Source organism: Paenibacillus sp. JT22N15, assembly GCF_059383755.1.
In genome coordinates, this window is record NZ_JBXENV010000006.1 from 230685 (window position 1) to 288355 (window position 57671).

47 protein-coding genes, 1 pseudogene and 1 CRISPR repeat array (1 of these 49 only partly in view) are annotated in these 57671 nt (G+C 50.8%); of the genes and pseudogenes, 34 read left to right on the top strand and 14 right to left on the bottom strand.

Annotated features, from left to right (window positions below; all coding sequences use genetic code 11):
• On the bottom strand, positions 1 to 1697 hold the 5' portion of the coding sequence (locus AC50X8_RS13830) for an ABC transporter ATP-binding protein (protein WP_494880112.1). 244 nt of this gene lie to the left of the window's left edge; only the first 1697 of its 1941 coding nucleotides appear in the window; the start codon lies at positions 1695 to 1697; its stop codon lies beyond the left edge, outside the window.
• Positions 1694 to 2575, bottom strand: a complete 882-nt coding sequence (locus tag AC50X8_RS13835; protein WP_494880113.1) for a DUF8171 family membrane protein — start codon at positions 2573 to 2575, stop codon at positions 1694 to 1696. The genes AC50X8_RS13830 and AC50X8_RS13835 overlap by 4 nt, the downstream gene beginning before the upstream one ends.
• A 265-nt stretch (positions 2576 to 2840) precedes the next feature.
• On the opposite strand from AC50X8_RS13835, the gene AC50X8_RS13840 reads away from it, so the two are divergent.
• A complete protein-coding gene (locus tag AC50X8_RS13840; protein ID WP_494880114.1) occupies positions 2841 to 3686 on the top strand; it encodes a MurR/RpiR family transcriptional regulator in 846 nt (281 codons plus the stop codon).
• Between the two features lie 53 nt (positions 3687 to 3739).
• Here AC50X8_RS13840 and AC50X8_RS13845 read toward each other — a convergent pair whose 3' ends face one another.
• On the bottom strand, positions 3740 to 3997 hold the full coding sequence (locus AC50X8_RS13845; RefSeq protein ID WP_494880115.1) for a hypothetical protein: 258 nt from the start codon (positions 3995 to 3997) through the stop codon (positions 3740 to 3742).
• 172 nt (positions 3998 to 4169) lie between these two features.
• Between AC50X8_RS13845 and AC50X8_RS13850 the strand changes: the two genes are divergently transcribed.
• From AC50X8_RS13850 to AC50X8_RS13865, 4 genes are all read left to right on the top strand, one after another.
• Positions 4170 to 4919, top strand: a complete 750-nt coding sequence (locus AC50X8_RS13850; RefSeq protein WP_494880116.1) for a class I SAM-dependent methyltransferase — start codon at positions 4170 to 4172, stop codon at positions 4917 to 4919.
• A gap of 17 nt (positions 4920 to 4936) precedes the next feature.
• Entirely contained in the window at positions 4937 to 5749 is an 813-nt protein-coding gene (locus tag AC50X8_RS13855) for an AAC(3) family N-acetyltransferase (protein ID WP_056035947.1), read from the top strand.
• 202 nt (positions 5750 to 5951) lie between these two features.
• Positions 5952 to 7091: a CRISPR direct-repeat array (repeat unit 33 nt; unit sequence GTCGCACTCCGTATGGAGTGCGTGGATTGAAAC).
• Positions 7092 to 7241: 150 nt separating this feature from the next.
• Positions 7242 to 7850: a DUF4085 family protein gene (locus AC50X8_RS13860; protein ID WP_494880117.1), complete on the top strand. Its 609-nt coding sequence runs from the start codon at positions 7242 to 7244 to the stop codon at positions 7848 to 7850.
• A gap of 43 nt (positions 7851 to 7893) precedes the next feature.
• The gene (locus AC50X8_RS13865) at positions 7894 to 8436 is read left to right on the top strand and encodes a histidine phosphatase family protein (protein ID WP_494880118.1); all 543 of its coding nucleotides are present in this window, start codon (positions 7894 to 7896) and stop codon (positions 8434 to 8436) included.
• A gap of 111 nt (positions 8437 to 8547) precedes the next feature.
• On the opposite strand, the gene AC50X8_RS13870 is transcribed toward AC50X8_RS13865, so the two are convergent.
• Entirely contained in the window at positions 8548 to 10128 is a 1581-nt protein-coding gene (locus tag AC50X8_RS13870; RefSeq protein WP_494880119.1) for a choice-of-anchor I domain-containing protein, read from the bottom strand.
• Between the two features lie 196 nt (positions 10129 to 10324).
• Here AC50X8_RS13870 and AC50X8_RS13875 point away from each other — a divergent pair, with 196 nt between their 5' ends.
• Positions 10325 to 11479 (top strand): HD domain-containing protein, encoded by a 1155-nt coding sequence (locus tag AC50X8_RS13875; protein WP_494880120.1) that lies wholly within the window; start codon positions 10325 to 10327, stop codon positions 11477 to 11479.
• A 130-nt stretch (positions 11480 to 11609) separates the two neighbouring features.
• Positions 11610 to 13490: a molecular chaperone HtpG gene (gene htpG / locus AC50X8_RS13880; protein WP_056035932.1), complete on the top strand. Its 1881-nt coding sequence runs from the start codon at positions 11610 to 11612 to the stop codon at positions 13488 to 13490.
• A gap of 51 nt (positions 13491 to 13541) precedes the next feature.
• On the opposite strand, the gene ant(6) is transcribed toward htpG, so the two are convergent.
• The gene (ant(6), locus tag AC50X8_RS13885; RefSeq protein ID WP_494880121.1) at positions 13542 to 14402 is read right to left on the bottom strand and encodes an aminoglycoside 6-adenylyltransferase; all 861 of its coding nucleotides are present in this window, start codon (positions 14400 to 14402) and stop codon (positions 13542 to 13544) included.
• Positions 14403 to 14812: 410 nt separating this feature from the next.
• Here ant(6) and AC50X8_RS13890 point away from each other — a divergent pair, with 410 nt between their 5' ends.
• From AC50X8_RS13890 to thiD, 11 genes are all read left to right on the top strand, one after another.
• Entirely contained in the window at positions 14813 to 16111 is a 1299-nt protein-coding gene (locus tag AC50X8_RS13890; RefSeq protein ID WP_494880122.1) for an acetylornithine deacetylase, read from the top strand.
• Positions 16112 to 16740: 629 nt separating this feature from the next.
• Positions 16741 to 17412 carry a thiaminase II gene (gene tenA, locus AC50X8_RS13895; RefSeq protein WP_056035925.1) on the top strand — a complete coding sequence of 224 codons (672 nt, stop codon included), beginning with the start codon at positions 16741 to 16743 and terminating at the stop codon, positions 17410 to 17412.
• Complete coding sequence (locus tag AC50X8_RS13900) at positions 17409 to 18404, top strand: ABC transporter ATP-binding protein (RefSeq protein WP_494880123.1); 996 nt, start codon at positions 17409 to 17411, stop codon at positions 18402 to 18404. Before tenA ends, AC50X8_RS13900 begins: the two co-directional genes overlap by 4 nt.
• A complete protein-coding gene (locus AC50X8_RS13905; RefSeq protein ID WP_494880124.1) occupies positions 18401 to 19168 on the top strand; it encodes an ABC transporter permease in 768 nt (255 codons plus the stop codon). The genes AC50X8_RS13900 and AC50X8_RS13905 overlap by 4 nt, the downstream gene beginning before the upstream one ends.
• Before the next feature lie 80 nt (positions 19169 to 19248).
• Complete coding sequence (locus AC50X8_RS13910; protein WP_494880125.1) at positions 19249 to 20301, top strand: ABC transporter substrate-binding protein; 1053 nt, start codon at positions 19249 to 19251, stop codon at positions 20299 to 20301.
• A gap of 20 nt (positions 20302 to 20321) precedes the next feature.
• On the top strand, positions 20322 to 21335 hold the full coding sequence (locus tag AC50X8_RS13915) for a ThiF family adenylyltransferase (protein ID WP_494880126.1): 1014 nt from the start codon (positions 20322 to 20324) through the stop codon (positions 21333 to 21335).
• 92 nt (positions 21336 to 21427) lie between these two features.
• Positions 21428 to 22057, top strand: a complete 630-nt coding sequence (thiE, locus tag AC50X8_RS13920; protein WP_494859172.1) for a thiamine phosphate synthase — start codon at positions 21428 to 21430, stop codon at positions 22055 to 22057.
• Entirely contained in the window at positions 22057 to 22254 is a 198-nt protein-coding gene (gene thiS, locus AC50X8_RS13925; RefSeq protein WP_494859173.1) for a sulfur carrier protein ThiS, read from the top strand. The genes thiE and thiS overlap by 1 nt, the downstream gene beginning before the upstream one ends.
• A 5-nt stretch (positions 22255 to 22259) precedes the next feature.
• Positions 22260 to 23039 carry a thiazole synthase gene (locus tag AC50X8_RS13930; RefSeq protein WP_056035911.1) on the top strand — a complete coding sequence of 260 codons (780 nt, stop codon included), beginning with the start codon at positions 22260 to 22262 and terminating at the stop codon, positions 23037 to 23039.
• A gap of 33 nt (positions 23040 to 23072) precedes the next feature.
• Positions 23073 to 24182, top strand: a complete 1110-nt coding sequence (gene thiO / locus AC50X8_RS13935) for a glycine oxidase ThiO (RefSeq protein WP_494859181.1) — start codon at positions 23073 to 23075, stop codon at positions 24180 to 24182.
• A gap of 216 nt (positions 24183 to 24398) precedes the next feature.
• Complete coding sequence (gene thiD, locus AC50X8_RS13940; RefSeq protein ID WP_494880127.1) at positions 24399 to 25247, top strand: bifunctional hydroxymethylpyrimidine kinase/phosphomethylpyrimidine kinase; 849 nt, start codon at positions 24399 to 24401, stop codon at positions 25245 to 25247.
• 93 nt (positions 25248 to 25340) lie between these two features.
• On the opposite strand, the gene AC50X8_RS13945 is transcribed toward thiD, so the two are convergent.
• The gene (locus tag AC50X8_RS13945) at positions 25341 to 25577 is read right to left on the bottom strand and encodes a DUF6953 family protein (protein WP_172455375.1); all 237 of its coding nucleotides are present in this window, start codon (positions 25575 to 25577) and stop codon (positions 25341 to 25343) included.
• Between the two features lie 69 nt (positions 25578 to 25646).
• Positions 25647 to 26543 carry a PhzF family phenazine biosynthesis protein gene (locus AC50X8_RS13950; RefSeq protein ID WP_056035902.1) on the bottom strand — a complete coding sequence of 299 codons (897 nt, stop codon included), beginning with the start codon at positions 26541 to 26543 and terminating at the stop codon, positions 25647 to 25649.
• 368 nt (positions 26544 to 26911) lie between these two features.
• Here AC50X8_RS13950 and AC50X8_RS13955 point away from each other — a divergent pair, with 368 nt between their 5' ends.
• The 9 genes and pseudogenes from AC50X8_RS13955 (at position 26912) to AC50X8_RS13995 (ending at position 35955) form a co-directional block, all read left to right on the top strand.
• Complete coding sequence (locus AC50X8_RS13955; RefSeq protein ID WP_494880128.1) at positions 26912 to 29017, top strand: methyl-accepting chemotaxis protein; 2106 nt, start codon at positions 26912 to 26914, stop codon at positions 29015 to 29017.
• Positions 29018 to 29141: 124 nt separating this feature from the next.
• Positions 29142 to 29795, top strand: coding sequence for a hypothetical protein (locus tag AC50X8_RS13960; protein WP_056035896.1), 654 nt, complete (start codon positions 29142 to 29144; stop codon positions 29793 to 29795).
• Positions 29796 to 30231: 436 nt separating this feature from the next.
• Entirely contained in the window at positions 30232 to 31335 is a 1104-nt protein-coding gene (locus tag AC50X8_RS13965; RefSeq protein WP_056035893.1) for an iron-containing alcohol dehydrogenase family protein, read from the top strand.
• A gap of 68 nt (positions 31336 to 31403) precedes the next feature.
• Positions 31404 to 32462 carry an ABC transporter substrate-binding protein gene (locus AC50X8_RS13970; RefSeq protein ID WP_235533165.1) on the top strand — a complete coding sequence of 353 codons (1059 nt, stop codon included), beginning with the start codon at positions 31404 to 31406 and terminating at the stop codon, positions 32460 to 32462.
• Between the two features lie 28 nt (positions 32463 to 32490).
• Entirely contained in the window at positions 32491 to 33279 is a 789-nt protein-coding gene (locus AC50X8_RS13975; protein WP_056035890.1) for an ABC transporter permease subunit, read from the top strand.
• 11 nt (positions 33280 to 33290) lie between these two features.
• Complete coding sequence (locus AC50X8_RS13980; protein WP_056035889.1) at positions 33291 to 34055, top strand: ATP-binding cassette domain-containing protein; 765 nt, start codon at positions 33291 to 33293, stop codon at positions 34053 to 34055.
• 309 nt (positions 34056 to 34364) lie between these two features.
• Positions 34365 to 34502: pseudogene (locus AC50X8_RS13985) on the top strand (YiaA/YiaB family inner membrane protein); the annotation flags it as partial.
• 84 nt (positions 34503 to 34586) lie between these two features.
• Positions 34587 to 34778, top strand: a complete 192-nt coding sequence (locus AC50X8_RS13990; RefSeq protein WP_430160532.1) for a YiaA/YiaB family inner membrane protein — start codon at positions 34587 to 34589, stop codon at positions 34776 to 34778.
• A 241-nt stretch (positions 34779 to 35019) separates the two neighbouring features.
• Complete coding sequence (locus AC50X8_RS13995) at positions 35020 to 35955, top strand: cation diffusion facilitator family transporter (protein ID WP_494880129.1); 936 nt, start codon at positions 35020 to 35022, stop codon at positions 35953 to 35955.
• A 963-nt stretch (positions 35956 to 36918) separates the two neighbouring features.
• Here AC50X8_RS13995 and AC50X8_RS14000 read toward each other — a convergent pair.
• The 3 genes from AC50X8_RS14000 to AC50X8_RS14010 form a co-directional block, all read right to left on the bottom strand.
• On the bottom strand, positions 36919 to 37794 hold the full coding sequence (locus AC50X8_RS14000) for an SDR family oxidoreductase (RefSeq protein ID WP_494880130.1): 876 nt from the start codon (positions 37792 to 37794) through the stop codon (positions 36919 to 36921).
• Positions 37795 to 37885: 91 nt separating this feature from the next.
• On the bottom strand, positions 37886 to 39514 hold the full coding sequence (locus AC50X8_RS14005; protein ID WP_494880131.1) for a type 2 periplasmic-binding domain-containing protein: 1629 nt from the start codon (positions 39512 to 39514) through the stop codon (positions 37886 to 37888).
• 62 nt (positions 39515 to 39576) lie between these two features.
• Positions 39577 to 41895, bottom strand: a complete 2319-nt coding sequence (locus AC50X8_RS14010; RefSeq protein ID WP_494880132.1) for a helix-turn-helix domain-containing protein — start codon at positions 41893 to 41895, stop codon at positions 39577 to 39579.
• Positions 41896 to 42188: 293 nt separating this feature from the next.
• On the opposite strand from AC50X8_RS14010, the gene AC50X8_RS14015 reads away from it, so the two are divergent.
• From AC50X8_RS14015 to AC50X8_RS14040, 6 genes are all read left to right on the top strand, one after another.
• Positions 42189 to 45257 (top strand): S-layer homology domain-containing protein, encoded by a 3069-nt coding sequence (locus AC50X8_RS14015; RefSeq protein ID WP_494880216.1) that lies wholly within the window; start codon positions 42189 to 42191, stop codon positions 45255 to 45257.
• A 318-nt stretch (positions 45258 to 45575) separates the two neighbouring features.
• Positions 45576 to 48299, top strand: coding sequence for a rhamnogalacturonan lyase family protein (locus tag AC50X8_RS14020; RefSeq protein WP_494880133.1), 2724 nt, complete (start codon positions 45576 to 45578; stop codon positions 48297 to 48299).
• A 208-nt stretch (positions 48300 to 48507) separates the two neighbouring features.
• Positions 48508 to 49113 carry a P-loop nucleotide/nucleoside kinase family protein gene (locus AC50X8_RS14025; RefSeq protein ID WP_494880134.1) on the top strand — a complete coding sequence of 202 codons (606 nt, stop codon included), beginning with the start codon at positions 48508 to 48510 and terminating at the stop codon, positions 49111 to 49113.
• A 6-nt stretch (positions 49114 to 49119) separates the two neighbouring features.
• On the top strand, positions 49120 to 49605 hold the full coding sequence (locus AC50X8_RS14030; RefSeq protein WP_056035871.1) for an LURP-one-related family protein: 486 nt from the start codon (positions 49120 to 49122) through the stop codon (positions 49603 to 49605).
• 213 nt (positions 49606 to 49818) lie between these two features.
• Positions 49819 to 51240, top strand: coding sequence for a 3' terminal RNA ribose 2'-O-methyltransferase Hen1 (locus AC50X8_RS14035; protein WP_056035868.1), 1422 nt, complete (start codon positions 49819 to 49821; stop codon positions 51238 to 51240).
• The gene (locus tag AC50X8_RS14040; RefSeq protein ID WP_056035867.1) at positions 51237 to 53852 is read left to right on the top strand and encodes a polynucleotide kinase-phosphatase; all 2616 of its coding nucleotides are present in this window, start codon (positions 51237 to 51239) and stop codon (positions 53850 to 53852) included. Before AC50X8_RS14035 ends, AC50X8_RS14040 begins: the two co-directional genes overlap by 4 nt.
• A gap of 79 nt (positions 53853 to 53931) precedes the next feature.
• Here the strand turns inward: AC50X8_RS14040 and AC50X8_RS14045 are convergent, their stop codons facing one another.
• The 4 genes from AC50X8_RS14045 to AC50X8_RS14060 all read right to left on the bottom strand — a co-directional run bounded on the left by AC50X8_RS14045 (position 53932) and on the right by AC50X8_RS14060 (position 56654).
• A complete protein-coding gene (locus tag AC50X8_RS14045; protein ID WP_494880135.1) occupies positions 53932 to 54828 on the bottom strand; it encodes an SDR family oxidoreductase in 897 nt (298 codons plus the stop codon).
• Positions 54829 to 54903: 75 nt separating this feature from the next.
• Complete coding sequence (locus tag AC50X8_RS14050; RefSeq protein ID WP_494880136.1) at positions 54904 to 55857, bottom strand: helix-turn-helix transcriptional regulator; 954 nt, start codon at positions 55855 to 55857, stop codon at positions 54904 to 54906.
• Between the two features lie 42 nt (positions 55858 to 55899).
• Positions 55900 to 56463, bottom strand: coding sequence for a DNA/RNA nuclease SfsA (locus tag AC50X8_RS14055; protein WP_494880137.1), 564 nt, complete (start codon positions 56461 to 56463; stop codon positions 55900 to 55902).
• Positions 56460 to 56654 carry a hypothetical protein gene (locus AC50X8_RS14060; protein ID WP_494880138.1) on the bottom strand — a complete coding sequence of 65 codons (195 nt, stop codon included), beginning with the start codon at positions 56652 to 56654 and terminating at the stop codon, positions 56460 to 56462. Before AC50X8_RS14060 ends, AC50X8_RS14055 begins: the two co-directional genes overlap by 4 nt.
• Before the next feature lie 200 nt (positions 56655 to 56854).
• Between AC50X8_RS14060 and AC50X8_RS14065 the strand changes: the two genes are divergently transcribed.
• The gene (locus AC50X8_RS14065; RefSeq protein WP_494880139.1) at positions 56855 to 57619 is read left to right on the top strand and encodes an NUDIX domain-containing protein; all 765 of its coding nucleotides are present in this window, start codon (positions 56855 to 56857) and stop codon (positions 57617 to 57619) included.
• Positions 57620 to 57671 lie beyond the last annotated feature (52 nt).

Sequence of the window (57671 nt, forward strand, 5' to 3'; positions counted from 1 at the left end):
ACGCGATTTGCCCATTCGGCAACAAGCTGCATATCATGGGTGGCGATCAGCGTCGCCTTGACCTGATCCTCCAGCTCGGCAAGCATGGCGGTCATTTCGCGCCGGCTTGAAGCATCGAGACTGGCCGTCGGCTCATCGAGCAGCATCACCGTAGGACGCATCGCGAGGCCAATCGCAAGGGTAGCTCGCCGCTGCTGCCCGCCGCTTAACAATCTGCCATCACGGTCCTGAAGCTCGGTGAGCCGCAGCCGCTCCAGCACTTCATCGGTAAAGGCTGAATATCCCGCTTTATTTCGGGCTTTCGGGAAAAACTCCACATCCTTGCGCACCGAATCCTCAATAAACATTTCCTCCGGATGCTGATAGATGAAGGAGACGAATTCAGACAGCTGCTCGGGCGAATGGCGCTTCGTTAAGCGGCCGCAAACGGTGAGCTCGCCCTTATTTGGACGGCGAATGCCGGAAATAAGCTTAAGCAGTGTCGATTTGCCCGCTCCATTGTTGCCGACGAGCGCAATTCGCTCGCCCTCGTAAATCGAGAGATTCAGATCGCGAATAACAGGATGCAGTGCTCGCGTTATCGTTTTGTAGCCGTAGGATACATGCTCGAAGCGAATCAACTCTTGCGGTGATGCCGCAGCCTTAGCCAGCACTGAGCTTGAATTGGCGGAATGGCTGAGCGCTTGCGAATCCTGCTTTTCTATAAACCCAGCCTGCTTAGTAGAATGATAAGCGGCTTGCAACTGATTAGCTTTTTTGGCACCAGCCACTGCTTCCGCATCATTCTGAAAATAAACCGCAGCCTCCGCCAGCGTAATCGGATATAGCGGAGCTGCTGCCGTTGCTGCCGCTGTTTGCCCGCGCCGGGCTTCCCAATTTCGCACCGCCAAGGTGACCTGCGGCGGCAAAATATTCAGCGCTGCCAATTCATCGACGCGGGACAGCGCCTCCTGTACAGGCTTGATCCAGCGGATGGTGCCGCTATCCATCAATACGACTTTATCGCAATAATCGGCAATAAATTCAGTATGATGCTCAATGACGATGATCGTTTTGCCGTATTGCTTGTTGAGCATGGCGAGCTTATCATAAATCAGCTTGGCATGATAAGGATCAAGCTGGGCGACGGGCTCGTCCACGATGATCACATCGGGATCAAGAGCGAGCGCTCCTGCCAGCGCAGTCATATGCTTCTGCCCGCCGCTAAGCTGCCAAATCCACTGGTCGCGCAAAGGCTCAAGACCAAGCATAGCGAGCGCCCTTTCGCCGCGCTGGCGATAGTCCGCATAGCCGTAATTAAGCGGTGCGAAGCAGGCTTCATCGTACACAGTCGGACGCACGAGCTGATTTTCAAAATCCTGAAAAACGTAAGTCACCTTCCGCGAAAGGGAGGACACCGTTTCGTTTGCGGCATCCATGCCAGCTACCCGAATCGAGCCGCTCAAATCGCCAACATAATAATTAGGGATAAGCCCGTTCAAGCATTTGCAGAGCGTCGATTTGCCGCTCCCATTCGTCCCGGCGATGGCGATAAATTCGCCAGGCTGAATCGTCAGCTTTATATCGTGCAAAGCCATCCCCTCAGCGCCTGGATATTGAAAGCAAACGTCGTTCATTTCAATAATAGGAGCTGTAGCCGCAGCGGCAGCAACTCGTGGGGTCATCGTTGCGGCGTTATGATGCTGTAGGTTGCTCAAAGCTTCATATCCCCCGGCTTCTGGACGGTTTTTGCTTTGGAACGCATCGCGAATGCAACGGTGACCAGCAGAACGAGCGCTGCGGCACCGATGCTCACCCACATATAGCCGCTGCCATATTGCTCAATAAATTCCGGCTCCCAGACGGCGAAGTTTATATCTGACTCGGCCAGAAATTCGGCGACGACCGCAAGGAAGAAAAAGCAAATGCCCGTAATGAGCAAGCGCGGCGTCATCAGCTGTCCAAGCGAGAGCGGAACCCGGCTGTCGCGCGGCTTCATGCCGAGCAGCGGCTCGATTTTTCCATAGAGTCTTGGTACGAGAAACAGCGTTGGCAGCAGGGAGAAGAAGATGCCGGTAATGACCATGGCGTTCAGGAAGCTAAGGCCTTCAATGAGCAAAATGCTTTCTGGCAGCCCCGGCACCGCTTCAAATTCCTCAATCCCAAACCAAACTTTGCCGACATCGACAATCGTGCCGAGCATTTGATCAATGCCTACTGCAACGAAGGAAGCTAAAGCAAGCTGCTTGCGGTTGCGGGGGTCGCTGACGAGCAGTCCGGCAACATACATGGCGAGGGAGAACTCAATGAATTTTTCCAGCTCCCCGAGTCCGCCGAATTGCCCGAGCAGCAGCTCTCCGAAAATAATCTCCCCGAAGGAAGCGCCAAGCGCGGCATACAGCGGGTTGAACAAAATACATAAAGTGAGCGGGATAAAGGCAAAATATTCGACCTTGATTTCAATCGGCCCAAGCTTGAGCTCGGGGATAAGCTCGGAGAACATATTGGAAATGCCGTAAAGCGACATAGCCAGTATGAACACCATAAGCTTCTGGGATTGCGTCAATTCGTAACGGCGTTTAAGCGCGGATGTCACGTTTAATTCCTCCTAAGCAAAATGGGATTGAGGCGAAATTCGCTTCGCCTGCCTCAGTGCAGCAGCGAACTCTTTTTCAATATATAGAGGAACTGTTAACGCATCATCAACGAATTATTTCGTTTGTGTAAAATAATTTTCATAAATTAATTTGTGATAAAAAACTTTCATAAAGCTGCAGCGAATGCTATACTGCTGATGAAAGCCTGCTTTTGAGGCACAGGCACAGGCACAGGATCAGGCACAGGCACAGGGAGGGCACATCATGGTACCGATTAATATCAAAATGGATTTGGACAAAATGTCAAAAAGCCAGCAGGCGATAGCCAATTATGTAGCGGGCGCGCTTGCGCAAATTCCCTATTGCACGGAGGAGGACATTGCGCAGGCGGTTGGGGTCAGTACGGCGACCGTTTCGCGTTTTTGGGCTACGATTGGTTTTGCCAATTTGAAGGCCTTCAAGAAGTATTTGCTGCAAAATGAACATGCTACCCCTGCTCATAAAATGAAGCAGATTTTAAATAAGGTCGATTCGGAAGCGGCCGATGTTGTGGGCGAAATATTAGACATAGCTGCAAATAATGTTGCGGTCACGAAGCAGCGGGTGGAGCGGGCAGCGTTTCATCAGACGGTGGAGGCCATTCATGCTGCGCGTAAAGTTTATATTTTTGGCTCGGGGGCGGCGGTCTGTCTCGTTGCGCTTCTGCAATTCCGCCTGAATCGGATCGGCGTGCAGGTGATGGCGATGGAGGCAAGCGGCAGCGAGCTGTTTGAAACGTTGTCTCACGCTGGGGAAGAGGATGTCGTGCTGATGTTTGGCTTTGTCAGGCGGTCGGCGGAGCTGACGGTTATTTTGGAGCAGGGCAAGGCGGCGGGTTATCGAACGGTGCTGGTCACGGATTTGCTCGTCTCGGATATGCTGGAGCAGAGTGATATTGTGCTGCAATTGGATCGAGGGGAGCTGGAGGGCTTTCATTCGATGACGGCTCCCGTTGCATTGGTGGATGCTTTGACGGTAGCTGTGACGAAGCGGCAAGGCCAGCACGCGCTTAATCAGCTGGATCGGCTCCATGCGCTGCGCAAGCGCTATGCTGCGCAGCTTCCGAAGTAGGAGACTACTAGCAAGCTTCGTGTTGGTATAGCTGCCTTTTTCTACGAGGGGTTTTATTCTTTATTCTCTTTATTGTCTTTGTTATTAAAATAGGCTTTCCTGCGGCGATAGACGATATGGGCTAGATTCAGAATACCCGTCACGATGGCTAGAATAGAGGGGAGTATTTGAAGGAAGGTCGGTAATGTGGCTCCGTTGCCAACGGGGCCTGTTTTCGGCTGCAAGGCTTCCCAATAGCCAAAAAGTATAGCGGTAAAACCGACAAAAATTAAAAATAGCGACAGCACAAGAACTAATTTTTCTTTTCTCATCGCAATTTCCCCCCGGGTACAAGGATCAGCCTGCAAAAGCGCGCAGCAGCCTTTTATATACTCCTTACTACGAAAACACACCCTAAAATGTTACAATTTACAAAGAAGCTGTCTTTTAGACACTTATGCACGCATGGGTAAATGTGGATTTTTAAGGAAAGGCTGAATCATAATGAATCAAATTGACTATGAGGCTTTTTATAATGAGGTTGGAGCGAGCAATGGCTGGGATTTCAGCAGGCTGAAGTGTATGTCGGAGGAAGCGAAGTGGGACTTGTATCAGGAGGTCGTCAAGCTTAGCCGAAAAACCGATCTTCTGCTCGATATTGGTACAGGCGGCGGGGAAGCTATTTTATCAATTGCGGACTGTGCCCTGCTGCTGGTGGGCATTGATTTATCTACAGGCATGGTCGACACCGCAATGAAAAATATTACGAAGTCCGGGCGCAGCAACGTTCGCGTCCTGCCAATGAATGCGGACAAGCTGGATTTTCCAGACCGCTTCTTTCAGATTGTTTCTTGCAGGCATTCCGCCTTTAATGCGCAGGAGGTAGCTCGTGTGCTGGAGAACGGCGGTACATTTCTGACGCAGCAAGTGAGCGAGAACGATAAGCTTAATCTCAAGCAGGCGTTTGGAAGAGGGCAAGCCTATGGGGAGATGCCAGGCTCGCTCAAGGAGCGGTATATATTGGAGCTGACGGAAGCTGGCTTTACGAAGATTGAGGTTATGGAGTGGAACGTCGCGGAGTTTTATGAGACGGCGGCGGATTTGATTTTTCTGCTTAAGCATACGCCGATTATTCCGAATTTTGGGCGGCAGCCGGAAGATTTTGAGCGATTAGAAGCGTTCATTAGGGACAATAAGTCGGAAAGAGGCATCAAGACGAACGCAGAGCGGTTTATGATTAAAGCACAAAGGTAGAAGCAGGGGGCACAAAGGTGAGAGAACAGCAGTTGATCAACAGTCAGAAAAGGCCAATTACGATAAACAACATCGTTCAGGATTTGCGAAGATTAGGCGTTCGAGAAGGCGATTCCGTGCTGGTGCACGCCTCCTTGTCGCGCTTGGGCTGGGTATGCGGCGGGCCGCAGGCTATGGTGCAGGCGCTTATGCAGGCGGTTGGGGATGAAGGCACGTTAATTATGCCTGCGCAAAGCGGAGATTGGAGCGATCCCGCCGAATGGGGCAATCCGCCGGTTCCAGAGGAGTGGTATGAGACGATTTATCGGGAGCTTCCGGCTTTCGATCCGGCTTTGTCGCCAACGCGGGGAATGGGGCGAATTGCCGAGCTGTTTCGCACGTTTCCGGCTACGGTGCGTTCAGCGCATCCGCAGGTTTCTTTTTGCGCCAATGGCAAGTATGCGGAGCTTATTACATCTGAGCATATGCTAAGTCCGCAATTTGGCATGGCGTCACCACTTGGGAAGCTGTACGGCTTGGGCGCCAAGGTGCTGATGCTGGGGACGGGGTATGAATCCTGCACAAGCTTTCATCTGGCTGAAGCGATGAGTGAGCGTCTTCCGACGAAACAGCTGGGAACCGCTATTTATGAAGGGGACGAGCGAGTATGGAAATGGTTTACGGATTTCGCCTATGACTCGGCAGATTTTGCACAGATTGGGCAGTGCTACGACTATGAAGGCTCCGTGCAAAAAGGCGCGGTAGGCAGCGCCGAGTGCCGGCTTTTTGATCTGAAAGAGGCAGTTGATTTTGCCAAGCAGTGGCTGATGATCCATCGTTCGATGGAGTGAAAAAAGGTTATGCCGATGCAGGTGCGAATCGGAAGCTCCCATAAAAACCCTAGGGGATTCGCACCTCAAAATTTGTCGATTCATGACGAAAAAGAAGGGCTACGGGAAAAGTCAATACTTTGTTTAGACTTTGTTCGTATGGATGATCTTGAAAATATATACAATTGATGCCATGATGGAATCAATTGTATGTATTTTCGCTGTCGCACTCCGTACGGAGTGCGTGGATTGAAACCCCCTTAAACTTATTGATAAAGTAAATTTGGCCGTCGCACTCCGTATGGAGTGCGTGGATTGAAACTAGGCAAGCCCGTTGATGCCGGCGAGCTGCGTGCCCGTCGCACTCCGTATGGAGTGCGTGGATTGAAACCTTCGTCATACGGGATACCCCCATCTTGGTCATAGTCGCACTCCGTATGGAGTGCGTGGATTGAAACAAGAGGCGGCAGCGCTGAGGGGGCGTATTGACGGTCGCACTCCGTATGGAGTGCGTGGATTGAAACTGCTGAAAGATCGGCATGTTGCAGGTTCCTACATCGTCGCACTCCGTATGGAGTGCGTGGATTGAAACTGGCAGGAAGTCAGGCAGGTGATAGGGTGTTTGAGTCGCACTCCGTATGGAGTGCGTGGATTGAAACATCGCCCGTGGTGGCCGCTGCTGTTTTTGCACAAGTCGCACTCCGTATGGAGTGCGTGGATTGAAACTTCGCGACGTCCAGTGCGGTTACTTTCGACATTTCGTCGCACTCCGTATGGAGTGCGTGGATTGAAACATCCAGCGCGTCATCTAACCGCCGATCCCAACGCCGTCGCACTCCGTATGGAGTGCGTGGATTGAAACAATCACATTGACATTGTCGGAAGCGTCCAAGTCAGTCGCACTCCGTACGGAGTGCGTGGATTGAAACGCCGCTAGCTTGAGGTGCTTTAACAAACAGAATAGTCGCACTCCGTACGGAGTGCGTGGATTGAAACGATAGCCCTTGCGTGATATCTCGAATATGCCGCGTCGCACTCCGTACGGAGTGCGTGGATTGAAACCCTGTTGGGGAAGCGTAGGGTACAAGCGTACCCGGTCGCACTCCGTATGGAGTGCGTGGATTGAAACGATATGCTGAAGTGGATGCCGTGGATTGAAACTCTATCGTAAACCAGGCGCAGTGTTGGTGTTTGAACGTCGCACTCCGTATGGAGTGCGTGGATTGAAACATTAATTGGAAGAACGGAAAAGGGATTATTAAGCGTCGCACTCCGTATGGAGTGCGTGGATTGAAACGTATGGGAAAGCATACCTGCGGCTTTTTTTATTGTCGCAATCCGTATGGAGTGCGTTGATTGAAACAAGTGTGAGGTTGCTGGCGCTGCCGTTAATTAAGTCGCACTCCTCACGGAATGCACAGATTAATTCACAAGTAGCCAAGGAGGACATCCATGAAATATTGCACAAAAGAATGGTATGAAGAAATGCAGATTGCCGGGATAATGTGCATATATGAGACAAGAAGAAGAATGGGAGGAGTACCTCGCCTATTTTCGCTCAGAAGGCATAGACTATTTACAATCACAGCGCGAATGGTTAGAAGAAAAGAAAGAACACCTGCTAAAATACCTCCCCGAAGCCTTCCATCCCTACATACACGACGGCACGTTGAACACGATTTACCCGCCTCCTGAATTGAAGGAAATGGCGAAGCAGTGGAAGCAAGACTATGATGATCGCATGCGAAAATTGGCTGAGACCTACAACAGCTATTATAAATCGATTAAAAATGAGCTTCCGCCCAATGCGGTCAAGCTATTCGAAAATACGCTTCACGATGCCAAAGTTATCTCTTACGATCGGCTCGATGAAGCAACGTTTATTCTATATTTAGACTGTCGCGGCTCTTATCATTATTTTACGGATATTAAAATCACGTTTTACGGAGTCAAGCATTTGGAGCTTCCGGATCTTCCTGAAAATATGTGGTGGCTGTACGATGAAATTTACACGATTGACGGTGGCTTTGAGCTCAGAGTGCTGCTGGATTCGCTAAAAGCGTTCATTATTTCCGATGTCGATGTAGAGATTGAAGTATTAGGCGAGCCGCAAAGCCGATAGCTAAAAGAGCCTATTTAATTTTCAAAAAAAGGATCGTGAGAGCATGAAAACGATATATCTAGTCCGTCATTGCCAAGCAGAAGGCCAAGAGCCTGACGCTCCATTAACAGCAGTTGGAATAGAGCAAGCGCAGCAATTGGCTGCTTTCTTAGCAAACAAGCAGATAGAAGGAATCATTTCGAGCCCTTTTGAGCGGGCTTACCGCACCATTTCTCCATTAGCTGATGCCGCTGCCCTGCCTATAAAGCTGGATGAGCGGTTAACCGAGCGAGTTTTATTAGGTCAAAATCATCCAGACTGGCGCGAAATGCTTCGTCAAACCTATGAGGACATGGATTTATGCTACGAGGGTGGGGAATCCAGCCGTACCGCTACAAATCGGGCCGTTCAAGTCGTTACCGAGGTGCTGAATAGCAGCTGGAAAAATACCGTAATCGTCTCACACGGCAACCTCATTTCGCTGCTGCTCAAGCATTTGGATCAGGCAGTCGGATTTGAGGAATGGGAAGCCTTATCCAATCCCGACGTGTACGAGCTTTCCTTCACCGATGCGGCTTCCAGCTTCAAGCGAATTTGGATGCCCTGACAACGCATAGCGTTAAAAGCCAAAAATCCCTTGAGCACATACAAGCGCTCAAGGGATTTTCTCGTTAAAGCGGGTGATAACAGCTTTGCTAAATGCAGCGTGCGGCCGCCCTTATTTTTTCGCGTAAAAGCTTACCGTTCCCGTGCTCTCATCCGCGCTGACAAACAAGCTGCGTCCTTGTACGCGGTGAATGCCTTCCGGCGATTCTCCGGCCGTTGGAATCAAGCCGAGGTAGACAGGGCTGGCAGCATTAGCGATATCGAAAAATAAAATTGCATCCGCGCGTTCCGACGCTACTGCGGCAAGGGCTGTTCCGTCGACTGTCGCGACGGTCAGATTTTCGACCTCGCTGCCTTTGTTCGGACTGCGGTCATCGGGATACAAGCCGACTTTAGCTGTCGCCTCGTCAATCAGGTTCGCGCTGTCGTATACCCGCTTGCCCTCCAAATCCCATACCGCGATGTTGCGGCCGCCGGCCTTCACGCCGTCTTTAAATTCATTTTTGCCCAAGTCGCCTTCATTGGCGGTCAGCACGTATTTGCCATCTGGCGAAAACGCAATGCCATCCGGCTCATAACGGGCGGTCAAATCCTGCGTAAACCGCACATTCCCATCGTCCTCTAAATCGGCTTTGTGCTGCGTCGTACCGAGCGAGAAAATCCGAAGGAGCTTTTTCGTTTTTAAATCGACAATCGCGATGGCGTTGTTTTCCTGCATCGTAACCGCTGCGGTTGCGCTATCCGAGCTGATTGCCACATATTCCGGCTGCGGATCATGCGGATAAATCGCTCCCTCTACATCGTCCAAAGGAGTAGCAATATCCACAACCTCGCCCTTCAGCGGGTCGCCGCCTGCAAAAGTAACAATCATTATGCTGCCAGGGCGCTTCGCATTTTTAAAATCGATTTCATCCGCAGCTTTATCAATCTCCTCATCCTCAATCGCGATCACGGCATTCAGCCCGTCCGGCGAAAGCGCGATGGAATCAGGGCCGATGCCAAGCTCATATGTTTTTACGGTTTTGTAGGTAGCCAAATCGACTACGGCAAGCAGCCCTTTGTTCGCTTTGTTCACATCATCGCCCGTGCGGATGACTGCCAGTCCATAGCTGCCGTCCTTGGATACGGTGACGCTGGTCACTTCCGCATCTGCGGAAAGGTCGTGGAAGCTGACGGTTTTCAGCACGCTCACTTTGTTAATGTCCGCGATGTCCAGCACAGAAATGCTGCCATTGTCCGCTTCAGTAACGAGCAGGCGCTTGCCGTCTGGCGTAGAAGCGGCGATTTCAGCTTTTTCGCTTGGCATTTGGAAGGAGGCGGCGAGCTCAAAGCCGGTTTTATTTTGCTGCTGAACGAGCTGCGCCTTCAGGCTGTCCAGCGCTTTTTTGGAAACATAGGTTGTGCTTTTCGTTAAAAGAGAAGGGCTTCCAATTTCAATTGCGGCACCGTTAATCGTAGCGGAAGAAGAGCCGATCGGGAACGAGGCTTTTAAACCGCTTACCGTAATTTCAGCGCTGCGGCTGGCGGCGTCCCATGTTACTTCGCCTTGCATATTTTCGATCGCTTGGCGCAGCTTCACATAATCGCCAGCGGGCGCATCAGCAGCGAGAGCGGCAGGGGCGAAAGCGCCCGTCCCGGCAGCGAGCATCGTCGCGACTGACATCATTTGAACAAGTTGCTTAACCGTTTTCATAAGCTTACAAATCCCCTTTATCCTTTTTTAAGATCGTATGTAGAATCGTTCTAAGTATATAAATAGATTGTTAAAGGCAGATCAAGGGACGGAGCTAGTTTTGTAAAAACAGCGAAAAAGCAGCTTCCAAATAAGGGAAGCAACGATATAATAGAATCCGCCTGTCTGGTTTTCGCGGCTGCTGCTGGCAGCGCTAATGGATATTTATGAAGCGTGGCATCAGCAATTAAAGCAGCGCAACGAACCCTTTTATTTAAAAATATGGCTGTATGATCCGGGTTTCATATCCTCGCAGGTGGTTGCGGCGAGTGGCGAGCAGCTGCATTATTATGATCACGCATTTGAGCAAAATACGATGATGCAGGCTAAAGCAGACGAACGTCTCGCTAAGCTTCCTGTGCTGCACAAAATCAAAGGCGTGGAGCGTTTTGCTTGGCAGCTCCATATAGATGCCGAGTTTCATTATGAGTCCGAGCTAGACGATGATCTGGCATCAGGATTTCGAACGGAGCGGGAAGTTAAACGTATTAAGAGCAGAGCTTATAATGTGGAGAAGCAGCAATGGGGTGGACAACCAGATACGTTATACAAGCTGCAAGCTGGTGATGTATGGGTAGGAGAAAGGCGGTATGGACAGGCGATGAATCCGAAGGATAATCAAGAGAAACATCAAGAAGACCAACTAGAAGACCATCAAGAGCAACAGGCGAACGAGGCAATTCTATTAGCTGCCGAGCAGTTCGTCAGGCAGACGCTGGAGCGAGAGTACACGGGACACGATTGGCAGCATATTCGCCGGGTTACACAGATGGCAAAGGCGATTGCCCGCGAGGAGCAGGCGGATTTGTTCCTGTGTGAGCTGGCGGCGCTGCTGCATGATATCGCGGATGTTAAGCTGAACACTAGCGAAGCCGCAGGCTTGCAGAAGGTGCGGAGCTGGCTGGAGCACAATAATGTCCATCCACAGGATGCCGCCCATGTAATGGAAATCATATCGACGATGTCCTTCAAGGGCGGCGGAGGCAAGGCGATGAGCACACTGGAGGGCGAGATTGTGCAGGATGCCGACCGGCTCGATGCGATTGGCGCCATTGGCATTGCGCGAACGTTTGCTTATGCGGGCGCGAAGAGCCATCTGCTGCATGATCCGAATGTGCGGCCCCGCACGGAAATGACGGAGGCGGAATACCGGTGCGGCGAAGCGACGGCGGTGCACCATTTTTACGAGAAATTGCTTAAGCTGAAGGATTTAATGAACACTTCCTATGGGAAAAAGCTTGCCGAAACGCGGCATCAGTTCATGCTAGCCTATTTGGAGCAGTTTTATGCCGAATGGGATAGCCAGTGCTAACCATAAGTTGACATTACAAATTCATATATGGTATATAAAAATTAGGATTAGCACTCAGGCGTGAAGAGTGCTAAACTAGACTTAGCCTTACGCAGCCTAATAATGATGATTATTGAAGGGAGATTTATTCGTGGCCAAGAAACAGTTTAAAGCGGAATCGAAGAGATTGCTGGAAATGATGATTAACTCCATCTATACGCAGAAGGAAATCTTTTTGCGCGAGCTGATCTCCAATGCTAGTGATGCAATTGATAAAATCTACTACAAAGCATTATCCGATGATCAATTGGTATTCAATCAGGCGGATTATTATATTAAAGTAACGGCGGATCAAGAGGCGCGCACGCTGACGATTGCCGATACAGGTATCGGAATGACCAAGGAGGACCTGGAGAACAATCTCGGCATTATTGCCAAGAGCGGCTCGCTGGCCTTCAAGAACGAAAATGAAGCAAAGGACGGCCATAACATTATCGGCCAGTTCGGCGTTGGTTTTTATGCGGCGTTTATGGTGGCGGACGTTGTAACGGTAACGAGCCGTGCCCTCGGCAGCGAGGAAGCGTTCAAATGGAAATCCGAAGGCGCAGACGGCTACACGATTGTGCCGGCTACGAAGGATACCGTCGGAACCGAAATCGTGCTGAAAATCAAAGACAATGCGGAAGAAGTCAGCTACGACGAGTTTTTGGAGCAATATCGCCTGCGTGCAATTATTAAGAAATATTCCGATTTCATTCGTTATCCGATCAAGATGGATGTTGTCGGACAACGTCCGAAGGAAGACAGCGAAGGCGAATTCGAAGAGTATTCCGAAGAGCAGACGATTAACAGCATGGTGCCGATCTGGCGCAAAAATAAAAACGAGTTGACGCAGGAAGACTACGACAACTTCTATATGGAGAAGCGTTATGGCTTCGACAAGCCGCTTAAGCATATCCACATCAGTGCAGACGGCGCGGTTGTATACAACGCGATTCTCTACATTCCAGAGCATACGCCGTTCGATTATTACACGAAGGAATTTGAGAAAGGCCTTGAGCTGTACTCCAATGGCGTACTCATTATGGACAAGTGCTCCGATCTGCTGCCGGATTATTTTGGCTTCGTGAAAGGGATGGTTGACTCGGAGGATTTGTCGCTGAACATTTCCCGCGAGCTGCTCCAGCATGACCGCCAGCTGAGCCTCATTGCCAAAAACATCAAAAACAAAATTAAAAGCCAGCTTGTGAGCCTGCTCAAAGACGAGCGCGACAGCTATGAGAAGTTCTACAAAGCTTTCGGCAGACAGCTGAAATTTGGCGTCTACAACGATTACGGCGCCAACAAGGATACGCTGCAGGACTTGCTGCTGTTCAGCTCCTCCAAGGAGAAAAAGCTCGTATCGCTCGATGAGTACGTAGAGCGCATGCCGGAAGATCAGAAGTACATTTATTATGCTTCGGGCGCATCCATTGATCGCATTGAGAAGCTGCCGCAAACGGAAATGGTATTGGACAAAGGGTACGAAATTTTGTACTTCACGGATGATATCGACGAATTTGCGATTAAAGTGATTTTGAAATACAAGGATAAAGAATTTAAATCCGTATCCAGCGGCGATCTTGGCATTGAAGCGGATCCGAGCGAGGAAACGACAGAGGCGGAAGCGACTGACAACAAGGATCTGTTTGAGAAAATGCAAACGATTCTCGAAGGCAAAGTATCCGGTGTTCGCGCTTCGAAGCGCTTGAAATCGCATCCGGTATGTTTGACCTCGGAGGGCGAAGTGTCCATTGAGATGGAGAAAATTCTTCAAGCGATGCCGGACAGCCAAAATGTGAAAGCGGACAAGGTGCTCGAAATCAACGTCAACCACGAGATTTTGCAGTCGCTCAAAACCGCTTTCGCCAGCGATGAAGAGAAGCTCGGCCTGTACACGAACCTGCTGTACAACCAAGCGCTGCTCATTGAAGGTTTGCCAATTCAAGACCCGGTTGAATTTACGAACGCAATGTGCAAAATCATGGTGTAACAGCCATAAGCATGCTTAAGAGGGCTTTCCCTAGAGCAGCGTTAAGCTGCTTTAGAGAAGGCCCTCTTTTTTATAGATGCGTTCTGTATATTTGGTGATGGCTTCATCGTAGTCGGGATATGCATACCCAAAGCTTGCTGCCACGGTTTTAGAGTATTTTCTAAACAGCTCATAGCAGGTGAATAGAGACTGCCACATGTTGGGGTAGCTATTTTCAGCATAAGTAGAAAGCAGCGCTTCCCAATCCTCTTCTGAAAGGTAACGGTTAATAAATTTAAAGTTTTTCCCGACGCTAAAGGAATAGCCTTGCTCTATGCCAATTTGCCAAGCCATCATTCGCAGTAAATTAGGACGGGCAATTTCGCTTAAATGATCAATCGCGAATAGAATTTCTTCCCTCGCCAGGCCTTTTACAACGTAAGTAGAAACCATCCAAAATTCATTGCAGCAATCGTCAAATTCTTTTGCGGTTGGCGGCTTCGTCCAATATTGACGGTCAGTTGGGAGCACTTCATTTTGCACAAGCGACTGTTTATCAAGCAGCACTTCAACTAAACCGTCGCTGTTCGTAAAATAATCTTCTATCTCGTCGATTGGAATTAGCGTCAGGTCGAGCTTATGCCCATCTTCAAAAATAATGAGATAGGAAAACCAATTGCCTAATTCGGGCGGGAATAGCTCCATATCCTCAGGCTTCTGCATCATAATCCGTTTTCCGAAGCTGTTCAGCCAATCCTCATTTTCCTTGAAAGCCTCCATATCGGTCACAAAATAGGAAACATCAAAATCCTGAAATAGATCAGGGACGATGTTTTTGTTGGTGCGTGAGCCTTCGAGCGTTGCAAGTACAATTCTCGAATCATTGGCAGCAAAATCGATAAGCAGCTTCATCATTTCCTGTTCGCTTCTCAATGGTAGAATACTCCCTTCTAAATTTGTCGTTCCATTTGTTATATAATTTTTATAAAGAAAATTCTATTTTCATTATAGCTTACAGCTGCTTAGGCTACAGCCTGCCAAAAAAGGAATCAGCTGCAATCACAATAGAACCGTTGCCTATTCTCAAGTATTCCGTTATAGTTAAACTAATTTCATACGAAATGCGGGTGCTGGATAAAGTCTGGCTGAGATAGGGAACTTGTTTTCCTGACCGTTAATCTGATCCAGGTAATGCTGGCGTAGAGAACATAACGAAACGTAGCCATTCGTGTATTCTCGAATGGTTTTTTTGTATTTCTCCGAAGAAAAACGCGGTTTTGTCTAGGGCGGTGTTTTGGACGAGCTGCGAGCATTGCTTTCCTTCAGGAAAGGGGAGAAAGTAGATGACAGAAGCGTGGATTGAAGCATTGCAGCAGCAGGTGGATGAGCGCCAGGATGAGCTGTTCGCACTGTTAGCCGAGCTGGTGGCGTATCCAACCGTCAGCCCTCCGGCACGCAATACGCTGGAAGCCCAGCAGTTTTTGGAGAAGCAGCTGCAAGCGAGCTGTTTTGCAACTGAGCTGTGGGAGGTTTACCCGGGCGATCCAAACGTGACAGCGGTAAAACGGGGCACCGATAGCAAGCGTTATCGCAGCCTGCTGCTCAATGGGCATATGGATGTTGCCGAGGTGGGCGACAGCGGCGGCTGGAAGCATGATCCGTTCAAGCTGTTGCTGGAGGATGGACGCGCCTATGGGCGTGGAACCGCCGATATGAAAGGCGGGCTTGCGGCATTGCTGTTTGCAAGCAAGCTGCTGACCGAAGCGGGTGTGGAGCTGAAGGGGGATTTGCTGTTCCAAGCCGTTATTGGCGAGGAAGCGGGTGAGGCAGGTACTCGCGCTTGTATGGAGCGCGGCTGCGAAGCGGATTTCGCCATCGTCGCCGATACGAGCGGGCTGGCGATTCAAGGACAGGGCGGCGTTATAACCGGCTGGGTTACCTTGCAAAGCCCGGAGACGTTCCATGATGGCATGCGTTCGCGCATGATCCATGCCGGAGGCGGCGTTCAAGGAGCCAGCACGATTGAGAAAATGGCAAAGCTGATTGCCGGGCTTCAAGATTTGGAGCGCCACTGGGCCGTGAGCAAATCTTATGAAGGTTTTCCTCCCGGCTCCAATACGATTAATCCTGCGGTCATTGAAGGCGGGCGCCATGCCGCTTTTATCGCGGACCGCTGTTCGCTTTGGATTACGGTTCATTTTTACCCGAATGAAGATTATGAAACGATAGCGTCCGAGATTGAAGAGCATTTGCTTGGCGTGGCGCAGGGCGATCCGTGGATGCGCCACAATCCGCCAACCTTCCGCTGGGGAGGGCGCTCGATGATAGAGGAGCGCGGCGAAATTTTCCCTTCGCAGGAGCTGAACCGGCAGTGGTCGGGGCTCAAGGTGCTGGAGCAAAGCCATCAGCAAGTGCTTGGCGTACTGCCTGCGGTTGGCATGAGTCCAAGCGTAACCGATGCGGGTTGGATCGGCAGGGAAGGCATCCCGACGGTCATTTATGGTCCAGGGCAGCTGGAGCATGCCCATGCGGTAGACGAGAGTATCGACATCAACGAGCTCATTTATTATACAAAAGTAATACTCGGCTTCATCGTCGACTGGTGCAACCGCCCGAAAGCGGAAGCGGAGAGCAGCGTGTAGTGAGTAGAGAGTAGTGAGTAATGAGTAGCGTGCAGTGAGTAGAGAGTAGTGAGTAGTGAGTAGTGAGTAGTGAGCAGCGAGTAGCGTGTAGTGAGTAGCGTGCAGTATGCAGCATTTAGTGTGTAGTGTTCATTATGTAGCTTGTAGTTGTCGAGCGGACAGAGAAGCCGTTAATTTGTGAAAATCAACGATTTTGCCTTGTTCGCGGACTCAGATGCAGTTATTGGCTGCAAAAATCCTATAAAGTCCCCGTTTTTCATGGAATAGCGGATTTCCTGTCCGCGAACAAGAATAAAGTGGCCAAATCGCTGAAATAGCGGATCTCCTGTCCGCGGAGACGTCAAAATCGGCTAAATCGACCAAATCGCGGATATAGCGGAACGTCAGTCCTCGAACATAAGTCGGATTAATGAGAGTAATGTTAAAGTAGCAGTTTTTATTGTAGTCAATGTATTTGAATAAACGAGATGAGCATATAAGAGAGAGCGAATCACTCTCTGTTAAATAAAAAGCCGGATGAAAAAGGACTTCGCTGCGTGAAAGGTTTGAGCTGGAGAAGCGCAGCGATCGAAAGCCAAACCTTTCACGCAGCGCAGCAGTCCTTTTTCATCAGGCGTCCGGAGGACATGATGAGCAAGTTTAGCGATAGATTATATCAGGCAAGCCGCGAAGTATGGCAGAAAAGCCACGAGCATCCGTTTCTCGTGGAAATGCGGGAAGGAACGCTGGATCCGCAGCGCTTCATCTATTATCTCAAGCAGGATTACGTCTATTTAATCGACTATGCAAAGCTGTTCGCCTACGGCAGTATAAAAGCTGGCGATATGGCAACAATGGTCAAATTCGCCGGGCTGTATCATTCCACGCTGCATGTGGAAATGGAGCTGCACCGCCAGTATGCCGACCGTTTTGGCGTGACGCGCGAGCAGCTTGAGGGCACGCAGCCTGCGCCTAGCAATATCGCGTATACGAAATATATGCTTGACGTGGCGGCGAATGGCTCGCTCGCAGAGGTTGTAGCGGCGCTGCTGCCGTGCATGTGGAGCTACCGCGAAATTGGCGTAACCTTCGCCGAATATCCGGGCGCATTGGAGCATCCGCTTTATAAGGAATGGATTCTCATGTACAGCTCGGAGGAGTTCGGAGAGCTGACGAACTGGTGCATTGGCCTAATGGACCAATTGGCAGCAGGGCTTCCAGAGCGGGAGCTTGCGAAGCTGGAGGAGCATTTTGTCATAACATCGAAGATGGAATATTTATTTTGGGATATGGCATATCGCGGGGAGGAGTGGCCAGTGTGAGCATATTGAAAGGTCAGCCGGGAGAGCAGGGGCTTAAAAAGGCGGCGGGGGCAAGCGAGACAGAAGCAGAAGCATTAGAAGCAGCAGTAGCAGACGCAGCAGAAGCAGCAGATGCAGAAGCAGCAACAGCAACAGCAACAGCAACAGCAACAGCAACAGCAACAGCAACAGCAGTGAGAACGACCGCTTCTGCACATAGCGAAAGCAACGAGCCAGCAGGCCTTAGCGTCAGCGGACTGACGTATGCTTTTCCCGGCGGGCCGCCGCTGATTGAAGGGCTTGACCTGCATATTAAGCAGGGCGAGTTCGTCAGCGTGCTTGCGGCGAGCGGCATGGGCAAGACGACGCTGTTCCGGCTGCTGGCCGGACTGCTGGAGCCGCAAGCCGGCACGATTACGATTGGCGGCTTGAATCGCCAGCAGCAGGCGGCAAAGATCGGCTATATGCCGCAGAAGGATTGCCTTATGCCGTGGCGGACGGTGCTGGATAATGCCGCGCTCGGCATGGAGCTGGCAGGAACGCCGAAGAAGGAAGCGCGCCAGCGGGTGCGGGAGCTGCTGCCGGATTTCGGCCTCGCCGGAACCGAGGCGAAGTATCCGCATGAGCTGTCGGGCGGCATGCGCCAGCGGGTATCGTTTCTTCGCTCGCTGCTGGGCGGCGGCGAGCTCTTTTTGCTCGATGAGCCGTTCAGCGCCCTTGATGCGATGACGAGAGTCAGCATGCAGGAATGGCTGCTGCAAATATGGGAGCAGCACCGCAAAACGATTGTTTTTATAACCCACGACATAGATGAAGCGCTGCTTCTGTCGGACCGGGTGCTGGTGGCGGCGAAGGCGCCGGTTGCCGAGCTGGTGGAATATCCGGTGGCACTGCCGCGTCCTCGCACCTACGAGACGATGCTGAGCGAGCCATTTGTGGCGTTAAAACGCAAGCTGCTTGGGCATTTCGGGCATGCGCACACAGCGGCCAGCTTAGAGGGGGGAAGCCGATGAAGCGCTTTTTCAAAAAGCATATGCCAGTTGTGCTGTTCATCCTCCTGCTTGCCGTTTTGTGGGAAGTCGGAACGCGAATATTCCAAATTCCCCATTATATTATCCCACGGCTGTCTGATGTGCTCGTCTCCATAACGGAGAACAGCGGGCTGCTGGCGCGGCATTTCGTCATCACGCTAGGCGAGGCGCTGCTTGGGCTGGCGATTTCAATCGTGCTGGGGACGTTGTCGGCGATCTGGATCGACAGCTCATCGCTGGCACGCAAAACGCTGTATCCGCTCGTTGTCGCCTCGCAGACGATTCCGATTATTGCGCTGTCGCCGATTATGGTCATGTGGTTTGGCTATGAAATCGGCAGCAAAATCGCCGTTGTCATGCTGTTCACCTTTTTCCCCATTGCGATGAATACGGCGGACGGCTTCCGCTCAGCGGACCCGGATATCGGGGAGCTGCTGCGGACGATGGGAGCAGGCAAGCGCGAGCTGTTTCTCAAGTGGAAAATCCCTTCGGCGCTGCCGGAGTTTTTCACGGGGTTGAAAATGGCAGCGGCGATTAGCGTCGGCGGCGCCACGCTTGGCGAATGGCTGGGCGGCGAAGCGGGGCTGGGCATGTACACGAAGCGGGCGGCGAATATGCTGCGCGGCGAAAGTGTTTTTTCCGGCGTGCTGCTGCTGTCAGCAATGGGCATTATGTTATTTTTAGCCGTATTGGCGCTTGAGCGAATCTGCCTATCCTATCGGAAAGAATCGAAGGTAGGCCGGTAAGGGGGCCCCAAGGCGGAGTGCCGCTCAAGCTTTATGGCCTTTTATATACTATAATAGAACAAGAAAGAGGTAAGTTGTCTATGCGCAAGGAGAATGAAGGAAATCGTATTTTTACGAAAAATAAAGCTTCCAAATGGAGACGCAGCTCATGGGTCGCAGCATGTTTGGCTTTGACGCTAGCCATTATGGCGGGCTGCTCCTCGGATAATAAAAACACGGCAAATAGCGCTGAAGGTACGCAGGAGCTGACGGTGCTGCTCGACTGGTATCCGAATGCGGTGCACACGTTCTTGTATGCGGCGGAGGAGCAAGGTTATTTCAAGGAAGCCGGCCTTAATGTGAAGCTCCAGGTGCCGGCCGATACGAATGATGCGCTTAAGCTGGTCGCAACAGGCAAGGCGGATCTGGCGATCAGCTATCAAATGCAGGTAGCCGTTGCCCGCGCAGAGGAAATTCCGATTGTATCGGTTGCCTCGCTTGTGCGCCACCCGCTGAACCAGCTGTTTGTGCTGGAATCGTCCGGCGTGAAGACGCCTAAGGATTTGGTTGGCAAAAAAATCGGCTACCCGTCGATTCCGCTGGATGAAGCGTACGTGAACACGATGGTGAAAACCGACGGCGGCGATCCGTCAGCACTGAACTATATCGATGTGGGCTGGGACCTGATTCCGGCCATGACGACGAAGAAGGTTGACGCCATTATCGGCGGTTATGTGAACCACGAGAAGCTGCTGCTGGAGAAGGAAGGCGAGAAGCTGATTGCGCTGAATCCTGCCGATTATGGCGTGCCGGACTATTACGAGCTTGTCATGACAGCGAGCGAGGATGGCGTTGCCAGCAAAAGCGAAGTGTTCAAGAAGTTTATCGACGCTGCGGCTAAAGGGCAGGAATATACGGCAAGCCATCCGGATGAGGCGCTTCAGGTGCTGCTCGACAAGCAAAGCGCGGATTACCCGCTCGATGCCGAGATTGAGAAGCAGAGCCTGCAGGTATTGCTGCCGCTCATGGACGCGGGCTCCGAAGCTTTCGGCAGCCAGACGGCGGAGTCGTGGAGCAATGTCATTTCATGGTTGCAGGAGCATGGCCAGCTTACGAAAGAGATCAAGGCGGAGGATGCATTCCGCAACCTATAATGGTGGAGGGAATACGGCGTATGGACGAACGCTATTCAAGACAGATGTTGTTTACGCCAATTGGTGAAGCAGGGCAGCGCAAGCTAAGCGAAAGCGCTGTGCTTATTATAGGAATGGGAGCGCTCGGCACCGTTCTGGCCAATCATATGGTCAGAGCGGGGGTCGGGCTCGTCCGTTTCGTTGATCGTGATTATGTGGAACGCAGCAATCTCCAGCGCCAAATGCTTTACGACGAAGAGGATGTCGAGCATGGCTATCCGAAGGCGGTTGCCGCCGAGAAGAAGCTGCGCAAAATCAATTCCGATGTCAAAATCGAAGCGATTGTTGCTGACGTCACCGTTCAAAATATCGACGCGCTGCTGATGGATATCGACCTTGTGCTTGATGGGACGGATAATTTTCAGACGCGTTTTCTGCTTAATGATGCTTGCTTCCGCAGCGGCATTCCGTTTACCTATGGCGGGGCGGTCAGCTCGCGGGGCATGAGCGCGATTCTCGTACCGGGCGCTACGCCGTGTCTGCGCTGCTTTATTCAATCGGCGGATGCGGGCGGACAAACCTGCGATATGATTGGCGTTATTTCGCCAGTAGTGGATATTGTCGCTTCCTACCAAGCGGTAGAGGCGCTTAAATATTTGGTCGGAGCCGTGGATAAAAGAAGAAACAGCCTAATGACCTTCGATTTATGGCAAAATCACGCATTCGAGATGAAGCTGGGCGAGCCTGCGAAGCAGTGCCCTTGCTGCCAGCTGAAGCAGTATCCAGCTTTGCAGGTGGCAGAGCAGGATGCGGCAGTCTCGCTATGTGGACGCAGCACCGTGCAAATTTCCGGCGGCGCCCCGCTTCATTTGGAGCAGTGGCGGCAAAGGCTGGAACCGATTGCTGTGGAGCTTACGCATAACGCTTATTTGCTGAAAGCCGAGCTGCCGGAAGGCGAGCGGCTCGTGCTGTTCCCCGATGGGCGTGTGCTTGTGCAGGGAACGGAAGATATGGTCCGTGCCAAAACCTTATATGCCCGTTATATCGGAAACTAAGGAGCTGCGAGGAAATTAGTACCCGCTTTTGTCAATAAATTAGCGGTACTTTATTTCGTCGCAGTCTCCAACAGCGAAGGGAATGTGTGAATATGAAGGATTTTCGTTTATATGCGATTACAGGCGAGGAATTTCATCCGGGCCGCGATTTAATTGAGGTAATGGAGGAAGCGATTTACGGCGGCGTTGATATTATTCAGCTGCGCGACAAGTCGGGCGACAAGCCGGCGATTTTGGAAAAAGCACGGGCGCTCCGCGAGCTGACCCGCAAGCATGGCGTAACCTTTATCGTCAATGACTACATTGATATTGCACTGGAAGTGGATGCGGACGGCATTCATTTGGGCCAGGGCGATGTGCCGCTCGTGGAAGCACGCAAGCTCGTGGGCGATAAAATCATCGGCATTTCGACGCATGCTATTGAAGAGGCGCTGCTTGCCGAGGAGCAAGGCGCCGATTACATCGGTGTGGGCCCTGTGTTTCCGACGAAGACAAAGGTTGACGTTGTAGATCCGGTAACGGTTGATTATGTGCGCGAGGTAGCGGATAAGGTAAAAATACCATTTGTCGCCATCGGCGGCATCAAGCTGCGCAATGTGGATGAGGTTATTGCAGCGGGAGCTACGCGCATTTGTGCGGTTAGCGAAATTGTTGGCAGCAGCGATATTTCCGGCACCTGCCGTTCTTTTCTGGACAAGCTGGATAAATGGGGAGAGTCGTAATGGAACTAGTCATTAACGGTGTGAAGCAGGAGCTGGCAGCGAAGACGATTGAAGAGGTCATTGCCCATTTTGAACTGACGGGCAAGCCGGTTGTCGTTGAAGCGGATGGAGCGGTGCTGACACAGGAGCAATGGGCAGCAACCGAAGTTCGCGAAGGCATGAAGATCGAGCTTGTACATTTTGTAGGAGGAGGCTGAAGCGAATGAAGCCGGATGTATGGCATATTGGCAACCGTGAACTAACGTCCCGATTTTTTATCGGCACCGGGCTTTTTCCAAGCCCTTATGTACAGAGGGAAGCGATTGAGGCATCAGGCGCCGAGGTGCTGACGTTCGCTATTCGCCGGATTAATTTGGAGGCGACCGAGGACGATTCGATTCTTCAGCATTTGCAAGGTCAATCGTATCAATATTTGCCGAATACTTCAGGAGCAAGCACGGCGGAGGAAGCGGTGCGGATCGCGCGTCTTGCACGGGCTTCGGGACTCAGCGACTGGATCAAGGTCGAGATTAGCGCCAATGAGCGCACGCTGCTGCCTGATCCGATTGAAACGCTGAAGGCGACGGAAATTCTCGTAAAAGAGGGCTTCACCGTCCTTCCGTATACATCGGATGACCCGGTCATTTGCAAGCGGCTGGAGGAAGCGGGCGCTGCGGCTGTTATGCCGGGAGCGGCTCCGATTGGGACGGGCCTTGGCATTTTGAACCCTTATAATTTGGGCCTTATTGTAGAGGAAGCGAAGGTTCCAATTATTGTCGATGCCGGGCTTGGCTCAGTCAGTGATGTGACCCAGGCGATGGAGCTTGGCGTGGCGGGCGTGCTGATGAATACACCGGTTGCGAAGGCAAAAGATCCAGCAGGCATGGCGCGGGCGATGAGGCTCGGCATCGAAGCTGGCCGTCTGGCTTATTTGTCAGGCCGCATTTCGAAGAAGCGTTACGCTTCGGCAAGCAGCGGTTATGAGGAGTTTAAGCTGAAATAACAGGATCATTCAACAAGGAAAGCTGGTTAGGACATGGGAGAACGGATTGTAATCATGGGCGGCGGCATTATTGGCTTATCCTGTGCGTTCGAGCTGCGAAGCCGCGGTCATCAGGTGACGGTGCTGGAAATTGGCAGCTGCGGGGGACAGGCGTCCGGAGCGGCTGCGGGGATGCTGGCTCCTTTTTCGGAAAATGTTGAGGGGCCGGATGACTTTTTTCGCTTATGCGCACAGAGCTTGCGGCTTTATCCTTCGTTTACAGATCGCGTGAAGCAGGTTTCCGACCTGCCTTTCGAATATACCGAATCCGGGAGCATGTATATTGCTTACCATGATGCAGATATTTTGGCGCTTGAAGGCAGGCTGCGCTGGCAGCGGGAGCATGGTTCGTCGGGTAGCCTGCTGGAAGGTGGCGACGTGTTTCGGTTGGAGCCGAAGCTGTCAGGCAAGGTGCGGGCGGCGCTGTATACGCCGGAGGAAAGCCATCTGTATGCGCCGCATTATGTCAAAGCACTGGAGCATGCCTGCCGCTTGATGGATGTTCACATTCATGAGCATTTGGAGCAGGTTGCGATCAAGGATTGGCAGAGCTCGGTCGTGCTGGAGGCAGCAGACGGACGTGTTTTTGAAGGGGATCGGCTCGTTGTATGCTCGGGAGCTTGGGCGCAGCAGCTGGAAGCAGCATTTGGCATTCGCATTCCAGTCTATCCGATTCGCGGGCAAATTTGCGCCTATGAGACAGTGGAAAAGCCCGTTCATCATATGGTATTTTGCAATCAGGGCTACCTCGTGGCGAAGGAAAATAATACGCTCGTATGCGGCGCCTCCGAGGATGTAGCCGGGTTCGAGACGAGCGTAACGGAGAAGGGCATTGAGCGCCTGCGAAAATGGAACAAGCAAGCTTTCCCGTTTCTCGAAACGTGGACGCCGTTCCACAAATGGGCGGGACTTCGCCCTTCCACACAGGATGGCTTCCCGCTGCTCGGCGCGCTGGCGCAATCTGGCCGCGTCGTGATGGCGGTAGGGCATTACCGCAATGGGATTTTGCTCAGCCCCGTTACAGCGCAGCTTGCGGCTGATAGCGTAGAAGGCAAGAAGATGCCGGACTTCATGCAGGCTTTTGCTCCTGAGCGGTTCAGCTAGGCAGAGCAAGGCACAGCGAACTGGGTATGGAAGTGGAACGCTGCGAAAATGAGAATCGATGGGCAAGCGTATGATCTAAAATATAAGCATTTATAAGTTTCATACTTATCATTAGGCTTATATTTCTCGGAGTGAAACGCGCCGCGCCGCCGAAGGGCGGCGTCAGCCGTTTCACCTTGGTTCGGCATTTGATGAAGAAAGGGGCAAAAGCACATCATGAGCGTACATGGGAATGGACAGGCGCCGCGCAGTGTCCCAACGGCATTGACGATAGCGGGCTCGGACAGCGGCGGCGGCGCAGGCATTCAAGCAGACCTGAAAACGTTTCAGGAGCTAGGCGTATTCGGCATGTCCGCGGTTACCGCGATTACGGCGCAAAATACGCTTGGCGTACAAGGCGTATTTCCGCTTAGCGTGGAGGCTGTCGTGCAGCAAATGCATTCGGTCGGCTCGGACATTGGCGTCGATGCGCTGAAGACGGGCATGCTGTTCAACAGTGAGATCATTACGGCTGTTGCGGCAACGATTGCCGAGCTTGGCTGGAAAAATGTCGTCGTAGACCCGGTCATGATCGCCAAAGGCGGAGCCTCGCTGCTGCAAGAGGAGGCCATCCGTGCGATGACGGACAAGCTGCTGCCCGTAACGACGGTCATTACGCCGAACATACCGGAGGCGGAGAAGCTGACGGGCATTGCCATCGTATCGGCGGCTGATAAGCAGGAAGCAGCGAGAAGGCTTGCTGGCTATGGAGCGGGCTACGTCATTATTAAGGGCGGTCACGATACGGGCGAGGAAGCGATCGATCTGCTGTATGACGGCAGCGGCTTTACCGAGCTGGCAGGCAGACGAGTGGCGACGGCCCGAACGCATGGCACAGGCTGTACCTTTTCGGCGGCACTTGCGGCAGGGCTTGCAGAGGGGCTTGATATGGAAGCCGCAATGCGCCAAGCGAAAGCGTTTATTCAAGCGGCCATCGAGGACGGCATACAAATTGGCGGCGGGCATGGTCCGACCAACCACTGGGCGTACCAGCGCAGCAAGCGAGCATTGCAAGCTCCACTATAGTAGAAAAAGCTATGCGGCTTCCGGTTATGTTCTAACCGAAGGTTGCATAGCTTTTTTTGAAATATTAGATTTCATAAGTTTCACACTTATGGGCTAAGTCCAGCCCCAGAAAAAACCTTCACGGTCCCAGGCTGCTTTGCCGCCATGGCCTTTTTTAAATGCTTTTTTAACTTCCTTGTCGATCGACGTATTTCCCTGCTCGTTCACATAAATGAACTGCTCTCCAAAATGGGCTGTAATATGGGCAACGGCCTTCTCCTGATGAAGAATGCCAGCAAACTTCAGCTCTCCAAGCATCCAATCGGCTACATCCTGTGCGGTATGACTCAACGTATCTCTTCCTCTCTCATTCGCAGCTCTCGCCCACTATTATAATCAACCGCCGCGCATATGCCAAATTTACAGCAGGCTTACTCCAAAAGCGTCCACATAAACGGCAGTGCCCGTCACTTCGATGAGTGGTTCATCCTGCTGTTTAGTGACTGTTACCAGGACACGTCCATCCCGGCCTATTTCATGGCCTTGTTCAATGCATAGCTCAAGCGATTGTAGCGGTTTCTCAGCCAAATGCGCTGCATAATAAGCTCCCATTACGCCAGATGCTGTACCTGTAACGGGATCTTCAATCGTGCCGGAATACGGCGATGAAAAATGACGGGCGTGCATATGAGCGTGTGGATCATAGGTTTCCAGGCAAAAAGGGTGCAGAGAAGCACGCGGCATCTCCTGCAAAATTTCGGGGAACCGCTTATTATTTGGCTTCATACGGCGGAATGCTTCGAGACTTTTGATAGGAATTAACAGTGTCCATGTCCCCGTGCTTCCGTAAACAGTGGGAAGCTCTATCTCAATGTCGGCTTCCTCAATGCCCAAGGCATATGCCAATTGTGCATAGGAACCGTTAAAAGCCCGGAACTGCGGAGCCGCCTGCGTCATTGTGATTTGAAGCTGCCCCTGCTCATTCGTATGCAGCCGAACAGGGAGCACGCCTGCTTTTGTCTCAATCAGAAGCTCCGTTTTATCGCCTAACAGCCCCTTTGTTTGCAGCGCATAGATCGTTGCCATCGTGGCATGGCCGCAAAGATTAATTTCGTGGCCGGGTGTAAAATAACGGATTCGAATATCCGCTACATTCGATGGCAGCGGGAAAGCAGTCTCATTAAAGCCAACTTGCCCGGCGATGGCTAGCATTTCTTTTTCCGTCAGATCATTGCCTGTTAAAACGACACCCGCCGGGTTTCCTTTCCCCGGAATAGGGCTAAAGGCATCGTAATGATAGACGTTAATAGATGGCATATGTTTACTCCTTTATGAAGTCTCTTTCTCATCTATCTTTCGTGTTAGAGGCTGAACCTTCTATTCGACAAAGTTTCCCAATTTCCTTTCTTGTAGGAAGTAAGCGTCTATGAATACGATAGCAAGGCAAGGCATGAAAATCAGATGTCATAGGTTAACGCTTTATCCCATTGATTCCTTGTTTGATGGAGGCCTTCCATCGACATTTGTCGAAATGAGGGCGGAATCCCATCGTCGCGCGACTTTTCCTCAAATTTTACTAAACAAATCACCGTCTATAGCCGATATTTCTATTCATGAATAGCAATTAAATAAATAGGCGGGTGGGTCTCATGTTTTTCAAATTGTTAAGTCCTTTTACAGCTCTCATGTCCAAATTGAAGTATGCACAGAAGTTTGTGGTCGTCAGTGCTCTGTTTATGATCCCGCTGGTCTTGCTGCTTGTTCTATGGGTTAACGAGCAGCAAGGAAACATTGAGTATATTAAAAAAGAACATGACGGCGTCACTTATATTAGAGAAATGATGCCGCTTATGCTTCAGGTGCAGCAGCACCGTGGACTATCCTCGGGCTTGCTGAATGGCAATACGGATGCGAAGGCAGAGGTAGATGCTAAATCGCAGGAAATTGCTGGCTTGATCCAAACGATAGACCCGGAGCTGCAAGCGTCTGGCATGGCGGGGGTGCAGGAGCTGTGGGAAGCATGGAAGCAGCAGTGGACAAAATTAAATGCAAGCAGCGCTGCGATGTCGGCTTCCGACAGTTTTGAAAGCCACTCTACGCTCGTCTCAGATTTAACCAATATTATGATTAAACTTGCAGATGAATCGGGACTTTCGCTTGATACGCAGATGGATTCTTATTATTTGGGTTCTATGTTCGTACAGCAGATTCCTGCGTTAATGGAGCATGCGGCGATTATTCGCGGCAAAGGCAATGGGGTGCTTACGAGCAAAAAAATGACGGATAACGAAGAAATTAAGCTTCGTTTGGAAGCGGAAATGATCAATTATTCTTTGACGAATATGAATAAGTCGCTGAGCAGCGCTTTAGGCTGGAATGAGGCATTGGTGCCATCCCTAGAGAAAAGTGGCGCGACGACCGCAACATCGCTCAAAAGCTTTGTAGCGCTTCTTAATACAGGTGTCCTTAACGGCTCCAACTTGAACATGAATGGATCGGAGTTTTTCAAGTCTGGAACGGCGACGATTGGTGTATTAAACGACTTTTATGTACAGGTGAATACAGAGCTTGAGCAGGTGCTCCAGCAGCGTATTGATGAGCTGACAGCCACTAGAAATATGCTGCTCGGCTTGACGGCTCTGTCCCTGCTGCTCGTTGCTATTTTCTACATGGCTTTCTACCGGAATGTAATGGTAACGGTGGCAGCGCTCCGAAATCGTGCGGATGCGATGGCGAAAGGCGACTTTTCCAAAGAATTGCATTTGGAAACGCGGGATGAGCTGCTTCAGGTCGGCCATTCCTTTAATGACATGATTCGCTCCTTGAATGTGCTGCTGCGGAGAAACCAGATTGTGTCTGAGCAGGCAGCGGCTTCGTCGGAGGAGCTCACAGCCATTTCACATGAATCGACGCTTGCGATGAAGCAAATTGCCGAGTCCATTCAGGGCGTATCCGAAGGAACGGACGTACAGCGCGTATCGGCGGATGAAACGTCGAAAGCGATGAATGAAATGGCGGTTGGCATAACACGGATTGCCGAAGCGGCTTCAGAAGTGGCGGATGCTGCGGTCAAGGTGACGGGCAACGCTCAAGTAGGCGAAGAACAGCTTGGACAAACGGTGCGCCAAATGAACAGCATTCAAGCATCGGCTGTCCGTTCAGGCGAGGTTGTTACAAAGCTGGATGAGCATTCGGTGCAAATTGGCCAAATCGTGCAAGCCGTTATGGCGATTGCCAAGCAAACACAGCTATTGTCGCTGAATGCGAACATTGAAGCGGCAAGGGCTGGCGAGCACGGACGGGGTTTTAGCGTCGTAGCCTCCGAAGTAGGCAAGCTGGCTGAGCAGACGAGCGAGTCGGTGCAGACGATATCTGAGCTGATCAGAGATATTCGGGCGCTCGTAAGCGAGAATGTGAAGGCGATGAGCGAGATGAAATCGGAGACAGCTTCGGGTCTGGCCTCCATTGAGCAGGCCAATACGACAATTGGCGATATTTTGTTTGAAGTTCGCTTGATGAGCGATCAAATTCAGGAAGTGTCGGCAGCTGCCGAGGAAATCTCCGCAGGCATGGAAGAGGTAACGGCATCGGTTGGCGAGGTAGCGAACATCTCGAATAAAACGTCGGATGAGGCCGAGACGATGGCCGCAGCTACGGAGGAGCAGCTTGCGTCGATGGAGGAAATTCAAGCATCAGCCGAAGCGCTGCGCGATATGGCCCAGCAGCTCCAGGACGATCTCAGTCATTTCGTGCTGAGCAGCGAGGACACGGAGCAAGCGAAGGCTGTATAGCACGGAAATATGGATAATGCTCGGGCTGTGCAAGCAGCCTGTAGATTATCCTTTTTTTGTATTCAGATCGAGTCGGATGGTAGAATGAAAGAAGGGCTGAAAAGAACATAAAGGAGAGCAAGCAATGAGATTTTTGAAAAAAACATTGATTTATATTTTGGTCGCTATCATTCTTATTTTTTTATTGAGAATGCTTGAGGTTAGTACTCCGGTATCGATCATCATTATATTTTTGACGTATGTGGCCTTAACGCTGGGCCCCTTATTTTATACCATTTTAGGGACAAGAAACCTGATGAAGATCGAGAGGTTTCTGCTCGCGAACCGCAAAATACCTAGCTACTATATCAATTATACGGTAGCCAATCGTCTGGATGACGAGTTTGAAGAGAACATAGCGAAGCTGCTCAAGCAGTACAAGCAAAAGAATAAACAGGCATTGTTCAAGACGCTTCAGGCTCACTATAATAAGGATATTCAGAGCGTCTTGCACGAAATCGAATTTATACAGCCAATCGAGTATAGGTATTATTATCAGGCTTATTATTACATCGAGAGAAGAGAGTTTACGGAGGCTCATGACTATATAAATCGCATTTCCAAGGATTGGATGAAGCAATCACTGCTGTCTTACATGGAGTATAAACAGGGCAATCGGCCAAGGGCAATCGAACTGGCGGAGGAAGCGATGCAGGCCGCTCGGGGAATCCAGCTATATGTGATGGTGAAAACATTCGAACGCGAGTACCCGGAGCTAAGGCAGCAGATGGTGAAGTAACTGGTTGGTGAATTAACGTTTGCTGTTGTGGCCTCGCGGGGCACTCTGGTCAGGACGTATAGAGCCATATAGAGCCGTATAGAGTGCGAAGGGAAAAGATGTAGAACGGACCGCCGCTAAAGCAGCAGCGATGTCCGTTCTTTTTCTTTATTTTTGGGAAAAAATGAGGTCGCTGCATTATAGATTTTTATGATCGTCTAATAGATTATTTCTGGGCTGATGCCGATTGACGATTAGCTGGGGGTAACCTATACTTGCCTAAATACAAGTAAACAACTGTGAATAATGAGTATAACGATATTGTATAGCTGATTACAAGGTGAAACGGCTGTCGCATTCCTTTGGCGGCGCGGCGCGTTTCAATCCGAGAAATATAGAGAAGGGATGGAACAATCCTATCCTTTCCTATATTTAAAACAAGGGGGTTTGCGAACAAATGGTACAGGTGAAAGCACCAAATCAATACGTAAACGAGCCGAATGCTTGGGCGGATGGCGGGTCAAAAATTGCAGAAATCGGCAACAAGCTTTTTATTATCGGTGGGGAAAAAGCACTAGAGGCCGCGGCGCCGCTGCTGGCCAGCCTGAATACCGTCGATGTCACCTATCAGGTGCACCGTTTTTCCGGGCAGGTGACGACGGAGCAGATTGCAGCTTACTCGGAGCTGGCGTCGAGCCAGGATATCAACGTGCTGGTAGGAATCGGCGGCGGACGGGTGCTGGATTTGACGAAGGCGGTGGCGGAACGGATTCATGTGCCGAGCGTGACGGTGCCGACGATTGCGGCAACCTGCGCGGCATGGTCAGCGCTGACCGTATTGTACGACGAGGAGGGCCGCTCGGCAGGCTATTTGCCGCTTAAGCGGTCGCCGCAGCTGGTGCTAGCCGACACATCGGTGCTTGCTGCTGCACCTAAACGCTACCTCGCATCGGGCATAGGCGATACGTATGTGAAATGGAACGAGACGGTCGTCAATGTGAAAAAGGTTCCGGCCGACCTTGATGTACGGCTTGGCGTCAAAACGTCGGAGCTGGCGGTCGAGGTGCTCGACCGCTATGCGCAGCAGGCGTATGCGAATGCAGGCGACGGCATAGCGTCGCCCGCATTCCATGAGGTTAGTCACGCCATTGTCTGGCTGGCCGGGCAGGTGAACACCGTATCGGCAGGAGGCGCACGCGGCGCTTTGGCCCATGCCATTCACGACAGCCTGACGCAGTTTGCGCAAACGCATGGCTCGCTGCATGGCGAGAAGGTTGCGTTTGGGCTCGTTGCCCACACGCTGCTGCAAGGGCAAACGGCCGAAGAGACGGAGCGGCTTGCAGCGAAGCTTGCTGCGCTTGGTCTGCCTGTTACGCTGGCGCAGCTGGGATTTGAAGAAAAAGCGGATCAAATCGCGTATGACATTGCCCATAAAGTGCCGCTCGCTGGAGCGAAAGCTGCTGAGCTGCCATTCGCCGTTCATCCAGCGGCAATCGCGGAGGCGATTATCGCAGCGGATCAGCTCGGGCAGCGGATTAGAAGCAAAGCAGCCATTTCTTAACAATAAAGGTACGCGATAAACGATAAGGGGAAACATTCCACACGAGATCTAGAGAGGCGGAAACAACCGTGAAAAACAGAAAGAGACAATGGCTAGGCTTAAGCATCGCAATCATCGTGGCGAGTCTGCTCGCAGCTTGCGGCAATACAGGGGGAACGTCGAATACAGGTGCAGCAGCGAGCCCGGCTGCTTCATCTGAAAGCAGCAGCCCAGCAGCGGAAGCTGGGCCAGATTTGAGCAAAGTCACGCTGAACATCGGCCAAACGGGCTGGGAAAATCTAAAGATCGGCTTCAAGGAAGCCGGACTTGATAACACGCCTTACAAAATTGAATTCAGCGTGTTCCAAGGCGGCAATTTGCAGCTGGAGGCAATGGCAGGCGGACATTTGGATGTCGCTTTGACGAGCGAAATCCCGCCACTGTTCGCAGCACAGGCGGCAAACGGCGGCAATTTCAAAATTATTGCGATTCAAAAAGGAAGCACGCTCCAGCAGGAGCTGCTGATTCCCAAAGGCTCGACGGTGAAATCCGTAGCCGATTTGAAGGGCAAGAAGGTTGCTTACGTCAGCAGCACAACCGCACATTATTTTCTGCTGAAGATGCTTGAAGAAGCAGGGCTTAGCTGGACGGACATTGAGCCTGTAGCATTGTCGACCTCTGATGGTCTCAGCGCATTGATCGGCGGCAGCGTCGATGCATTGGCGAGCTATGGCAACGCGGTCATTTCGGGTCGCCAAAATGGCGCTACGACTCTGGCGTCTGCCCAGAACATTTTATCCGGCAACTTCCCGATTGAAGCGACTCCGGCAGCGATTGAAGATCCGGGCAAGCGTGCAGCGATTGCGGACTTCCTGAATCGGCTTAACCAGTACAATGAGTGGATTCGTGCGAACCAAGAGAAGTGGGCAGGCATCGTAGCTGAAAATACGAAGCAGCCTGTCGAGCAGGCGCTTCAAACGCTGAAGGATGGCGAAGCCCAGCAGCCGACGAAGATTTTGCCGCCATCGGAGGAAGCGATTGCTTCCCAGCAGGACATTGCCGATACGCTGCAAAAGGTCGATTTGCTTAAAAATCCGGTTGATGTGAAGACGATTTGGAGCGACGCTTTTGCCGACGCACTGAAATAATTTTAGCCTGAAAGGAGAGAGCTATATTTTGCGGAAACCATCTTACAGCTTCTGGACTTCCTCCTTCACGCCGTGGCTGCTGCCGATTCTGCTGCTCATCGCTTGGCATGTGCTGACGGTTACGGGTATTATTGCCGCTAACGTTTTGCCGCAGCCGCTGCAAGTGATTGAGGAGCTGATCACTTCCATCAAGAGCGGCCAGCTGGCTGAAAATATTGCGATCAGCGCCCGTCGTGCCATCCTCGGCTTCCTTATTGGCGGGGGCATCGGCTTCCTGCTAGGACTTATTAACGGTTTTTCTTCCAGAGCGGAAATCGTCATGGACTCGTCTATTCAAATGCTGCGCAATGTGCCGCATTTGGCACTCATTCCGCTCGTTATTATTTGGTTCGGCATTGGAGAAGAGGTGAAGCTGCTGTTGGTGGCGCTGGGCGTCTTTTTCCCGATCTACCTCAACACCTTTCACGGCATCCGCTCGATTGACCGCGGGCTGATTGAGATGGCGAAGGTGTATGGGCTGCGGGGCTTCGATTTGTATAAAGAAGTGATTTTGCCAGGAGCGCTGCCTTCTGTGCTGGTCGGCGTCCGGTATTCGCTTGGCATTATGTGGCTGACGCTCATCGTTGCGGAGACGGTAGCGGCAAATTCCGGCATCGGCTACATGGCGATGAATGCTCGTGAATTTATGCAGCTCGATGTGACGGTGCTGAGCATTATCATTTATGCGCTGCTTGGCAAGCTGTCCGACAGCATTGCGAAAATACTCGAGAGGCGGCTGCTCCAGTGGAATCCGAATTACAGCCGTGCGAAAGCATAGGAGGGGATGACATGACCGATAGCCGCAAAGGGGCGCAGCTCCAGCTGAGCCGGGTACGCAAGGAGTTTGCAGGCAAGGAAGTGCTAAGAGGCGTTGATCTGAAAATAGACCGTGGCGAATTTGTCGCCATCGTCGGCCGCAGCGGCTGTGGTAAAAGCACGCTGCTGCGGCTGATCGCCGGGCTGGATTTGCCGACGGAAGGCACGCTGCTGCTCGGCAGCGGCGAACAGCAAAGCGGCGGGACAGATATTCGCGTGCTGTTTCAGGAGGCGCGCCTGCTGCCCTGGAAGAGCGTGCTGGATAATGTGCGGATTGGCACGCCGGGCAAGGATAGGGCGAAGGCAGCGGAGGCGCTGGCACAGGTCGGGCTTGCGGACCGCGCAGGGGAATGGCCGCATGTGCTGTCCGGCGGGCAGAAGCAGCGGGTGGCGCTGGCCCGGGGGCTGGCAAGCAAGCCGCGCCTGCTGCTGCTGGATGAGCCGCTTGGCGCGCTCGATGCGCTGACGCGCATTGAAATGCAGCAGCTGATTGAGCGGCTGTGGCTGGAGCAGGGCTTCACGGTCGTTCTCGTTACGCATGATGTGAGCGAAGCTGTTGCGCTGGCAGACCGGGTTATTTTGATTGAGGAGGGCGTTATCTCGCTCGATAAGCGGATTACGCTTGACCGTCCTCGCAACCGGGACAGCGGATTTATTTATTTTGAAAACCTTATTCTAAACAAGGTGCTGGGCAAAGAGGAAATACCGCTGCAAAAGAAGGTCAGCTATACGATATAAACAGCGGTCAATGGACTGTTGCATTTGAGGACAAAGGCGTAGTTTATGCAAACTAAGCCTTTGTTTTTTTATATTCTTTTCAATGATGGAGCAGCTGATATATGCTGCTTGGGGTCATTTTGCTCGCTTTTTTAGCAGCAGGTACTAAGATAAGATGGTACTATTTTTTCCAGCGAAAACAGGTAAGATAAGGCTATCAAACAAATAACCGCACGGTTATACGGGAGGACGCCTATTATGGAAAATCAGATGCCTGTTCGCAAATCAATGAACTTTTACCGCCGCCGGAATACACCGACTTATACGTTTATGGCTTGGGGAGCTTTTGTGCTCGCATTCGCCTTTGAATTTATCGGCATTTATACGCTGAACCAGCCGCTTTCGGTTCAAGGCTACTACGCCGTAACGGGAATACTGCTTATCATTACCTCGTTTACGCTCCAGAAGCTGGCCCGCGACAATGATGAGGATAAATTTCTGAAGGAGCAAAATCCTTCCTATCGCAACCGTAATACACCAGCCTTCACATTCATGGCCTGGATCGGTTTTATCATTGCTGTGTTGTCGCAATATATCGGCTTGTACACTTTAGAGGAACCCTTCTATGTAAAAGGCTATTACGCTATCGCCGGAGCTTTCCTGATTGTAGCCTGCCTCGTGCTTCAGAAAACCGTTCGCGATAACGAAGAGGATAAAGTGCATTTGAGCCCGGAAGAGGAGTAAGCAAGGGCGGAGTAGGCGGAGGCGGGGAACAGTTGCATTTCGCCTATCCCATAGTTTAGCGGCTCTCAAAGCGTCTCTCGCTTGGAGAGCCGCTTTTTTTTCACGCGCGCAGCCAGAGAGAGAATGATTATCCTTCATGTTATCCATAAAATGTCCATTTGTATGTATTGGTAAATGGGCATATAATTATATTAATTATAAAAAGATAATTATTATAATTTAATTGAAGGAGATGGCTAATATGAAAATAGGCGAGTTTCATCATCTTGAGCATGTGAAGGAGCAATCATCTTCCAAAAAGACGCTGTGGATTACGTTGATGCTGACTTTGTTTTTCACAATTGTTGAAGTTATTGGCGGGCTCCTATCCGGCTCTCTTGCCCTGCTGTCGGACTCGGCTCATATGGTTTCAGACGTCCTTGCATTGGGGCTGAGCATGCTCGCCATCTATATGGCGACGAGACGTCCGACGAAGCAGTATACGTACGGCTTTCTGCGTTTCGAGATCATTGCTTCATTTTTGAACGGATTGGCGCTCATTGTCATCGCTCTCTTCATTCTGGTAGAAGGGATAAAGCGGATCATTCATCCTGAGCCGGTTGATCTTGGCCTCATGCTCGGCATAGCCATCATCGGATTAATCGTCAATATTGTGCTGACGCTGGTGCTGAGCCGAAGTATGAAGGCAGAGAACAATCTGAATGTGAAAAGCGCACTGTGGCATTTCATTGGCGATTTGCTTAGCTCGGTTGGCATTATCGTATCAGCGATACTCATTCGATTGACGGGTTTGTCGATTTTAGATCCGATTATCAGTATCGTCATTGGTGGAATCATTGCATTTGGCGGATACAAGATCATCCGAGAGGCGTATGTAATTCTGATGGAAGCTGTGCCGGAGCAATTTAATTTGGAGGATATTCGCCGTGATCTTAGAGGGGTGGAAGGTGTTGAGGATGTGCACGAGATGCATCTTTGGGCGGTGTCGACCGACCATTATTCCCTTACAGCACATGTGTTGGCACGAAGCAACATTCAACCGTATTGTATAACGCTCGCAATGAATGAGCTGTTAAAAAACCGCTATGGCATCGTCCATTCCACGATTCAGGTTGAGCATGCCGCTTTTCACGATCATGGGGAGTACGGCAAATTAGTTAGTGGCGGTGCGTTCTAGGGCGTGTATGCAAACGTAAGCAAGCCAGAACGTGTATGCAAACGTAAGCAAGCCAGAACGTGTATGCAAACGTAAGCAAGCCAGAACGTGTATGCAAACGTAGCAAGCCAGATCGTGTATGCAAACGTAAGCAAGCCAGATCGTGTATGCAAACGTAAGCAAGCTAGATCGTGTATGCAAACGTAAGCAAGCTAGATCGTGTATGCAAACGTAAGCAAGCTAGATCGTGTATGCAATCGTGAGCAAGCTAGATCGTGTATGCAAACGTAAGCAAGCTAGATCGTGTATGCAATCGTAAGCAAGCCAGATCGTGTATGCAAACGTGAGCAGGCTAGATCGGAATGTAAACGTGAGCAAGCCAGATCGTGTACGCAAACGTGAGCAAGCTAGATCGTGATCAAATTTAGCTTTAAACGTATGTAGGGCCTCTGCTAGTGTATATACTCTGAACAAAGATAGATTTGGCGGACACAGCAGCCGCTATTTCAACAGAATCATGGGCAAGGCACAGGCTGCGGACTCAGGAGCCGCTATTGTGCTGTAAATGACCATTTTGACAGGATAATGGGGATGATAACGACTTTCCTGTCCGCTTACGGCCTGAAACCGGGCAAAAATCCAGAATAGCGGAACCTCAGTCCGCCAAAAAAAGGGTCAGCGGTCTCAAGCTGTTGTGTGGTCTAAGCAATAGGGGTCTCAGCAACAATCGTATGCTTCGGTTCTCAAGTCTTAGACTGGAGTCGTCAGATGAGATTGGCAGCAGTGCTCCAGCATCGAATAAGCTTTGGGCAAGAAGTGGCAGGCCCACACAGGTTTGAATACACACTCTAGTTCATCGAAAGAAAAATGCACTTCCCAGAGTAAATATTGGAAAATCCCATCTAAGCGGGCACAGATCCTATTGGATAAGTCCATGTTAGCGGGCGTCAATCCAATACAAGGCTGGGAGGTGCACTTTTGTTCTTAACCGTTAATGATTTCTCCGCCGTTGACGTGCATCACTTGCCCGGTGACATAGCTGGAATCATCCGAAGCAAGATAGACGTAGGCTGCGGCGAGCTCGGCAGGCTGGCCGGGGCGTTTCATCGGCGTATCGCCGCCGAATGTAGCCACCTTCTGAGCATCGAAGGTGGAGGGAATAAGCGGCGTCCAGATAGGACCCGGCGCGACGCCATTGACCCGAATGCCTTGGCCCGCCAAATTGGCGGATAGGGCGCGGGTGAAGGAAACGATCGCGCCTTTGGTGGCTGAGTAATCGATCAGCGTTTCATTGCCGCGATAGGCAGTAACCGATGTCGTATTAATGATGGATGCGCCTTGCTTCAAATGAGCGAGCGCCGCTTTCGTCAAATAAAACATGGCGAAAACGTTAGTGCGGAACGTCGCGGTAAGCTGCTCCGCCGTAATATCCTCAAGGCGCTGCTGAACATGCTGCTCAGCGGCATTATTGACGATAATATCAAGCTTGCCGAATTCCTTGACCGTTTGCTCTACCGCTTGCTTGCAGAAGGCTTCATCTCCAATATCGCCGGAAATTAGCAGGCAGCGTCTGCCGAGCTGTTCGACCTCCTGCTTCACAACGTTTGCGTCCTTGTCCTCTTCCAAATAGACGATGCTGACATCGCAGCCCTCCATCGCAAAGGCAATCGCTGCGGCACGGCCGATGCCGCTGTCACCGCCAGTAATAATGGCCGCTTTGCCAAGCAGCTTGCCAGCTGCTTTATAAGTCTCGGATTTATAGACAGGCTGCGGATGCATAACGGATTCCAATCCAGGCTGCTGATCCTGATGCTGGGGCGGCAGCGTCTGCGTAGGCGTTTGTGTTGTAGATTCACTCATCCTAAAAACCTCCTTGTAGTAGCGCGGCATGCGCCTGTTACAAAACGTTCTTATTGTGGAATAAATGAGCAGAGGTTATGCATGATTTCCTTCATTTAACAGCATGCTGGCGATACCAGTCATTTGCTTCCCGAAGCACCTCTGTTCCACCCGCCATCATAAACTCATGGACGAAACGGTCAAAGTCCTCCAAGGGCTTCTCGCCAGTAATAAAGGCGATATAGGCTTTGTTTTTTAACTTGATTAATTCAGCTCCGTTGTCGATTAAAGAGGGAGTCGCAACTTCCAAAGCATTGTAGATGCCATCTTGATCTAGGCCTAAGGTGGAGGCCCATTGCTCTCTTCGTTCTTTAGGGATCAAGGGTACCGTCATACCCAAATTGGCGCCGATTGTATTTTGATAATTGAACATGGTGTCATAGGGAGGCAGCACAATAACATCCTCTTTCGAGTCTCCAGCCCATGTCCAGTGCGTGCCTTTGATCCCGTATTTCATTGAGGTATATTCATCGAGATCGGGATTGGCGCTCACATCATCCAGAATTTGCAGGATCTTCTCCATCTTTCCTGGATCTTTCGCTGCGTCAGCTCCGATAGCGGTAAAGCTCATCAGCATATCATAGGCCTTGGAGCCTCGTTTTCCCTCCGGCCCCCGAAAGGGTTGTCCGAACACAATTCGGGCCTGCGGATTGCCCGCTGTTAATTCCTTCACGTTAAATGTAGCTTCTACCGGGATCTCTTCGCCATTCGCGCTACCCTGATCCTTCATTACCCAATAATCTCCATTTTGAATCCAATGATAGTAATTCCCCATGGAGGTCATGCCGATTTTTCCATTGATAAAGGCATGGGACAGATGCTTGTAGCCGCCTTTATTTTCCCCGGTAACAAACTCCGGGTCGATTACGCCATCCGCGTACCATTTGCGAAGATAATGGAGAGCTTGCTTCATTTCCGGCTCCAATGCGCCGATAACGAGCTTTTCATTTTTCACCCCGAAGTAGAGCTGGTCTGCGAAAACGATTTGCCCGAATGCGCCGAAAACAACATTCATTCCTTCCCTGGACAAACCGTACGTATCTTTCATGCCGTTGCCATCGGGATCTTCATTTGCGAATGCATAGATGACCTTCTCAAAATCGGATAGCGTCTCAGGCACAGGCAGGCCCAGCTTATCCAGCCAATCCTTTCGATATACAACAGGTATGCGGTAGATGTTTGTGGGGTTGATGACAGGAATACCGTAATAGTTTCCGTCGATTTTTCCAGCATTTTGATAAGCAGGCGCATTTTCGTTAATAGCTTTCATAATGTTGGGGGCGTATTGCTTAAGCATCTCCTCCGGAATTTCGGCCAGCAAGCCTTGCTGTTGATATTTCAGGAGATCCTGCGGCTGTCTGATCCGGAACAAATCGGGAATTTCCCCCTGTGCCAGCTTCATGTCTAGTAACGCTTCGTATTTATTGTTTTCCAAATCCCAGATATCCAGATTAACGTTGAACTTATTTTCCACGAGGCGAACCATCTCGGCATCGTCCGGAACGGGCAAATTCAGATGCATCGTCCAGGAAATGTTGTACAGCGGGGTGTCAGAAGAAGCCGGGGACTGCAATTGTTGTGCGGCAGACAGCTGCAAAGAGCTCGTTTCGCATCCACTAACGATGCTTAGACAGACGACTGCGATAAGGGCGGTGATGCGCCGTAATTGCTTCATGTTCATGATGAGCCCTTCCTTGAATCATAGTCCTGCGTGCAGTGCCATGCAGTGCCAGGCTAAACCGGCTACGCTTGTTTAACCGTTTGGCGCAAATAATTGCCCGGTGTACACCCGTACTTTTCCTTGAATTTCTTAATAAAATAAGCCGCGGTTCCGTAGCCGACCGTACTCGCGATTTGCTCGATTGACATATTATTGTTCTCGATCAATGCTCGGGCGTTTTCCATTCGCAGGCTGGTGACATAGTCGGTATAGGTGATGCCGTTCTCATCCTTAAAGAGCTTGCTCAAATACTTGGGGCTAATAAACACCTGAGCAGCCACCTTCTCAAGAGACAGATCATCCGACAGATGGCTGCGCACGTATTGCTTGGCAGCCTCGACGCTAGAGATGGCTCTATCGTTATTCCGTTTCTCTATTTGCACTAGGAATGCGGTTATTGATTCAACCAGCCAATTCCGAAAATAATAAATGTTGTGAATCTCTTGATACTGATGATATACATCCATATTGCCTTGATCAGGGTATTTGTAACGGACGCTCTTCACATAATCGGAGTATACGAATACGGTATTTGCCAAAATAAAGTGGCAGTAATCGGCAGCGTACATGCCTTCCTGCATCGTTTTGACCAGCTGATCGACCGCCGTTACGATTTCAGCGGATTGCCTAGCGTGCAATTTTTCTTTGAACCTCATAAGCATAGCTTGTGGAATTTCTTCAACACAGTTCTCCCGATCCATTAGAGCGCGATCATTCAGAATCGACAGGTCCGGCAGAAAATAGCCATATTTCATTAGGGTCTGAGCTTCGCTGTAGCTCTTGTAGACATCAATAATGTCCTGCACCCAGCATCCATGAGATATTTGAGATTCCAGCTGGAACTGCTGCTTGTTTTCCGTTAATAGAAGCTGGCAGAGCTGTTCCAAAAGCGCGTCACATTGTTTTTTTGCGAAAACAACGACTACAATCGTCTTGTCCGGCAGCTCCTCGGCAATGATGTGCCCTTCTGGCAGAGAAGCGCCCTGCAGCTGGGTAATCATCCTGTACGTCGTATATTGTTGATCTCGGGAGCTTAACCCGGCAAAAGCTTGATCTGAATTTACAATCATGCAGCAGTAATGGCTGTATGGCTGATTGATGCCTAAAAAGGGGAGCTCCTCGGCCAATTTCTCTGGGGTATAGCGGTTATGGAGCAGGTTCAGCAAAACATTGTGCCTAATAACCGAGCTATTGGCTTCAAGGGTATCCTCCAGGCTGCTGACCTTGTCGTTCAGCCTGATGAAGGCTGTGTCAATTAGCTTGAATTCATTGGCTGCATGGTCAGGCGTATGCCCAGACAAATCCTTTATTTTTCCCACTAATCGCTTGATCGGGCTGTAATTCGCTCTGGCAAAAATCCCGGATAATACGATTCCTAGCAAAAGGGCCATGACACAGATGCCCAGCACCAGCTTTTGTACAAAAATCAACTTTTGATAGAAGAAGCTGGCAGGCAGGGCGCTATATATTTTCCAACCGGTCGATGGCAGTGTTTGGTAGGAAACGGCATAGGCTTCATCCTGAATCGTATCGTTAAAGCTCCCGGCCTCCGCCTTGGACAGCAAGGTCTCGGTAAAGCTGGAGCTGTAAGCACTGTGCAAATCTGGGCTTCTGCTAGCTGAGCCCGATATCAGGCTTCCAGAACGCTCCAAAATAAACGTGCTTTCATATTGTGTAGGCATCATATTCCGAATAACCTCGCTAATCGCGCTTTCCTTCATGTCAATCGCAATGATAAGGTCGTTATTTTTGCCGGAGGCTTGGAATGGATAGCTGTGTGCGTAAGTAATTAAAGTTGCGCCTTTGCTATCGGGCAGACTGGAGTAAATATCCTGCGGAATCAACCGGGCAGGTGTCCAGAGATGGTTTTGCTTAGTGCCGCGCATCCCGTTCATCCAGTCGGCAAAAAATACGGCGCCGCTGCCTTGATCAGCATTAAACTTAAGCCCATAGTTCGACGAAAGCATTATATTTTGTTTAGGATAATACAGATGAACGGCATACACGATGTCCGAACTGCCAGCGACTTCTGTCTTGAGCAGCTCCTGCAGGTCAATCGCCTTGCTAAGATTGCTTTTATAGGAAGAGTCGGCAAATAAACGGATATCTACGGTTTTGTCGAGAGATAAATTCAAATAAATTTGCTGAACTCGCTGGAGCACCGTGGCTTCAATCGTTTGGGCTGTATTTTCTAAAATCAGCTGGTTTTTGGTGCGCAGCTCCGCTTCGTAGCTTTTTGAGAAGTAGATATAGAAGACGGAGCAAAGCAGCAAAACGATGACAAGCACGATCGCTATATATGAAATGGCTAGATTCGCAAATACGGAGTTCCATTTTTTCACCGCTTACTCCCCCCCTCACCGCCTAGATTATACACCACAGGGTGGACGGACTTATACCCATTAATCAAATCTTAACATTAGGAGCAAAGGCGGTTGAAAATGGAAAAGCAATAAAAGAAAGGAGGAAGGAAAGTGGAAGGAAATGAGGAAGGAAAGGGCGGATGGCGAGGATAGAATACGATTTTTATACATTTCAGAAATTGTTATATTGAGCAGCGGCAAGGCCCAATGTTACGCTCGAAATCGGTTCGGAAAACAAAAAACGAAACGATAGGAGTAGACTCAACTTGAAAATGAAATCTACAAGAAAGTATCTATCTGCTGCTTTGGGCCTGTTACTGCTTTCCAATTCCGTAGTGGGGAATGCTGCAACCGCAGCATCAAATGGAGCTTCCATTGGAGCTTCCATTGAACTGCCGCCAGCTCCGGCATGGGGACATTTTGTAGACAACTACAAAAACAGCATTTCTGCTAACCAATCGGTATATTCCAATCCAGTCATCGGCGTACTGTCAGGGTTTCAGGATCTCTGGGAGCCAGGAACATCCTGGGACAATGGCACGAAGCTGAACAGCAGCGTGTTGGACTACAACATTCAATATGTAGCAAACATAGCTGCTACGCGTACGGCGGAAGATGAACAATTGGCGTATCTCGTTGACCGGAGAAATCAATCGTATGGAGCGACTGAAGGTCTTGGTGCTCTGGCTGATGTGTATCGCGACAAAACGGGAACATTCACGACGATTACAAGCATTCCAGATGATGCCACATCGGTCAAATACAACGACGGCAACGGCTCCAATAAAGCGGGCGATTCGGGTTCCGAGCTTGGCAAAATGGTAGACTTGATCGGGACGCTGCGAGGCAATTACGCATCCAGCAACCCGGCTAAAAACTTCTACAGCTATATGCGTCCCTACCGCTGGGCTAATGATACTTCTATGATCGTGCCTACGCTGGTTCCTGCAATCAGCACAACGCCGGCTACGGATGGCGGTTTCCCAAGCGGTCACACGAACGCCTCGTATCTCGCTTCTTATGCACTGGCCTATGCTGTGCCTGAGCGGTTCCAGGAGCTGCTGACCCGTGCTTCGGAAATGGGGAACAGCCGGATTATAGCGGGCATGCATTCTCCGCTTGATGTCATAGGCGGACGCGTGATGGCAACAGCGCTGGCAGCAGCTACCTTGTCTGACCCGGACAATGCGGCACTTAAGCAGGATGCTTATGATCAGGCGCATGCTCTTCTATTGACCGAAACGGGTACAGCGGAAGATCGTTTCACTGACTATGAGAAAAATAAAGCGCAATTCACCCAGCGTTTGACCTATGGCTTCGATCAGATCCAATCTACAACTGAACCGATGATTGTGCCTAAAGGAGCTGAAGTGCTGCTGGAAACGCGCCAGCCTTATTTGACGGGCGAGCAGCGCCGTGCTGTTTTGGCGACGACTGGCCTTGCTTCCGGCTATCCGGTACTGGATGATCCGGAGGGCTGGGGACGTCTGAATCTCTTCGCCGCAGCAGACGGCTATGGTGCTTTTGACAGCGACGTAACCGTGACGATGGATGCCAGCAAAGGCGGCTTCCATGCAGCGGACAGCTGGAAGAACAACATTGCTGGAACAGGCAAGCTGACGAAGGAAGGCACTGGCGACTTGAAGCTGCTCGGTGCAAATACGTATTCCGGGGGTACCCAGATTAACGCGGGTACGCTGGAAAGCGGCTCGGCAACAGCTCTGGGCAGCGGCGATGTCGTGAATAACGGCGGTACGCTAGTAGAGAAGGCAGCAGGAAAAATGACGATTGGCGGAAGCTTCACGCAAGCTGCGAATGGTACGCTTGAGCTTAACGTCGACAGCGCAAGCGATGTGCTGGAAATCAAGGGAGCGGTAAATGCGAACGGAAAATTGCAGGTGAATTTTCCAAGCAGCTATGTGCCGACCGTTGGTTCTGTGACTCTTATGAGCTATGGCGCTGGTCAACAAAATGGTCAATTTGCCGCCGTTGAGATTAGCGGGGTACCGAGCCAGTACAATACTCAGGTTGTTTATCAGGCCAATCAAGTGGTGCTGGAAATTACGAATAAGTCGAATTCGGGAGGCTCAACAGGCTCGGGCAATTCGAATCCGTCGACTCCTTCGCCGACACCTGCTCCAACGCCTACACCGTCCGGCCCTGTAGATCCGAGCTCCATTGGTGTAACGGTGACAGCAAAGGCTGACGCTAATGGAAATGCTGAGGCTGTCATTGACGACGCACAGATTAAAACCGTGACGGAGCAGGCTCAGGCAATGGAAACGGGCTCAAGAATTGTGACGCTTATCGTTGAAGCGGCGGACAACGCTAAAGCAGTTGGCATCACGCTATCCAAAGCTGCTGTTACTAATCTGTCTAACGGCAAAGTAGATCAAGTTGTCGTGGTGACGCCATTCGGTACTCTTACCATCCCTTCGACTACGCTGAATGCGATAGAGAAGTCAGCAGGCAATAATATTAGGTTCGAGGTAGCGAAAAGCGAAGAAGATACGCTTACACCGGAAGCTAAACGGTTAGTTGGAACAAGGCCTGTATTGGATATTTCGATTGAATCCGGCGCTACCAGCCTGTCTGCCTTTGGCGGCGGCAGCATTCAGATCGATATTCCGTATACGCCTGCACAGGGCGAGGATACAAACGCTATTGTTGCTTATTATATCGACAATAATGGGAAGCCGAATGTTCTAAACCATTCAAGCTACAGTAATGGCAAGGTTACTTTCGTAACGAACCATCTGAGCCATTATGCTGTAGGCTACAATAAGATCAGCTTTAGCGACAGCAGCAGTCATTGGGGAGCTTCATATATTTCCTATCTGGCTGCGCGGGATATGATTTCCGGCAGCGGCAGCAACCAGTTCGCGCCGAACAAAAACATCACGAGAGCGGAATTTGCTAAAATACTGGCTGGTATTGCAGGCGCAGATGTGTCTGGCTTTACGACTTCTACATTTGGGGATGTCAAAGCCGGAGACTGGTACTTGCCTTATGTGTCTTGGGCAGCAGAGCATAAAATAGTTGAAGGCTCAAGCAGCAATGAATTCAAACCAAATGTATCGATCAGCCGCGAGGAAATGGCGGTTATGTTGAAGCGATTTACCGATCAGGCTGGCTTCACGCTCCCTAAGACGGCCAGCGCAGTCACCTTTGCTGATCAAAGCAGCATTAGCTCGTGGGCAGCAGATGCCGTTGCTTCGTTGCAGCAAGCAGAAATCATCTCGGGCAAGGGCGCCAATGCTTTTGATCCGAAAGGCGGCGCAACAAGAGCCGAAGCGGCGAAAATGCTAGCCGTGCTTCATCAAAATATAAATAAACAATAATATAGCGGCAAAATGATAGTCAGAGTGCGCAGAGAGCCCGGAAATAGGGTTCTCTGTTTTTTATCTAACAAAATGATTGACGATATCATTTGAGCTTAAGATAGTGAAGGCACAAGGGAATGTCTTCTAATGATGGGGAAAGACGGTTATTTAATGGAAAAACTCTGTTTTTTGCCTAGTGCCTGAAAATAGGAATCTATATACTAAAAAGGGATTTACTGCGCTAAGCAGGTGTCGAGCAAAGGAGGCTAGCTAGTTTAACCTGTGTTTTGTAAGCGTAACCAATTTATCTTCAAATCGAAAGGATGCGATTGATTTATGTTCAGCAACCACTCCAACTGGCTTAAAAAGACGGCCGCCACGTTAACGGGGCTTACGCTGCTTTGCGGCAGCGCCGCAGGAGCAACTGCTGCGGGAACGACGGCTTCGGGACAAGCAGGGACGGCCTTGGGCAAAGTACAGCTGGAATATTTGGATAGAGGACTTGTAGCTGTCGCTTCTTCAGGAAGCGTATTTCTCAGCTGGCGGCTGCTAGGAAATGAAGTAACTGGCTATTCCGCGGGCGGGATGACCGGCGCGAATTTCAACGTCTACCGGGATGGCGCGCTTATTGCGACGGTGACGGACAGCACGAACTATTCGGACCCGCAGGGCAGCACATCATCGCGTTACCAGGTGGCGGCTGTAGTGGATGGGGAAGAGCTGGCACGAAGCAGCGAAGCTAAGCCGTGGGGCGATGGCTATTACGATTTGCCGCTTAATAAACCGGCAGATGGGGTTACGCCTGTGGGCGAAGCTTTCACCTATTCGGCTGGCGATATGAGCGTCGGCGATGTGGATGGAGACGGGCAATACGAATATATCGTGAAATGGGACCCTTCCAATTCCAAGGATGTATCGCAGAAGGGCTACACCGGCGAGGTCATTATTGACGCCTATGAGCTGGATGGAACGCAGCTTTACCGCATAGAGCTGGGGCCGAACATTCGCGCTGGTGCGCATTATACCGAATTTATGGTGTATGATTTTGACGGCGACGGCAAGGCGGAAATGATGTTCAAAACGGCTCCAGGTACCAAAATAACGAAATACGATGGCAGCGGCGGCATCGCTTCTGAAAAATATATTTCGATGCCTCAGGAGGATATTGCAGCAGGGTACAGCCATGATGATGATTACCGCGTGAGCAAGCAGGGCTATTATGAGCATGTCGTAAATATGTTCATGGACTGGGACAAGCATGAGGAAGTCGTAAACGGCAATTGGCCGGCAACGCTGGAAGAAAGCTTCGGTATTGCGCCTAAGTATGCGTATCCCCTGTCTCGCGAGGATGCGGAAGAGCTGACGGATTATTTTATGGACGTGTATGCGCCGGCGCGCAGCGGCAACAACAAGCTGCGTGATTTCGAAGGCTTTATTTTGAGCGGGCCGGAATATTTGACCGTGTTTGAGGGGGCGACAGGCAAGGAGCTGGAGACGATCCCCTACAAGCCGGGCCGCCATGACGATGGCCTCATGTGGGGCGACTATGCGATGGCGCGGATTGAGCCGGGCAACCGTGTAGACCGTTTCCTTGCAGGCGTCGCTTATTTGGATGGCACTAAGCCTTATGCGGTGTTTGCCCGCGGCTACTACACGCGCTCGACGCTCGTTTCCTATGAATGGGATGGCAAGCATTTGCGCGAGCACTGGTTTGTCGATAGCGGCTGGGTGCCGATGACGAATCCGTTTAACGACGGGCCGCATGGCAGACCGGGACTGAATTCTGCTTTTGCAACGCTTACGACGCAGGGTGCGCATTCGCTGAGCACGGCGGATGTGGATGGCGACGGCAAGCAGGAAATTATTTATGGCTCCTCGACGATTGACCATGATGGTACGCTGCTCTACAGCTCGGGCGATATTTTGCCGCCGGGCAGCGCAAATCCGGGGACGTATGCAGGTCTTGGCCATGGCGATGCGCTGCATGTTGCAGATATTGACCCTGACCGTCCGGGCTTGGAAATCTTCATGGTGCATGAGGGCGGTCCGTATGCCCCTTATGGCTACTCGCTGCGCGATGCTAAGACAGGCGAAGTCATTTATGGCGGCTACACTGGCAAGGATACCGGTCGCGGCATGGTTGGCGACATCGATCCGGATCACAGAGGGCTGGAGACATGGGCCGTCGGCACATGGACAGCAAGCGGAACGCAGATCAGCACAACCTCTCCTGGAACGAATATGAACATTAAATGGGCGGGCAATATGACGACGCAAATTGTGAATGGCTCCTTGGAAGTTACACCGACGATTGATGATTGGAAACGCGGCAGATTGCTGACGGCTGCGGGAACCCGCACAAACAATCATACGAAGGGAACGCCTTCGCTCGTAGCTGATATTTTCGGAGACTGGCGGGAAGAAATGCTAGTGCGCACCGTGGACAGCTCGGCTATCCGTATCTATATGAGCACGGAGCTGACAGACCGCAAGCTGTATACGCTAATGCATGATTCGCAGTACCGTACAGGCGTAGCTTGGCAAAATACGACGTATAACCAGCCGACGTATACGAGCTTCTATTTTGCCTCGGATACGAATTTCGCGAATGTGCCGATTCCAAATTACTGGACGCCGGTTGTGGATGACCGCAGCTCGGTCGGCGCTTCCTTAATCGGGCCAAACGCAATGGCAAAGGGACAAACGTTCGATGTTGTATATGCGCTGCAAAATGTGCCAAGAGGCATTGCGAAGCAAAACATCCGAATTGAATTTGATCCGACTGTATTGGAGCTTGTAAGAACGCCAGAATCGCTGGATACTGGCAGATTCGTCATTAACGAGCAGTTAGAGGCTGCTGGCATTATCAGCTTGAAAGGCAGCCATGTTGGAGACGGTCTTAACAATCCGCTCGGCAATCTGTTCAAGCTGACCTTCCGCATTAAAGCGGACGCGCCAGCTGATGTGACCGCGCTTGCGGTAACCAGGCTGATTGGCACGGACGGAGCAGGCGTGAATACGCAGCTTGTCGGCGATGTGCTGAATATTAAAGTTCACTAACACAATAGATAGGCCATTTCTGCGGCCGTTTATTGGAGCAACCTTCAAGGCCGCGAGTTCATGCGGCTTTGGAGGTTTTTTCGGTATTTAAGGGGTGTTTTTTGACCAGTAGATGAGAAAATCGTTTATAGTAGAGAGATAGAGTTGACAACGTGTTCATTGGTTCAGGTTTGCGGGTAATGATCATTAGAGTGTGGGGGCGAATCATATGCGAAAATTAGTATTTTTTCTAGGCGGGGCGGGAGCGGGCAAGACGACGCTGGCCAAGGCGCTGGCACGGCGCAAGGGCGCTGCGATTTTTGATATGGATACGCTGCTGCGTCCGGCGGCCGAGGCGATTATGACGGCGTCGGGACTTGATCCGAAGGACCGTGATTCGGAGCTGTATAAGGTGCGCTGCCGCGATCTCGGCTACCGGATTACGATGGATGCAGCTTTGGAAAATGTAGCGATTGGCACGGACGCGCTCGTCATCGGCCCCTTCACGAAGGAAACTGCTGATCCGCTTTGGATTGAGCAGGAGCTGTCGGCCATCGGTGCAAGCCTGCGTGATGTAGCTGTGCGGGTCGTACTCGTTTCCCTGCGGGATCAGGAGCTGCATCGCAGCCGGATACAGGAACGGGGCTTGGAGCTTGATGAGTGGAAGCTTGGCAATTGGGAAGCGTTCAGCCGCTCGCTGGGACCGCGCAAGCTGAATTGGCCGATTCCAGCCACTTCGGTGCTTGATTTTGATAATTCAGGCGAGCTGAATGAGGAGAAACTGCTGCTGCTGGATCGCTTCGTATATGGTGATGACATCGTAGAAGGGGAGTGAGGCTGCATGTCCTTATATTTCAGAGACAAATTCTTCAGTTCCGGCAGTACAGGCATTATGAATGAGACGGGGCAGTCTGCGGGATGGGTTAATCTGAAAAGTGCGTTTAGCACTTCGCTGGAAGTTTATGATGCCAATGATACGAAAATGTGCGAGGCGAAATTTCGTTTTTTCTCAATGAAATGGGAAGTCAGCGACAGCTACGGCGCTCCGCTAGGTGTGCTGCGCCCAAGGATGAGCTTCATGAATAAGCGGTTCGAGTATGATGCGGGCGAGCGCGGCTTTTATTTAATTGAGTCGCCAGCGTTTTCCAAAGAGTATGTGATTATGAACCGCCGTGAGGAGACGATTGCGAGCTTCGCGCAGACGAGCGGCTGGATGCAATCCGGCGCTTATTGCTTGTGGAACGAAACCCGCCAGCTCGGAGATTATGAGCTGATTGCAGTTATTATGGGCGTGAATGAAATTAGGAAGCGGCAGAGCAGTAGTTAGCATTTACATGAATAGGCCGCGATGCCTTAAGAATAGTTCTAATCAAGCATGTGTGATTTCGACACATGCTTCTTTGGCGTTGTCCACGTGTAGTAGGAACGGGCAATATTTTCACTATAAAAGTGCTCGGGAAAAGCATGTTTCGTAATACTTCTGCCATGTTCATAAACGCTTGCTTCAAGGAAAATGAAGGAAGTAGTCAGGGGGGATAACATGTTTTTAACGATAAAAGCACGGGGTGAGCATGCAGATAAGCTTTCTTTCTTACTCTCCAAGCACCCGGATCATTTATATGAACGCAAGGAAAAAGAGGCGCGCGTGTGCCTCGTTTATACGATAAGCTCGCCAGAAGAAACCGAGGTACTGCTGTTTGCCGAGCCTGATCCAATCGATTTGTATAAAGGCAGCCCAGAGCACTATGATATTACGCATTATATTAATGACCGTGAATTTGTGGTCAGCAGCTTGTTCTGTACCTACATGCGATCCGCGTTGGGTACGGCTTTGAACGGCAAGCCGAAGGAGGATTATGCCCAGTGGGTACAGCATGCATTCCAGCTTGAGCTGTCCTTCGGGCCACTCGCCTCGAATTTGCCTGACCGGACAATTGAAGAGCTGTTCGGGGCGCTTGACTATGAGGTCGAAATTGAAAGGGCGGACATCGCTTATCCGTTTCAATTGAAAAGCCGCAGCTCGGCGCGGACTATTCGGCTCTCTGGCAAGCAGACGCTTCAGCTCGCCTTGCGCCAGCTGTTCATTATGCTGCCGATGCTGGACGACTATAAGCATTATTTTATTGGCGAGGAGGAGGCGGATAAGCTGCATCGGTATGGCGAAGGCTGGCTGGCAGCGCATCCGCAGCGCGAGCTTATTATTCGGCGCACGCTGCGTTTCAGCCCGCTGATTATGAAGTTTAATCGCGAGCTTGTACAAAAAACGGAACAGCGGCCGGAGGCTCAGCAGATACGGCTCAGCGCGTCTTCCCTAGCGGAAAAAGAAGAGGAGCCGCCGCGCAAAACAAGGCTGAACGAACTCCGTTATGAAGCGATAGCCAAGGTGGTGGAGTCGCTGCCTCAGCATGGGTCTATCGTAGATATGGGCTCTGGGGAAGGGAAACTTGCAGCAAGACTTGGAGGAGTGAAAGGCGTGAAGTCAATTGTGGCGGTAGAGCCTTCGGGCAAATCGCAAATTCGCGCCTTAGAACGTTTTGCAAAGCTTGAGGGCAAGCAGGGGACGATCGTTCCGCAGGCTGTTATTGGCTCGCTTTTTTATTATGATGAATGGTTGTGTGGCAAAGATGTGTTTGTATTATGCGAGGTTATTGAGCATATTGATGCCTTTCGGATTGATCAGGCTATCGAAATGATTGCATCGCGCTACAAGCCGCAGAGCTGGATCGTTACGACGCCGAATAAGGAATATAACACGCTGTATGAGCTGGACGATTATGAAATGAGGCATAACGATCATCGCTTCGAATGGACGCGGGAGCAATTCCGTGTGTGGTGTGAAAAATGGGGCGAGCCATTCGGCTATTCGGTCCATATATGCGGAGTCGGCGATGCGGATAGACAGTACGGACAGCCCACACAGATGGCTGTATTTACGAAGGTAGAGGGGGCTCAGCGGTCATGAGCGAACAGGGTAAAAGGGTGATTCGGCTCCCTCATGCCGGTATTGTATTGCTGGTTGGCCCATCGAACAGCGGCAAGACGACGCTGCTTCAGACGCTGATTGCAGCGGGTAAGGTCAAGCAGACGGAGGTTGTGTCTTCAGATCAGTTCCGAATGCTTGTTGGCGATGTGGAGTTTATGGATTGGACCAGCCGCAGCAAGCTGGAATCCGATATTATTTACAAGCAGTATCAGCATATTTCGGCAAAAGCGTTCGAAGCGATGGAGGGTATCATTGCGATGCGCTGCCGCTTGGATAAATTAACGCTGATCGATGCCACGCATTTATATGAGGAAGACCGCAAACGTTATGTGGAGCTTGCGCGGAAGCAGCACGTTCCAGTCGTTGCGCTTGTGCTGGATACCCCAGAGGAGGAACTGCTGCGCAGGGATAGCGAGCGCGAGTTTCCTAGGGGCAAGCAGCGGGTGAAGAAGCAAGCGCATTTGTTCAAGCGGTCGCTGCGCAGCTTGAAGCTGGAAGGGTTTGATGCCAGTTATGTCATAAAAGCAGCACAGCTTATAAATATTGCATTCGAGCGCAAGGCTAACCCGCTCGTTCATGAGGTCGGACAAGGAATTGATATTATCGGCGACGTTCATGGCTGTTTTCAGGAGCAGCTAGAGCTGCTGGGCAAGCTTGGTTATGCACCTGACGAGGCCGGGCTTTTCCGTCATCCGGAAGGCAGGATACCTGTATCGGTCGGCGATGTGATGAGCCGTGGGCCGGAATCATTAGCAGCGATGGAATGGTGGCGCAAGCATGTTGAAGCGGGACTTGCCTATATGACGGACAGCAATCATGGCTGGAAGCTGGCTAGATTTTTGGATGGCAGGCAGGTCGAGCTTAGCCATGGTGATGAGAAAACCGCAGCGGAGCTTGTGGAATATGAGCGGGAGCATGGTGAAGAAGCGGCGAATATGCTCAAGGAGCGGCTTCGAGTATTTTTGCTGCAAGCGCCCCCTCAGCTCGTCTTTTGCTGCGATGGCGTGAGACAGCTCGTTGTGGTGCATGCGGGCATTCGTGACAGCTATATTGGCAAACAGTCCGCTAAAATTCAGGACTACTGCCGATATGGGGAGTCCGATGGTACCGATGCCCAGGGCAAACCGCTGCGCAAGGAATGGTACAACGAACATGAATCCGGCGAGCTCATCGTCTGGGGACATGATCCGCGAGTCGAGCCGACGATAACGAACCAAACGATTAATATTGATCAAGGCGTCGTATTTGGCGGACATTTGACCGCATATCGTTACCCGGAGAAGCAGTTCGTACAAGTAAAGGCGCGTGAAAATTATGCCGGGGAAGCTCGCAATCCTTTGCTAGAGGGTCAATTGAATCGGTTCAAGCAGCCGAATTTGCGAAAATATATTGAGGGCTACTCGGTGCTGACATCCTCTTATGGAGATGTAGCGGTTCGGGGCGAATTCGTTAAAGCTGCGATTGATACGGTATCGCACTTTACGGTGCCGCTGGAGGAATTGGTGTATATTCCGCCAACGATGAGCCCGCCGCCAATGACGGCTGAGGATGAGCGGTTTTTGGAGCATCCGGTCGAAGCTTTCGCCTACTATCGTTCACAAGGCGTAGAGAAAATGATCATGGAGAAAAAACATATGGGCAGCAGAGCCATCGTGCTGCTGTTTCGAAATGAAGCCGCAGCAGTACCGTATGTCGGCCGTGAGACGCTGGGCGTCATTTATACGAGAACGGGCAGAGCATTTTTCCAGTCTATGCTTCAGGAACAAGTACTGCGGCAGCTGAATGGCGATTTGACGAAGGCGGAGTATTTTGACCGTTACGGTACGGATTTAGTGCTGCTGGATACAGAAATTGTACCGTGGAATTTAAAGGCGCGGGAACTGATTGCTTCGCAATATGCCCATGTGGCGGAAGCTTCGCTGATGGACAGACGAGCCAAGCTCGCCAAGCTGCGGGAGGCGAAAGATGCAGGCAAAGCCGTGCAGCACTGGATCGATGAGCTGGAAATCAAGCTGGACAACGCCGAGACGTTCGACCAGGCGTTCCAGCAGTATTGCTGGGATACGAACGGGCTGGAAGGCATCCGAATTGCGCCTTTCCATACGCTGGCGCACAGTACAGCAAGCTTCCAAAGCGAACAGCACAGCTGGCATATGGAGCATGCACGAGAGCTCGCCGCTTGCTCGGAGCTGTTCATGGAAACAGAATACAAGGTTGTGACCGATGAAACCAGCGAGCTTGCGGCGATTCGGTGGTGGGAGGAAATGACGGAGCAAGGGCATGAAGGAGCTGTTATTAAGCCGGAGTATTTTGTCGCCAGACATAAGGGAAGGCTGATCCAGCCGGCCATTAAAGTAAGAGGCAGAAAGTATTTGCATATTATTTATGGGATGGATTATTTGCTGCCCGAAAACTTGCAAAGGCTGAAGCAGCGCAAAACAAGCAAAAAGGAGCGTTATGCGCTCAAGGAATTTGCGCTGGGGCTGGAGTCGGTTGAACGGTTTATTCGCAAGGAATCGGTGGATCGAATTCATGAATGTGTGCTTGCCGCTTTATCCATGGAGTCGGATTCGGTAGATCCGCGGCTTTAAGGGAAGAAGCGAGGATGGTTAAAAAAGCGGGAGCTGCTCTTGAAAAGAAGCAGCTCCCGCTTTTTTGCGCTCTATTCTTTTAGCAGACCGTAACCGTCTTCCAATAATACTCGTCCAAAAATGCCGTCAAGCTTGTAGGAGCTTGACCAGTCAGCTCTTGAACCGTTGTTGACGTCTGATCATACTCCCCTCTGGCCGAGGCGGTATCGAAGGAAGCTAATGCTTGCGCTACAGCATTCGGAACGCCAAACGATTCATACATGCCAACGAGCTGTGCGGTCTCGATTGGAATATAGACAATGTCTTTCTTAGCGATGTCACTCAATATTTGAGCGATATCATAACCGGATAGCGCTTCTGGCCCAGTTACATTCCGTGTGTGCTTGTCCGTGTTTGAGGAAGCGAGTGCAGCTGCGGCTGTATGAGCACAATCCCTGCGTGTCACATAAGCGATTTTGCCTTCGCCGATAGCAGCAGCGTATTGGCCTGTAGCGACCGTATGCGTCAAGGATTGAAGCAGATTCTCGGCGTACAGATTGCTGCGAAGAATCGTATAAGACAGGCCGCTGTTCTTAATAGACTCTTCCGTGCTGTAGTGGTCTCCCGCCGTTAAATTCGCTGTACCGGGCTCAGGGTTGAAAAACGATGTATAAACAATATGTTTTACTCCCGCATTAACCGCAGCTTGTATGGCATTCGAATGCTGCTTGATTCGATGACCCGGCACTTCAAGCGCATCCGTACTTACCAAAAGCAGACGCTGCACCCCGGTAAAAGCATCGGCCAGCGTCTCAGACTGGTTGAAGTCCGCATGCCGTACGCTAACTCCGTGGTCGGCAAGACCCGAAAGTTTTTCTGGGGTGCGGGTAGCTGCTATAATCGGCCCATCATAGTTTTCGAGCAGCCATTGAATGGCCAATCTTCCTAAATTTCCGCCTGCGCCTGTAACCAATATCGTTTCTTTTGTTGCGTTCATTTTGGTTTCCTCCTTTTCAATACGGCAACCTCATGCCTATCTACACTATACAAAAACGTTACTGACACTAGACTGTCAGTAACGTTTCAACATTTTTTCGATTTCTTTTTTCATACGGAGTTTGAAAGCTTCGGGCTCAAGGATTTTAACATCTGCGCCCCAGCCAAGCAACCAGGACAGCAGATCTTCCGGTTGTCGAACGCGAAAGGTGACGTAGTATCCATCGGCGTTCAATCGGGCATTCTCCATATAATAGTTGTTTGCTATTTTCACTTTATCCGCGATGCTCGCATTAAAAAGCACATGGACGCTGACGTTGCGGTCATCCTTCGGCTGATAGTCGTGCAGGTGAAAGCTGCTAGGTAGCTGGAACGTATCATCCATAGTGGCAAGCTCTTTTATTCGCGATACCCGAAAATGGCGAATGTCATCCCGCAAGTCGCAATGGGCAACTAACAGCCAGCCATTTTGTTCATCAAGGACGAGCCCGTAAGGGGCAACCGTTCGCAGCATTTCATGTTTTTCATTCGCTTGTGCCGCTCGTTTGTGGTATTCAAAGCGGATTTTCTTGCCTTCAAGCATGGCGGTACGGATGGCGGCCACGTAAGCCTTCTCCCGTTCGCCTATTTCTGGTTCATTTTCTTTGTGAAGCAGAAGGATATTATCGCGTATCCGATCCGCTTCGTCGCGGATGGGCTCCGTTAATACAGCTTCGATTTTCCCGCGTGAAGAGCGGGCGCTCCTGCTGTAGACAGGATCAAAACGCTGTTCTACAAACTCGGCTCCAATCAACAGCGCTGCTGCTTCTTCTACCGTAAAACTCACTGACGGCAGAAAATAGCCATTCATCAAAGAATAACCTAATCCAGTCGCACCGATGATGGGCACACCGGATTCACTTAACACTTGAACATCCCGATAAATCGTTCTAGGACTAACTTCCAGCATCTCTGCCAGTTCCTCAGCCTTCAGCACCTTGTTTCGCTGCAGCTCTAGAACGATCGATAACAAGCGTTCTGTTTTATTCAATTTGCAGCGGCTCCCTTTATTTAATTTTTTTGAGCAGCCGCACTAGTTCATCATATCTGTTGTGGTTTCGAAATACCGGATAAGGCTCACTTCGGTAGCTGTAATTTTGAAGTTTCCCTGCCAGATTTCAACTCCCCCTCTTATAGAAGATTCAACGGATTCTCTAATATAGCTGCTGTATTTGCCGTTCTTAGAGCCTCTGAATCCTGGACTATCATAGATAAAACAAGTGAACAGTATAGCTCTATCATTTTCTTCTAAGCTGGCTTCAAGCTGGCCAATATGCTTAAGGAAGCGTTCGAAGGAATTGAATTCACTTCCTTTTGCGGTCGTGATATGTTCTTTTTTCTCAACCTGTAAAGTTGTAAGCGGGGTCTTGACCTCGATGTAAGTATTCCCTACAAGAAAATCAAGCTTGGAATTGCCAAGCTTTTGTTCCCGCTTCACGATATCACTGCTGACCATAGCAGAGAGCTGGCCATTTTTCAGAAAATGTTCCACATAGCGGTTTGCCGCATTTTGATTAATCCCGATCCATGATTTATTTGGATCAGACAGCAAATCGAGTGAGATGGCCTCTACGGTGTAGAGGGTTTTTCTGGTCAAGTCTTTACTCTTGGAAAGCAGGCAGGGAAATCGCGGAATACGATGCTGCCTATGCGTCCTGTAGTGGGGCAGTGGCAATCATAAATGATGCCGTCGATCGCCACTTCCATAATAAATCGATTTCTTCTTCGAAGAATCAGGCCTTCAATAAGCGGTGTTTCAAAAATAAAAGCGTCGTTGTTCATGTCCATTTTGAAAGTGTGAGCCTCCCTTTCGTAACTATACGTTGAATATACAAGAACGCTACTGACAACAGATTGTCAGTAGCGTTCTTGTATAAACATATGGGAAGGAATAGCCTAAAAATCATTCAAAGGGTTGACAAATGATTTAATAATGTCATAATGATAATATCAAATAGAAAATTAAATCGTAACAGGAAGTGAAGCACTTGATCGAAAATGAATCCAATTATTCGCCGGATCATTACCGAACGCCGGACGGAGCGCCGACGGACATCGTGATCTTTACGATTGTTTCAACCCAGCGCAGCAAGGTTAAGAAAGCTTTGCCGCATCATGAGCTGCAGGTGCTGCTCATCAAGCGTAACATTTGGCCTTTCGAAGGGCAATGGGCGCTGCCGGGCGGTTTTACACTGGAAACGGAAACGGTGCAGGAATGTGCCAGACGTGAGCTTTTGGAAGAGACGCAGGTTAGCGAGGTTCATCTCGAATATTTTAACGTATATAGTGCGCCTGGACGCGATCCGCGGGGCTGGATGATTTCACATGCATTTCTTGCACTCGTGGGTGAGCAGCAGCTTGCAAATCGGCAGGCGGCGGTCGATGCCTCGGAGGTGCAGCTGTTTCCGGTAGAGGAGGCGCTGAAGCTGCCGCTTGCCTTTGACCACCGCATCTTAATTCAAGATGCGCTGATTCAAATTCAACGGAAGATGCTGACGACGACGATAGCGAAAGCTTTTTTACCGGATGAATTCACGATTGCCGAGCTGTATCAGGTCATACAAGCGGTCGTGCCGGATTTTGCGGAACAAAACTTTATTCGGAAAATCACCTCGACGCAAAGCCGCAGCGGCATTATTGAGAAAGTCGTGGACGCGGCCGGGGCGTTAAAGTCCTCCAATCAGTATTCGCAGCGCCCGGCTCAGCTATACCGGTTTACGGGGCTAGAGCCGCAGCTGTCGATTTACGGATAAAAGATAGAGTAGAGATTGTAGAACGATTTGAGCGTATCAAAGCGTACCGGAG

Bases quoted from the DNA above. Each gene is read 5' to 3' on its own strand.
- thiE (WP_494859172.1), top strand. From the start codon at position 21,428: ATGAAGGATTTTCGTTTATATGCGATTACAGGCGAGGAATTTCATCCG.
- thiS (WP_494859173.1), top strand. From the start codon at position 22,057: ATGGAACTAGTCATTAACGGTGTGAAGCAGGAGCTGGCAGCGAAGACG.
- AC50X8_RS14060 (WP_494880138.1), bottom strand. From the start codon at position 56,654: ATGGACATGAACAACGACGCTTTTATTTTTGAAACACCGCTTATTGAA.
- AC50X8_RS13915 (WP_494880126.1), top strand. From the start codon at position 20,322: ATGGACGAACGCTATTCAAGACAGATGTTGTTTACGCCAATTGGTGAA.
- AC50X8_RS13960 (WP_056035896.1), top strand. From the start codon at position 29,142: ATGAGATTTTTGAAAAAAACATTGATTTATATTTTGGTCGCTATCATT.
- AC50X8_RS14025 (WP_494880134.1), top strand. From the start codon at position 48,508: ATGCGAAAATTAGTATTTTTTCTAGGCGGGGCGGGAGCGGGCAAGACG.
- AC50X8_RS14045 (WP_494880135.1), bottom strand. From the start codon at position 54,828: ATGAACGCAACAAAAGAAACGATATTGGTTACAGGCGCAGGCGGAAAT.
- AC50X8_RS14040 (WP_056035867.1), top strand. From the start codon at position 51,237: ATGAGCGAACAGGGTAAAAGGGTGATTCGGCTCCCTCATGCCGGTATT.
- AC50X8_RS13850 (WP_494880116.1), top strand. From the start codon at position 4,170: ATGAATCAAATTGACTATGAGGCTTTTTATAATGAGGTTGGAGCGAGC.
- AC50X8_RS13965 (WP_056035893.1), top strand. From the start codon at position 30,232: ATGGTACAGGTGAAAGCACCAAATCAATACGTAAACGAGCCGAATGCT.
- AC50X8_RS13840 (WP_494880114.1), top strand. From the start codon at position 2,841: ATGGTACCGATTAATATCAAAATGGATTTGGACAAAATGTCAAAAAGC.
- AC50X8_RS13930 (WP_056035911.1), top strand. From the start codon at position 22,260: ATGAAGCCGGATGTATGGCATATTGGCAACCGTGAACTAACGTCCCGA.
- AC50X8_RS13890 (WP_494880122.1), top strand. From the start codon at position 14,813: ATGACAGAAGCGTGGATTGAAGCATTGCAGCAGCAGGTGGATGAGCGC.
- AC50X8_RS13950 (WP_056035902.1), bottom strand. From the start codon at position 26,543: ATGCCATCTATTAACGTCTATCATTACGATGCCTTTAGCCCTATTCCG.
- AC50X8_RS13910 (WP_494880125.1), top strand. From the start codon at position 19,249: ATGCGCAAGGAGAATGAAGGAAATCGTATTTTTACGAAAAATAAAGCT.
- AC50X8_RS13860 (WP_494880117.1), top strand. From the start codon at position 7,242: ATGAGACAAGAAGAAGAATGGGAGGAGTACCTCGCCTATTTTCGCTCA.
- AC50X8_RS14035 (WP_056035868.1), top strand. From the start codon at position 49,819: ATGTTTTTAACGATAAAAGCACGGGGTGAGCATGCAGATAAGCTTTCT.
- thiD (WP_494880127.1), top strand. From the start codon at position 24,399: ATGAGCGTACATGGGAATGGACAGGCGCCGCGCAGTGTCCCAACGGCA.
- AC50X8_RS14020 (WP_494880133.1), top strand. From the start codon at position 45,576: ATGTTCAGCAACCACTCCAACTGGCTTAAAAAGACGGCCGCCACGTTA.
- AC50X8_RS14015 (WP_494880216.1), top strand. From the start codon at position 42,189: ATGAAATCTACAAGAAAGTATCTATCTGCTGCTTTGGGCCTGTTACTG.
- AC50X8_RS13990 (WP_430160532.1), top strand. From the start codon at position 34,587: ATGGCCTGGATCGGTTTTATCATTGCTGTGTTGTCGCAATATATCGGC.
- AC50X8_RS13955 (WP_494880128.1), top strand. From the start codon at position 26,912: ATGTCCAAATTGAAGTATGCACAGAAGTTTGTGGTCGTCAGTGCTCTG.
- tenA (WP_056035925.1), top strand. From the start codon at position 16,741: ATGAGCAAGTTTAGCGATAGATTATATCAGGCAAGCCGCGAAGTATGG.
- AC50X8_RS13870 (WP_494880119.1), bottom strand. From the start codon at position 10,128: ATGAAAACGGTTAAGCAACTTGTTCAAATGATGTCAGTCGCGACGATG.
- AC50X8_RS13845 (WP_494880115.1), bottom strand. From the start codon at position 3,997: ATGAGAAAAGAAAAATTAGTTCTTGTGCTGTCGCTATTTTTAATTTTT.
- AC50X8_RS13995 (WP_494880129.1), top strand. From the start codon at position 35,020: ATGAAAATAGGCGAGTTTCATCATCTTGAGCATGTGAAGGAGCAATCA.
- thiO (WP_494859181.1), top strand. From the start codon at position 23,073: ATGGGAGAACGGATTGTAATCATGGGCGGCGGCATTATTGGCTTATCC.
- AC50X8_RS14030 (WP_056035871.1), top strand. From the start codon at position 49,120: ATGTCCTTATATTTCAGAGACAAATTCTTCAGTTCCGGCAGTACAGGC.
- AC50X8_RS13875 (WP_494880120.1), top strand. From the start codon at position 10,325: ATGGATATTTATGAAGCGTGGCATCAGCAATTAAAGCAGCGCAACGAA.
- AC50X8_RS13905 (WP_494880124.1), top strand. From the start codon at position 18,401: ATGAAGCGCTTTTTCAAAAAGCATATGCCAGTTGTGCTGTTCATCCTC.
- AC50X8_RS14005 (WP_494880131.1), bottom strand. From the start codon at position 39,514: ATGAACATGAAGCAATTACGGCGCATCACCGCCCTTATCGCAGTCGTC.
- AC50X8_RS14000 (WP_494880130.1), bottom strand. From the start codon at position 37,794: ATGAGTGAATCTACAACACAAACGCCTACGCAGACGCTGCCGCCCCAG.
- AC50X8_RS13865 (WP_494880118.1), top strand. From the start codon at position 7,894: ATGAAAACGATATATCTAGTCCGTCATTGCCAAGCAGAAGGCCAAGAG.
- AC50X8_RS13980 (WP_056035889.1), top strand. From the start codon at position 33,291: ATGACCGATAGCCGCAAAGGGGCGCAGCTCCAGCTGAGCCGGGTACGC.